Consider the following 56,999-nt stretch of genomic DNA (forward strand, 5'->3'; position numbering starts at 1 on the left):
CCCAAGAACCTGAAGAAGCTGAAGAGGTCGTACGACCTGTGCGGTGATGCGCTGGTGGACTACTGGCCGAAGCTGGAGCGGGCGCAGGCGTTGGCCGACAAGGCGTTGGCCAAGGGGCGGGAGGCGCAGGCGGATCTGTCCTCCGCCAAGTCGCGTCTGTCGTCGGCCGATTCGTGGGTGACCCGTGCCGGCAAGGAGTCCGACAAGTACAAGGACGACCCGACCGGCAGCAAGGCGACGGAGCCGCCGGACGAGGCGAAGGTACGGGCCGCCACCCGGGACGCCCAGCACGCCAAGTCGGCCCAGAGCACGGCTCAGTCGGACGTCACCGGTGCGCAGTCCGCTCTGGACGCGGCGAAGAAGATGGCCGAGGACGCGCGGAAGATGCGTGAGGACGCGGCCGGTGAGGCGAAGCGGAGGATCGACGAGGCCTCCGATGCCGGTATCCAGAACCGGAGTTGGTGGGAGGAGGTCGGTGACTGGTTCACCGACAACTGGGACAGCATCGTCGCGGTGTGCAAGATCGTTGTCGCGGTTGTGGGTGTCGTGGCGATGATTATCGGGGGGCCGATTCTCGGGGCGATCGTGCTGATCGCGGCGCTGGTGGTGCTCGCGGACACGCTCTACAAGTATTCCAAGGGACAGGCGTCTCTGTGGGATGTCGGATTTGCCGCGCTGGACTGCATACCGGGGATGAAGGGGCTGACCACCCTCGGCGGGCTCGCCAAGGGCCTCAAAGGCCTGAAGGCGTTCGGCAAGACCGGTCTCAAGGGCATGGCCCTCGGGGTGAAGGGCATGGGCAAAGGCACTCGTGCCCTCGGGCGGCCGATGAAGAAGCTCTTTACCTGCGGTGACCCGGTCGACATGGCCACCGGTCAGATGGTGATGTCCGAAACGGATCTGACCCTGGACGGTGTCCTCCTTCTTGAGTTTGAGCGCCATCACCGCACGGGTCTCAGGTCCGGCCGCTGGTTCGGGCCCAGTTGGGCATCCACCCTGGACCAGCGGCTGGTCCTCGATGCGGGCGGTGTTCGGTTCACCACGGCTGACGGCATGATCCTCACCTATCCGGTTCCTGAGCGCGACGTGCCCGTGCAACCGGTGGAGGGTCCGCGCTGGCCACTGGAGTGGGAGGGCTCGGCGACCGGCACCATGACCGTGCGTCAACCCGAGTCCGGACTCGTGCTTCACTTTCGGCCGCTGTCCGGCCGCTCCGGCGCCGAGCTTCCGCTCGCCGCGATAACAGATCGCAACGGCAACACGATCCAGGTGGCGTACACCTCTGATGGGGCCCCGCAGGAGCTTGTGCACACCGGCGGATACCGCGTCGGGGTGACCACGGAACAGAATCGGATCACGGCCCTCACCCTCCTCAGCGATCCCGAACAGCCGATCCTCTGTCGCTACGCCTACGACACCCGTGGCAACCTGACCGGGATCCACAACTCCTCCGGGCTGCCCCTGAGGTTCTCGTACGACGAGCAGCACCGGATCACGGGATGGGAGGACCGCACCGGAGTCTGGTACCGCTACGCGTACGATCCCGACGGCCGTTGTGTCCGTACCTCCGGGACCGACGGCATCCTGGACTACACCTACGTCTACGACGCTGAGAACCACACCTCTGCCGCCACCAACTCCCTCGGGTACAGGACCACATACCGTTTCAACGACGCGTACCAGCTCGTCGCCGAGAACGATCCTCTCGGGCACACCACGACCCGTACCTGGGACCGCTACGACAATCTCGTCTCCCTCACGGATCCCTTGGACCGGACCACCACCTACGCGTATGACGAGGCGGGCAATACGGTCCGTGTCGTACACCCCGACGGCAGCTTCGCCGGCCACACGTACGACGAGTACGGGGAACTGGCCTCGACCACCGAGCAGGACGGCGCGCAGTGGCGGTACGAACACGACGACCGCGGGAACCTCGTGGCGCTCACGGACCCGGCCGGTGCCGTCACCACCTACACCTATGACTTGCGAGGCGCCGTCGAGTCGGTGACCGACGCGCTTGGCAACGAGAGCCGGGTTCGGAGCAACAAGGCGGGTCTGGCGACCGCGGTGACCTCGCCGCTCGGCGCGACTACGCGTTTCGCGTACGACGCCTTCGGGCGAGTTCGCGAGGTCGGCGAACCGGACGGGGGAACAACCGGGATCAGCTGGACGACCGAAGGACTGCCGACCCGGCGGAAGTTCCCCGACGGGACGGTGGAGAGCTGGTCGTACGATTCCGAAGGCAACATCCTTGCCCACACCGACGTACGCGGTGGGGTGACCCGGTTCGAGACCGCCCCCTTCGACCGCACCGCTGCCCGGACCGTCCCGGACGGTACCCGGATCGAATTCACCTACGACACCGAACTGCGCCCGGTCCGTGTCAAGGACGCTCAAGGGAACACCTGGTCGTACGAGTACGACCCGATGGGCAATGTCGTCCGGGAGACCGACTTCAACGGCCGGACCGTCACCCATGTGTACGACGCCGCTGGCCGGATCGCCGAGCGGACCAACGGAGCCGGCCAGACCGTCTGTTACGGCCACGATCTCCTCGACCGGGTGATCGAGCAGCGAGCCCCGGACAGTCGCGTCACGCTGTTCGAGTACGACCGGTCCGGTGCCCTCCTCCGAGCGGTGAACCCCGACGCCGAACTCGCCTTCACCTATGACGCGCACGGCCGCGTACTGACGGAGACGTGCAACGGCCGGGTGTTGACCAACGCCTACGATGCCGTCGGACGCAGGGTGAGTCGGCGGACTCCTGCCGGCGTCCTGAGCGAATGGCGCTATGACGCGGCGCACCAGCCTGTCGAACTGCGTGGCTCCGGCCGGACAGTGCGCTTCGGGTACGACGCGGCGGGGCACGAGACCCTCCGGTCCCTTCCGTCGGGTACGTCTCTGGCCCAAGAGTGGAGCGCCACAGGCCACCGTCTGGTTTCCCAAGCCGTACGTGGGCCGGGCGCGGCCCCGGAAAGCATCGCCCGGCGCTATGCCTACCGCTCCGACGGCCTGCCCAGTGCCATCACCGACGCGGTCACGGGAACCTCGGTGTACGAACTCGACGCGACGGGGCGTGTCACCGCTGTCAGCACCGGGGATCGCCAGGAGAAGTACGCCTACGACACCCTGGGAAACCTGGTCCGGTCGCAGTTGCCTGCCACTGCCGGGAGCCATGACGGCGACGTCCAGGGGCGGATGGCCTACCAGGGCACACTGGTTCAAACAGCAGGACGTTCCCGCTACGAGTACGACGGCCAAGGCCGCGTGGTGCGTCACACCCGCGCCCTCCTTTCCGGAGGATCACGTACCTGGCTCTTCACCTGGGACGCGGAGGACCGGTTGCGTGCCGTCACCACGCCGGACGGCCGCCGTTGGCGCTATCGGTACGATCCGCTGGGCAGGCGCGTCGCCAAGGAACTGCTTGTCTCGGACGGCGCAACGGCGGCCGACGAAACGGGAACCGGCGAACGTGTCGTCGAACGCACGGACTTCGTGTGGGACGGCACGCGGCTCGCCGAGGAGAACCGCTCGCGACCGGCTGAGGGAGACGGCGCCGGCATCACCACCTGGGACTGGGAGCCAGGCGGTGACCGCCCGCTCGTACAGCGCACTCGCGCTCAGGACGACTTCGATGAGCGGTTCTACTCCATCGTCACCGACCTCGTCGGTACGCCCACCGAACTGGTCGACGAGGAGGGACGGACGGCCTGGCGTCTCCGCTCCACTCTGTGGGGGCTGCCCCTGCCTGATCCGTCATCCGCTCCAACTGGCGGAGCGGACTGCCCGCTACGGTTCCCCGGCCAGTACTCCGACGCTGAGACAGGGCTCCATTACAACCATCACCGTTACTACGATCCCGGCACCGCGCGCTATCACAGTCCGGATCCGCTCGGCCTGGAGCCGGCTCCGCATCACCACAACTACGTCGTCAACCCGCTCGCCTGGATTGACCCGCTGGGTCTCGCGCCCTCGTGCAAGACCGTCGTACGGCATTACACGGACAAGAACGGCTACAACAAGATCATGGGAGGCGGTGGAAAGGACTCGATCACGCTGAAGGTGCCTCAGAACACCAAGAGCAAGAACACGGCAGCGGTGTACGCGACGCCGATGAGCCCCGCCGACGTCGCCAAGAAGCCCGGTGGGTTCAAGTCCTACCTCGGTCTTACCAAGGAAAAGAGCGAGTACATGATCGAGTTCGAAGCCGAGAAGAAGCTGTTCTCCGGCCGACTCAAGGGCGGCCGGGATCACATCTGGTTCTCCAAGAGCGACGTCACCATTCCCCGCGACTCGATCAAGTACCACGGTCCCACTTCAGGCTGGAAGCCCTGATCAGTACCCACGCCAGCGTGCACATATCGGCAAGGAATTTCGATGGATATCACTGGGCACTCGACCGACTTCGTCGTGGACTTGTCCTTCCCCGCGGCGATGCAGCGTTTCGTCCGGCGTCGCCACCAGCGAGTGCCGGGGCTGTTCTTGTACGGTGAACCGCTCACCGCAGACGCTCTGGCGAACTGGGGTCTCCCTGAAGCGGATGAGGAAGAGGACGACTACTCAGGCATCGTCACGTTCTCCGCGGGCCAGGAAATGGAGGACTTCTGGGAGGAGAACGGCTACGCGCTGGACGCCTCGGGCGAAGGGCCGTTCTCCGTGTTCTACCGGCTCCACGCGAAGGCGTTGCGGGCTCGGACCGTCGCCGGAGTGGAGTCCGAGTCGGCCGAGGGCGCGATGGCAGTGGAAGGGACGGGCCTTCTGTTGTCCGAGTACTTCGCCGTCAGCGTGCTCACGCCGGAGGACCCGGCGTCCGATCCGTTCTCGGCGGGCGTCCTGAGCGACTTCGTCGAGGCCTTCGGCCTTTCGGCGCGGTGAACTCCACGGGCATCCTCCGCCCTGAGTCGCGCACGGCTGCTCGGGCAGGCAGAGGGATATGCGGTCGATCAGGGAGGGTTCATGGGCATTCGCACCGTAGTGACGGGCTTCCGTGGCGCGGAGCCGCTTCCCGGTCTGCCCGATGCCTGGCACTGGTAGCCGGCGCCCGGCATCGACTTCGCGGGTGCGCTGTCCGCCGACGGGAAGCGGCTGCTCCAGCTGAGCGGCCGCAACTCCTACGACCAGGACCTGGCCGTCAGCACCCTTCGGTTCGCCCGTGAGCACGAGGGCGAGATCTTCGCCCGCAATTCCTTCCTGGGCGCGCTCGGCGGCTTCGAACCGCCCGCCGGACACCGCTTCGACGCGGTGGTGGGTATCGCGCCCGAGGTCCACCGCTTCTACTGCGTGGAGAATCCGGCCCTGACCCCGCACGTCCGGCTGACCTTTCCGGCGTACGTCTGCGCGTTCTCCGGTGACGAAACGCTCGACGAGGCCATCACCAGGTACCGCATGCTGCGCCTGAACCATCTCGGCCGCGACCCCCTCCCCTTCCTGAAGATGCGGTACGCCAACACGCGCACCCGGGGCAGGAGCACGAACCCCGGCCGCGGCTTCACCGAGCCGGCGCGGCTCGTGGAGGAGCTTCGGCTGATGGACGGCGGAACCGGGAGCTTCGTCGAGTTCGAGAACCGGCACGGTGATGTGTGGCGTGCCGAATGGCACGGCGCCTGGTTCGTCGCCGAGTGGAACACCCAGAACGGCACACCGCGGCAGACGGAACTGGACGAACTCGTCGAGTTCGCCACCGCGAGGCTGTACGACAGGTAAGGAGGAAAGCCGGGTATGGCGTTCGAGGTCAACTGGCAAAGCGGCGAAGGCCTGCTGGGGCTCGATGACCCCGCCGAGTGGGATGCCGCGTTCGAGCGAGGCGAGGATCGTCTTGGTACGGCGGTGATCGGGTTGGCGTTCCAGTGTTCGCTGGAGGAGGCGTCGCCCCGGATCGTCAGGGCGATGCAGTTGCCGGACCGCGGCCAGCAGGGTTTCGCGTTCACCGCAGCAGGTCACGCGGCTCGACTCAATGGGGAGTTGACCCCGGAGCTGTACGCGGCCCTGCGCGCCGAGGGGCCCGGCGGCATCGCCGAGCACCCCATCAGAGACACGCTGGGGTTCGTACCGTTTCGGAAGCTGCCCCCGTGGTTCAAGCGGCGGTGGGTGCTTGTGACTGTGCGCAACAAGCTGGAGAGCTGGTGGCTGTGGTCCGGGCAAACGGTTGAAGACATCTGGCGGCGGCTGCGCCGACGCAGCTGAGATCGAGAGAGGCGGACATGGTGTCCGGGTGGGACTGGGACGGCGACGAAAGCCTGCTGCCCTTCGACGACCCCGCCGAGTGGGACGTGGCGTACGAACGCGGCGAGGGCTCACTGGGCTCCGCCGCCATCGGGCTGGCCTTCAACTGCTCTCTGGCCGAGGCTTCGCCACGCATCATCAGGGCGATGCGGTTGCCGGACCGTGGCCAGCGGGGGTTCGCGTTCACCGCGGCGGGCGTCGCTGCCCGGCTCAACGGTGAGTTGACACCGGAGTTGCCCGCCGCGCTGCGGGCGGAAGGCCCCGGCCACAAGAGCATCGCCGAGAACGCCATCGACGACACCCTCGACTACGTACCGGTCCGGCAGTTGCCGCTGAGAAATGGGCATCGAGGGCGAACTCGGGTTCGACGAGGACGAGATGCCCGGCGGCAGTGGAGGGGAACATGAGCAGCACCTTCAAGTACCGTTTCCAGAGCCTCTCGGTGGTCTGGCCGCCGACCTGACAGCGGAGTACGCCCTTCCGGGTGCCGACGACGAATTCTTCCTGCGGGTCGACCGACACGTGAGTCTGTCGCTGCCCCAGGGTGTCAGTTGGAGGGAAGCGGCTTGGCTCTCCTTCGGTCTGGCGGCGCATGCACCCGATCTGGCCCTCCGGAACCGTCAAGGAATACGCGTCCGAGTCACTGCTCTTGAGTTCCCCCTCGCTCATTTCCGGTCGGAGGTCGCGGCATTGGCCATGGACGGGTGGGTCCGGCAGGAATTCTCCCTGCCCGATCACGGGTTACGAGCTGTCTTTGACGTCGAGAGGAGAAGCTACGGGTTCCATTGGGGAGAGCATGCCGAGCCGTTCTCGGACGATCTCCTGAAGTAGATTTCGAGAGGGCACTGCTGAACGGCATGGGCGAGCAGATCGACCCCGTTTCGGAAGCAAGGCTCGCGCGAACGGCGTTCGGGCCGCTCGGGGGCGTGGTGGAAGTCGGCGGCAGGGCTCCGTCGTTCGGTCCGGTCCGGTCCGAAGGGAGATTTTCGTGGACGTCACAGGACACTCGACCGACTTCGCTGCGGACTCGTCCGTCACTGAGGCTTCCCTCATGAGGACTGCGGAGTTCCTCATCGAACTTGACGGGGAGATGCTCGACTATTTCCGTGAGATCGCCGAGGAGATGGTCAGTCGGTTCGGGATCTCCCGCGCCGAAGCCGTGGCGAGGATCAACTCGACGTACGAGGATGTCCAGATCGAGCCGTACCCAGACCTCATGTGTCATGAAATGCCGGAGTACTGGGCCTACGGTCTCTACTTCGAGCCACGAGACGGGCAGTTGCCGTACGGTGCACCCGGCGAGGATCTCTCCGCATGGGAAGTGAGGCCGGCTCCTTCAGCGGACTCGCATGTTTGGACGCTCAAGGTGTGAGCCCGAGCAGTTGCCGCCGACGAGTCGAAGGAGATGCGGTGCAGGGATTGCTGGGATTGCTGGGCTTCTACGACGAACTCGACAACAGCCCCGGGCGGCCGAACGGATCCATCCACGATGCCGTCCGGCCCGTCGGGGAGCCGGACGAGGCGGACTTGGTGGCCTACCTGGATGCAGGCCACGTCCTCATCGACGTCATGGAAGCGGGCCACGACGTAGTCACCGGGAGTGCGCACCGCCACTCCTTGGGCTGCTCATCACTGGTCACCGACGGCACTTGGCTCTGGCGCCTGGACCTCCCGCACTATGTGGAGACGCACCACGTCCTGCTCCCCGAGGCGTTCATCGAGCACGTGCGAGGACTGAACCATCGGATGCCGGCCCTCATCGCCGCGCAGTTCGCCCCCGCTGCAACGAAACCCTGCCCTTGGTCGGGTGGGCTTCGGCTGGCCCATGGCGATCGACCGAGGCGGTGCTCGAACCCGAACCACGAGCAGTGACCGGCAGCGGCGCCCCTGAGCCGACGTGAGGTCAGACGGCCGTGTGTGCGGTGTCGGCCTTCAGCGTCTCGACGAACGCGGTGAAGGCTCGGGGCGGGAAGGAGAGGGTGCCGCGCGCCGGTTGCTTGGAGTCGCGTACGGCGACTCGGGCACGCAGGTCCGCTATCTCCACGCAGGCGTTGCCCTCCGCGCCGCCGGAGAAGGTGGACTTCTGCCAGTTCAGGGCCTGAGCCATCGGGTGAGCCTCACAGTTCCTTCGACAGGCGGTGGATGAAGTCCCGGGATGCTGTGGGGTCCAGCGTCGCCTCCTCCACCTTACGGAAGAGCGTTCGAAGCGTCTCCAGTTGGGGTTTCGCGTCGATGAACGCCGTGCCGGTGGCGGCTTCCCGGAGCCCGGTGTCGAGTTGGGGTGTGGGACCGCCCATGTACATCATCGAGGCACCCGCGCCGCCGAAGCCGTCCTGGTCGGTGGGGATGACTCGCACGGTCACATGCCCCTGCTCGATCTGGTCCAGGATCTGCCGGAGTTGGGCGCGGGAGACGCTGCGGTCGGCCACGCGAATGCGCAGGGCGAACTCGTGGACGATCGCGTCGTACGGGGTGGGGTTGTCGCCCTCGATGACGGCGCGCCGCCGCATGCGTAGCTCCACCCGGGGCGTCAACTCGCTCTCGGGCAGCTCCGGGCGCATGTACCCGAAGACCGCTCGGGCGTAGTCCGGGGTCTGGAGGAGTCCGGGTACGTAGGTGACGACGACCTCACGCAGGAACGTGGCATGGTGCTCCGTCTCGGCCAGGTCCAGGTTCACCGGGGGCAGGACTCCCCGGTACTCCTCCCACCAGCCGCGCGTGCGATCGGTCGCCATCGCCGCCAGCGCTTCGATCAACGACTCGTCCGTGCAGGCGTAGTGGGCCGCGAGGCGGCGTACCCGTTCAGCACTGACGCCGACGACTCCGGACTCGATCTGGCTCATCTGGACGGAGTCGGCTCCGAGTAGCGCTGCGGCCTCGCGGGCCTTCATGCCCGTCGCCTCGCGCAGCCTGCGCAGTTCGGTGCCCAGCCGTACTCGGCGGGCCGTGAGATGCCTCTTCGGCGGCACCGCTTCCTCCTCGTTCCAACTACCTCGCGGGCATGCCCCGTTCGGGGGCCAGAGTACGGCAATGGGTTGCACATTCCTAAAGTTAGGAAATACCGTCAGTGCTGCGACGCACACGCTGCGGAATCACCGGACCCCCGGAAGCGCATCGCCCCGTCCTGCCAACTCCCCTCCCCACCACCGGAGTCAACGCATGCCCGAAACCGAAGGAAACGCCCCCACCGCGAACGAACCCTGGGAGTACGTCCTCCACATCCCGCACGACCTTCGCGCGGTCACCGTCTGTCGCCGTACCGTCCGCCTCGTCCTCACGATGCACGGCCTGATCCGCCTCACCGACGTCGCCGAACTCCTCGCGACGGAGCTGGTCAGCAATGCCGTACGGCATACGAAAGGCCCCGTCGCCCTGCGCCTGCGTATGCGGGACGGCTTCCTGAGGGTCGGAGCATGGGACGCCGACCCTGAGCCGCCCAATCCGCCGCCTTCGGCAGGGGAATTGACGCAGCTCACGCACCTGGAGGAGGGGCGAGGTCTGGCTCTGGTCAGTTCCTGCGCCGACCTCTGGGGCTGGCAGCCGCTGAGCAGGAGCGGCATCAGGGGCAAGTACGTGTGGGGTGACCTCGATGCGGCGTGACGCGTTGATCACGTCGGACAGGAAGGAGAGCTGATGGTCGGCTCGTCGCATGAGGCGCTGCATCGGATCTTCCAAAAGGATCCGGCGTTGCTGACACGTGCCTTACAGAGCGTGCTGCATGTCCCGTTTCCGGAACCGCGCGACTTCGCGGTGCTGAACGCGGACCTGACGGAGATCGAGCCCGTCGAGCGACGCGTGGACACGCTGTTGCGGGTGGAGACGGACGACGGGGCCTATCTCCTGGTTGTGGAGTCGCAGGGGAAGAAGGACGAGGACAAGCGCGGCAGTTGGGCGTACTACCTCTCGTTCCTCTACGCGAAGTACCGCTGTGAGCCGGTACTGATCGTCATCACCCAGAGCGCGGCAACGGCTCGGTGGGCGGCGGAGCCCATCCGGCTCGGCCTGCCCGGCTGGCACTCGCTCACGGTACGGCCGCTCGTGCTGGGCCCGGAGAACGTGCCGGTCATCACGGACGGGTGGGAAGCCGAGCGGGACGTACCGCTCGCGGTGCTCTCGGCCATGACACATGGCAGGGGCCCGCAGTCCGCCGCCATACTGGAATCCCTGGCTGCCGCTCTGCGGACCATTGATTCCGACAGTGCGGCTGTTTTCGTGCAGTTCGTCGACTCGTGCCTGGCCGATCCCCGGGCGAAGCAGATCTGGAGGGACCTGATGACGGCGATCAACTACTTCTGGCGGCACCCGCTGGCGGAGCAGGTACGGGAAGAGGGACGGGTCGAGGATTGTGCCGAGATGACTCTCAGTATTCTGCAGTGGCGCGGTATCCCGGTGCCCGACGCTGTCCGGGAGCGAGTGCAGGCCTGCACGGACCTGGAGCAGCTCAGAGACTGGGCTCAGCGGGCGGTCCATGCGACCGCCGCGGAGGACTTGTTCGTCGGCGATGACGATCGAACCTGACGAGGCTGCCGGGAGCATCGCGGACGACCGGACCCTGTGGAAGCTTCCTCCGCACATCTGGCACGAGTCGGCGCGCCGCGTGTGGCTGGAGGCTGCGGAGCAGGCATTCACTGAGGGCTTCGAGGAGGGTTTCCGGGCGAGCCTCATGCAGGGAGTGATCCTGCGTCTCTTCTTCTGGCGCGGGATCGAGGTACCGGAGCCCGTCCGTCAGAAGGTGCGCGCCAGCACCGATCTGGGTCACCTCCGAGTCTGGCGTGACCGCGCCTATGAAGTGGACGACCCGGATGACCTGTTCGCCGGCGGCGCGGGCTGATCTGCCCAGGCCGCCGGGGCCGCCCAGACTCGGCCCGCGTCACCGGTTGACCGACTGGATCTCCTGGACGTTGATGCCCTGCGTCGTCTCGAACGTCCCGTTCGGGAGATTGCCGCCGGTGCCGTCGCTGCCCTGCCAGGTGATCTCCCAGGTGACAGAGGCCCGGAGCTGGTAGGGGGTGCCCTCGGTGGCGCGGAGGTACGTGATCCCGCACGGCGGGGTTTCGGATGCCTTGCGAGCCTCGTACGGCGTACCGATCGAGCCGTCCTCGTTGATCGTGCAGTCGCCCGAGGCCGGGTAAGTGGTGGCGTCGGTCGTACCCGGGTCCAGGTGCAGGGCGACCGGCTTCGCCGTCGTCTCCGCCCACAGACCCGTGTTGGGCAGTTCGGCCCGGACCCTGACCTCCTGGAAGGTGCCCTTGTCCAGCCAGACCCAGGTAGGCAGGTTCACCGTGGACCTGGCTTCCGGCTTCAACTGCACCTCGGTCTCGGGGACCTCGATCTTGTTGTAGGCGTAGTCGGCCAGCGTCTTGGGCGTGGGGGCGTGGGCGATCTTGGGGATCACCCCGGCCGGCTCCCAGAACATGATGCGGTTGCAGTCCCAGGAGAAAGGGTCGGTGGTGTCCGCTGCGACACCGCGCCAGAAGTAGCCCTTCTCGCCCAGGTTGTAGTCGTCGAAGCCCTTGAGGGTTCCCGCGGTTCCATCGGTGGTGTCGTAGTAGTTGAACGTGGACTTGCCGTCCCGGAAGAAGTCCGTCCACAGCTTCGACCCGTACCACCCGATGCGGGTGCTGACGTCGCCCGAACCCACCGTTTCCGAGAAGGTCTTGAGCTGCTCAGGCGTGAAGCCCGGTTCGTACCAGCACGGTGGTGGTGTCCACGTGGTGTCCACCGACGAGAGGGCACCGCGCTTGCCGCCGGTCGGGCCGCTGACCTGGGTGACCTTGATGTTGGAGTAACTGGCGGAGGCGTACAGCTCCTTGCCGTTGGCGCCGCCGGTGGCGGGAGGAGTGGGAGGCGGGGGTGTTGTGCTGCCCGGAGTACCGTCGGCCTGTGCTGCTCCGCCGCTCCACAGGAGGAGGGCGGTGGCCAGGGCCGATGCCAGGTGCCGGGACCGGGTGGACGGCATCATGCCCCGCACTCCTCGACCTCACCCTTGACCTCGATGGCCATGGCTTTCCAGGCCTGGGAAGACCCGGACGGCGGGTTCATGAGCAGGGTGAACTTCTGGTAGCTGCTCGGGCTCTCCTCCGTGTAGAGGATTTTCCCGGTCTTGATCTCCTTGCTGTAGAACTTCGCCTGGTTTCTGCAGAAGGTGACGACGACGTTCTTGTTGCTCAACGTGGTGGCCTCCGCGTTGGAGTACTGATCGGTGCCGGTGACGGTCCAACTGCCCTTCACCCACGCCTTGATCTGAGACTTGGCGTACTCCGCGGCGGGTCCGTCCGAGTAGTACTTGTACGCCTGGTCCTCGGGGTCTTGCGCAGCGATGCCGTGGTCCAGCGCGCGGATGTAGTTCTCCGCGTCGGCCAGTGCCGCCGCGGACCGTGCGTCGGACGGCTTGGCGAAGTCGAATACGAGATCCAGGTCGTCCGGCACACTCACATCCGGCGCCCCCGCAGACACCGACGCCGAAGCAGAAGCAGCAGCCGACGCCGAAGCACTCCCCGCCCCCGATCCCGCCCCCTTGATGCCGCCCGGCGACGAATCCCCGTCACCCCCGCCGCATCCGCTGAGCAGAAGGGCCGCCGTCGCGGTGAGCGTGGTGATGGTGACGGTGACGGACAGGGTGTGGCGGGCCACAGCTGATCTCCCCCGAGGTTGGCTTGTGTGCGGCAGAGAACGAAGCTATCAGGGGTGCGTAGAGGGCATTTGTGTGCCGCCAGGGGATTGTGTGGGGACCGTGAGGAGTGTGTCGTGGCGGTTGCGAACGGTACGTGTGCCAGGCGCCGTCGGCACCCGGCGGCCACCCTCGACCCGGACTTCGCCCCACCGACCCTCACGTCCGAAATAAGATCCCGATAGGCTCAGCACACCCCCACGCCTCTCTCCGTACCCCACTCCACACTCCACACTCCACACGAACCCAGGACACCCGCCATGCCGCGACGCAGCACTTCAAGCCGGACGGGCAACCCGTCGGGAGGCCCGTCGGGCAGCCGGACGGGCGGTTCGCCCGAGCCGAGGAACCGGACGCCGCAGCCCCTGCCGAGGCGGCGGCGCAGTTTCGGTGACTTCGTCAAGGCGCTTCTCGCATTCGTCGCCCTCGCCGTCCTGCTCGTCGGGGTGCCCTACGCGCTCGCCCTGACCATCGGCTGGCCCTTCCCGGACGGGACCCCCTCCCTGGACTGGCTCCAGGAAGAGATCACGGTCAACACCTTCCTCGGTGTGCTCGGCGTCATCGTGTGGATCGCCTGGGCGCAGTTCACCGCGTGTGTGCTGGTCGAGATCAAGGCCGCGCTGTCCGGCGTCGGGATGCCGGGCCGGGTGCCCGGGGCCGGGCCCAGTCAGCTGCTCGCGCGGCAGCTCGTCGCCGCCCTGCTGCTGGTCGGAGCCACGGCCGCGTCCCTCACCCCCGGACTCTCGCAGCTCGGGCACAGCTACGACGACAACCAGCGGGGCACCGTTGCCTCCGCCCAGGCCACACCAGGCGGTTCACTGAGCGGGATCTTCGCGCAGCAGCAGGAGCAGGCGGCCACCACCGCCGCCGCCCTCGGTCAGCAGGCCGCTGACGCCGCCAGTCACGCGGAGGTCGGGGGACCCTCGGTCAAGGCCGGGGACACGAAGTACTACCGGATCCAGCCCCCCGAGGGCCGGCACCACGACTCCCTCTGGGAGATAGCCGAACGGCACCTCGGCGACGGACGCCGGTACGGCGAGATCTACCAGCTCAACAAGGACCGTGTGCAGCCCGACGGTTCACGGCTCTCCGAGGCCAGCCTCATCCGGCCCGGCTGGATCATGCAGATGCCCGGCGACGCCCGCGGCGGCGACCTCGTGGACATGTCCAGCACCGCTACTCCTGACGCCGGTTCCACCGTCTCCCCGCAGGTCGCGCAGCAGATCAACACCTACGCCCAGACCGGCGACCACGCCCAGGGCACCGGCGGCGGACAGCAGGGCGGCACCGCCTCCCTCGACACCAACACCACCCGCATCAGCATCCCCAAGCAGCAGAGCCCCACCGCGACCCCTGCCGTACATCACGAGCAGCCCGGGCAGCACGCAGCCGCGGAAACCGTCACCTCGGCCGAATCGTCCGACGCCGGTTTCTCCTTCGGCCTCCCCGAAGCCCTCGTCGGCGCCCCCCTCCTCGCCGCCGGTCTCCTCGGCGCCCTCGGCCGCCGGCGCCGCCAGGCCCTGTGGCAGTCGGCGCTCGGTGCGGTCGGCGGGCGGCGCGGTATGGAGCCGCCCACACCGACCGGCGCCGCCGCCGACGCCCAGGACGCCCTCCTCATCGGCGCCGACCCCGAAGGCGTACGCCTGCTCGACCGCTCCCTCCGTGGCCTCGCGGCCTCCCTCGCCGGTGAGTCCCGCCCCCTGCCCACCGTCTACGCCGCCTGGCTCAGCAACGGTGACCTGCACCTCCAGCTCGCCCAGCCCGCCGGAAAGCCCCCGGCCCCCTGGCAGCTCGGCCAGGACCAGACCTTCTGGCTGCTCTCCCGGACCGACGCCGAGCGGTACGAGGACGTCGACACCGCCGCTCCCTACCCGGGGCTCGTCAGCCTCGGCACGATGGACGACTCACGTCTGCTCCTCAATCTGGAGTCGGTCCCCGGCATCGTCTCGCTCAGCGGCAGCGAGTCCGACCGGGCCGCCGTATTCGCCTCCGTCGCCGCCGAGTTGGCCACCAACGGCTGGTCGGACCGCATGACCATCACCCTCGTCGGATTCGGCCAGGACCTCACCCCTCTCGCCCCCAACCGGCTGCGCCACCTCGACGACATCGAGGCCCTGGTGGAGACCATGGAGGCCGAGACCCGGCAGCGGCGCGGTGCCTTGGGCGCCGCCGGTCACGACTCGGTCCTCACCGGTCGTACGGGGCCTGCCCAGCACACCCGTTGGGCCCCGCACCTCGTCCTCCTCGCCGCCGAACCCTCCGCCGACGACGCCGTCAAGCTCGCCGAACTCGCCGCCGACGCAAGCCGGTTGGGCATCGGATACCTCGTCGGCACCGACAGCGGTGATCTGCCCGGCGCCGCCTGGGAGATGGAGATCACCAGCGAGGGCAAGCTCCTCGCGCCCCTCCTGGGCCTCGAACTCGACGCCCAGACCCTCCCCGTCGCCCAACAGCGCGCGATCGTCGAGCTGTTCGTCGACGCCGACCCCGAACACGCCCCGGACGGACCGGCGCCGACACCCCCCTTCCTCGTCGACATCAGCGAGCAGGGACGGCCCGCGGTGTACGCCCGGCTCGTGGGCCCGTACGAGATCATCGGCCTCGACACTCCCGACGGGGAGCGCAGCCCGCTCCAACACGAGGCGCTCGCCCTGCTGTTGCTGCACCGCGAGGGCGTGCACCCGCGCGTGCTCGCCTCCGCGCTCTGGCCGCGCGGCGTCACCGACGACGTACGCGAGGCCCTCCTCGACCGGCTGCGCGTCTGGCTCGGCACCGACCCCGACGGCACCCCTCGTCTCGCCACCGACGCCAACGGGCGGCTCACGCTCGCCAAGTCGGTCGTGTCCGACCTCGACGTGCTGCGCTCGCTCTACCACGAGGGCACGCAGGGCAGGGGCGCCGACAGCCGGGTCGTACGCGGGCGGCTGCTCACCGACGCGCTCGCGCTCGTACGCGGGCCGCTGCTCGCCGACCGTCCCGAGGGCCGCTACGGCTGGCTCTCGCACGAGATCATCGACGCCCAACTCCCGCTCCTTGTCGCGGACATCGGGCTCGCGCTCTCCGAGTTCCACCTGGTCAAGAACCGCGCCGAGCGGGCCATCGAGGCGCTCGACGCCGCGCTCAACTCCGCCCCCGGCGACGAGCGGCTGTGGCACGAACTCCTGCGCGCCACCCACACCACCGGCGACACGGACAAGCTCCAGCAGGTCGCCGCCGACCTGATCCGCCGCAGCGGCGCCCGCGGCCTGCCGCCGCGCACCGAGGCACTCCTCGACGAACTGCTGCCGACGTGGCGCGACGGCACAGCGGCAGTGGGATGAGCGTCGACCAACTGCTCGTTGCGGTCGCCGCGTTGTGGGGCGCGGCGGCCGGGACCCTCGTGCCCCGCGCCGCCTACCGGTTCTCGGTCCCGCCCGAGGAGCCCTGGCGGGACAGCTGTCCGCAAGGGCACCCCCTGGGCGGCTGGCTGGGCCTGTCCCGGTGCACGGCCTGCGCCGGTGGTACGGCGGAGAGGCCGGCCGGGGACGCGGGGCACCTCGCACCCGGCGCGGCAGGCCCCTCGTACGACCGAAGTCAGTCGTCCTACGGCCCCAGCACCCCCCTCCTCGCCCTCGCCACCGCACTCGTCTGTGCCGCGCTCGCCGTCGCGACCGGCACCCGGCCCGAGCTGGGGGCCTGGCTGCTGCTCGCGCCCGTCGGGGTGCTGCTCGCGGTCGTGGACTTCCGGGTGCAGCGGCTGCCCGATCTGCTGACCCTTCCGCTGGCCGCCGCCGCCCTCGTCCTGCTGGGCGTGGCCGCGCTGCTGCCCGAACACGCGGGCGACTGGCTCACCGCGCTCCTCGGGGCGCTGGTGCTGGGGGGCGCCTACTTCGTGCTCTTCCTCATCAGCCCCAACGGCATGGGCTTCGGCGATGTGAAGCTCGCCCTGGGGCTGGGGGCCGTCCTTGGCTGGTACGGCTGGGGGAGTGTCGTGCTCGGCACCTTCGCCGGGTTCTTGTTCGGAGGCCTGTACGGGCTCGCCCTGGTCGTCGCCCGGCGGGCGGGCCGCCGTACGTCGATCCCCTTCGGCCCGTTCCTGATCGCGGGCGCCTTCGTCGGGCTGCTGATCGGCGCGTACGCGGCCTGACGTGAGGCCCGGCAGGGCGCTGACGTAGGCTGGAGCGGTCCGCCCCACCCCTGCCGAAGGGACGCCCGGTGACCGAGAACGCCGACCTTGTGCCGTTTGATGTCACAGCCGTCCTCGACCGTGCCGCCGCGGGCGGGCGGATCACCCCCGAAGAGGCGCTCCACCTCTACCGCGACGCCCCGCTGCACGCGCTCGGCTCGGCCGCCGACGCCGTACGCCGCCGCAGGTACGCGGGTACGGAGCACATCGCGACGTACATCATCGAGCGCAACATCAACTACACGAACGTCTGCGTGACGGCGTGCAAGTTCTGCGCCTTCTACGCCGCCCCCAAGGACAAGGCCAAGGGCTGGACCCGCGACCTCGACGACATCCTGCGCCGCTGCGCGGAGACCGTCGAACTCGGCGGTACGCAGATCATGTTCCAGGGCGGTCACCACCCGGACTACGGCGTCGAGTACTACGAGAAGCACTTCGCCGCGATCAAGGCCGAGTACCCGCAGCTCGTCATCCACAGCCTGGGGGCGAGCGAGGTCGAGCACATGGCTCGGATCTCGAAGGTGTCGGTCGAGGAGGCGATCACCCGTATCCACGCGGCCGGTCTCGACTCCTTCGCGGGCGCCGGCGCGGAACTCCTCCCCGCGCGCCCCCGCAAGGCCATCGCGCCCCTCAAGGAGTCCGGCGAGCGCTGGCTGGAGATCATGGAGACCGCGCACGGGCTGGGCGTCGAGTCGACGTCAACCATGCTCATGGGCACCGGCGAGACCAACGCCGAGCGCATCGAGCACCTGCGCATGATTCGTGACGTACAGGACCGGACGGGCGGCTTCCGCGCCTTCATCCCGTACACCTACCAGCCCGAGAACAACCACCTCAAGGGCCGTACGCAGGCCACGATCTTCGAGTACCTGCGCATGATCGCCATCGCCCGGCTCTTCATGGACAACATCGCCCACATCCAGGGCTCGTGGCTCACCACGGGCAAGGAGGCCGGGCAACTGTCCCTGCACTACGGCGCGGACGACCTCGGCTCGATCATGCTGGAGGAGAACGTCGTCTCCAGCGCCGGCGCCAAGCACCGCTCCAACCGTATGGAGATCATCGACCTGATCCGCAAGGCGGGCCGCGTCCCCGCCCAGCGGACCACGACGTACGAGCACATCGTCGTCCACGACGACCCGGCGAACGACCCGGTCGACGAGCGCGTCATGTCCCACATCTCGTCCACCGCGATCGAGGGCGGCACGGCCCACCCCGAACTGAAGCTCCTCACCAGCAACTGACTTCCCTGTGCTGACGATTCACGCCGCCGACGAGGTACGTACGTCCTGGGACGCGGAGCCGCTGAAGGACGCCGCCGTCGTGGTCGACGGCACGAGGATCGCCGCCGTGGGCCCGCTCGTGGAGCTGGCGGAGCGGTTCCCGGGGGCGAGAGTCCGGCAATGGCCCGGCACTCTGGGCCCCGGCCTGGTCCACGAGGGGCCGTTGCCGGATGCCCCGACCCCGCGAGAGCGCGTGCACGCGCTGCTCAAGGGAGGCGCGGTGGCGGTCATAGAGGCATACGCCACCTCATCTGACCTCCGGTCAGCGGCTGCCCGCAACGAGGTCCTCGTACTCCGGCAAACGCGAACTCCGGCAATCGCAGAGGGCGAGCGAGCGGACCTGGCGGTGTTCGACGAGGCTGGGCAGTGCATGGCAACGGTATGCGCAGGCCGCCTGATCCACAGACGCCGGTGAGCTGTCGCTTTTAGGGGCGCGGGGAACTGCGCGACAAGCCCCCACACACCCGCACGCGACAAACCACCGAAAGCCCCTCACCTCACCTCACCCCGAAAACGCCACCCCAAAAGCCCCCGCATCCTGAGAAACCCCACTGCAATTCGTCGCGGCATCATCGGACGCCGAAACCCCGTCCTCACACTCCTGATCCCGAAACGTCGACCACATAGACACCCACGCAACCCCCTTCCCCTCCGCGAACGCCCGCACCTCCGCCGCATCCGCCAACGAAAACGTCTCATTGTCGACGTCGTTCACCCCGATCATCGACGTCAACGCCATCCCCTTCCACGCCCCCTCGTCCGACAACCCGAAGATGTCGGCGAGCTGATCATGCGTGGCCGTCGCGGACGTGATCGCGTACTGCCCCATGTCGTCGGTGTACTCACTCCCGTAGTTCATCGTCATGATGTTGACGGTGGACACCTGCACGGAGTTGTTGTTGGCCGAGTCGAGCAGGGACACGCTGTCGTCGTCGAGGCCGCTCGGCATGACGGGCAGCGTGAAGGAGACGCTGACGTCGCTCCGCTCCTTCTGCAGCAGAGCGATCGCCTTCGACCGCAGCTCGACCGAGTCGGAGTCGGTGAGCGCGTCCCCCTCGACGTCGAAGTCGGCCTGGGTCGAACCGGCCGCGTCCAGGGCCGCCCCATAGGCCTCCGCCAGCGCGGACGCACTGTCACACACCTCCGCCAGCTCCTTGCCGGAGGCGCCGCCGAAGGAGACGCGGACCGAGCCGCCGCTCGCCGTGAGCTTCGCTATGCGGGACTTGACGGCCGAGTCGCCGATGGCCGTCGTACCGTTCCACTTCGGCGTACAGGTCGTACCGTCCGAGATCACGAACGCGAGGTTGTACGTCGACGGCGAGCCCGCGCTGTCGTTGTCGTTCGCCTCGGTGGCACTGACGTACGGGGCGAACGCGGTCGCCGAGGCCGCGCTCTCGGAGGCCGAGGCGCTCGGCGAGGCCTGTTTGGAAGCGGTCTCGGAGGGGGCCTCGGACGCGGTGTCGGAGCCGCTGTCCGCGTCGCCGTCCGAGCCCGATGAGCACCCGGCGCAGGTCAGTGCCACCAGACATGTGAATCCGGCGGCCGGCCTCAGAAAACGCCTCATCGCGTATGCACCCGCTTTCGTGATTTCCGTCTCAGGAAGGAATCGTCTCAGGATGGAAACAAAGTGTGTTTCCGAAGTGGACCCGGAGTGGAAAGGTCTCACACGAGGCTGTCCTTCATGAGGGCCATGAACGCACAGCGGGCTCATGGACAGTGCACCGTGAAGGGCGCGAATGGGGCAAGTAAGCAGGACAATCGGCCCCTTTCCATCGGGGGCGGGTTGCGCAGGCTTCCGGGGAATCTCTCAGAGGATGCACAGGTTAAGGAGTTTCTCATGGGCGTCTCACATGAGAACCAGAGTTTCAGTCACATAAACGCCTCCTAATGTCCGGGGAATGCATTCCGAGCCTGCCATCGAAAACCGTGCCGCCGGCCGCGGCCGTCGCCGTAAGAGCGGCAACGGATCCGACGGGTCCAACGGATCCAACGGGTCCGCGGAAGGTCCCGTGTTCGTTGACAACTCCGGCCGCCGGGCGAAGCTGCTCCGCCGGTTCGGCACGTTCGTCGGTGTCGTCTGCCTTGGGTATGCCGTCGTGCTCGGCATGGCCTTCATGGGCTGGGGCACGTCGCTCACCCCGTCCTCGCTGCTGCCCTTCGGGGGCGGCGGCCCCGGCGGCAGCCAGGGACCGGGCGGCAACCAGCAGCCGCAGGGCGGCATCGGAGCGGCCCCGACGGGCGCTCCCACCGGAGCCGCCACCCCGCCCGCCAGGCCCTCCGGCACCCCGCCGGCGGGCGTTGCCACGGGCGAGCCGCCCGCTACGGCACCGACCGCGACCGCCACCGCGTCCGCCTCCGCGGCCGCCAACTGACCGGAACGCAGCCACCACATGACTACGACGACCACCTCGCGCGGCCGTAGGCGCGCCCCCTCGAAGGTGCAGCGGGCCGCAGGCAAGGCCGCGGCGCTGCAGAAACCGCGAGTCATCCTCGCCATGCTGCTCCTGCTCGCGCTGACCAGCGTGATGCTGCTCGACGGCTATCTGCGCGCGGAGGTCGGCGGCGACCAGCGCGTACGCAGCGGGGCCAGTTCGAGCGACGTCCCCGACAAGGTCATCGACGGCGGGCCGATCCTCAGCTTCCGCAACGGACAGGCCGTGAGCCAGTCCGTGCCGGACAAGACCATCGCGCTCACCTTCGACGACGGCCCGAACCCGACCTGGACGCCCCAGATCCTGGAGATCCTGGAGGAGTACGACATCCCCGCCACGTTCTTCGTGGTCGGCTCGATGGTGTCGCGCTACCCGAGCATCGTGAAGACGATGGTCGAGGACGGCAACGAGATCGGCATCCACACCTTCACGCACGTCGACCTCTCCTACCAGAGCGACGCCCGCGTCAACCGCGAGATGCAGCAGACGCAGCTCGCCCTGGCGGGCGCGGCCGGCATCACGACGACGCTGTTCCGGGCGCCGTACTCGTCGGAGGCGGACGCCATCGACAACTACAGCTGGCCCGTCTACAAGAAGCTCGGCGAGGAGGGCTACACCAGCGTCTTCGTCGACACCGACAGCGACGACTGGAAGCGCCCCGGCGTCTCGAAGATCATCAAGTGGGCCACGCCGGAGGACGGCGCGGGCGCCTCGGTGCTCTTCCACGACGCCGGCGGTGAGCGCTCGCAGACGATCAAGGCGCTGCCGACGTACATCAAGAAGATGAAGGCGGCGGGCTACACCTTCACCACCATCAGCGGCGCGATCCAGCAGGAGCAGTCGAGCGCGCAGCAGGCGGCCACCGGTACGGGCACGGGCACCGGCTCGGAGGCCAGCGCGAGCCCCAGCGCCAGTGCCACCGCGGGCACGGACACCGCCACGACCGCTCCGGGCACCGCCGAGGGCCAGCAGCCCGGCGGGGCGCCGGCCGGCCAGCAGGGCAACGGGCAGCAGCAGGGCAACGGGCAGCCCGGCACGGGGCAGCAGGGCAACGGGCAGCAGGGCAGCGGCCCGGGAGGCGAGGGGACGACGAACCTCCTCCAGGCCGCCCACCGCACCGCCACCGGCGCGACCCTCTACGAGGGCAAGGCCCTCATCGCGGCCGTCGCCGTCGCCGAATGGGCCGTACCGGGCCTCGCGACCGGCCTCGCCGTCGTCGGCTTCGCCGTGATGGGCCGGTTCGGGATGATGCTGATCCTCGCCCGCCGCCACTACCGCCAACGCAACCGGAAACGCGGCAAGGGCGGGAAGTTCAGCTGGGGACCGACGGTCACCAGGCCGGTGACCGTGATCGTGCCCGCGTACAACGAGAAGGAGTGCATCGCCAACACCCTTGAGTCGTTGGCGAAGAGCACCCACCCGATCGAGATCATCGTCGTCGACGACGGCTCGGACGACAACACGTCCCAGATCGCGCGCGACGCGGCCCTCTCCTTCGGCATGACGAACGTCCGGGTCATCCGCCAGGAGAACGCGGGCAAGCCGGCCGCCCTCAACAACGGTGTCCGCAGCGCCAGTTACGACATCGTCGTGATGATGGACGGCGACACCGTCTTCGAACCGGACGCCGTGCACCAGCTCGTCCAGCCCTTCGCCGACCCCGAGGTCGGGGCGGTCGCGGGCAACGCCAAGGTCGGCAACCGCAACACGATCATCGGCGCCTGGCAGCACATCGAGTACGTGATGGGCTTCAACCTCGACCGCCGTATGTACGACCTGCTGCGCTGCATGCCCACCATCCCCGGCGCGATCGGCGCGTTCCGCCGCGACGCGGTCCTGGAGGTCGGCGGCATGAGCGAGGACACGCTCGCCGAGGACACCGACATCACCATCGCGATGCACCGCGCGGGCTGGCGGGTCGTCTACCAGGAGCACGCCCGGGCCTGGACGGAGGCGCCCGCCTCGCTCAAGCAGCTGTGGAGCCAGCGCTACCGCTGGTCGTACGGCACCATGCAGGCCCTCTGGAAGCACCGCAAGTCCCTTACGGACAAGGGTCCTTCGGGCCGCTTCGGCCGCGTGGGCATGCCCCTGGTGGTCATCTTCCAGATCATCACGCCGATCTTCGCCCCGCTGATCGACGTCTTCACCGCCTACTCGATGATCTTCATCGACTTCCAGGCGGCCCTGTTGGCCTGGCTGGCGGTGCTCGGCATCCAACTCGTGTGCGCGGCCTACGCGTTCCACCTGGACCGGGAGAAGTACCGGTACCTCCTCATGATGCCGCTGCAGCAACTGGCGTACCGCCAGATGATGTACCTCGTCCTGATCCACTCCTCCATCACCGCCCTCACCGGCGGCCGACTGCGCTGGCAGAAACTGAAGCGCACCGGCGAGGTAGGCACCCCGGCGGGGGCGAGCTGATGAGCTGGGGGACGGATCAGCAGGGCTACGGCAACAACAACTATGGCTACGAGTACGGGCAACAGCCGTACCCGCAGGAACCGTACCCCCAGCAGTACGTCGATTATGGCCAGGTCGACTACGACCAAGTCGGCTATGGGCAGCAGGAGTACGTGACGCCCGACGCCAACGACACCAAGGAGACGGAACTTCCGGAGACGGCTCTTCCCGAGTCCGAGCCCGAACTCCCCCCGAAGGCGAGGAAACCGGCGGGCCGCGACCGCTACTTCGACACCCTGCGCGCCGTAGCCCTCGTCCGCGTCGTCACGTACCACACCTTCGGGTGGGCCTGGGCAGGCATGGTGTTCCCGTCCATGGGGATCATGTTCGCCCTGGCCGGCACGCTGATGGCGAAGTCCCTGGAACGCCCGGCCCTCAAGGTGATCAGGAGCCGGGTCCGCCGGCTCCTGCCCCCCTTCTGGTTCTGGGGCTTCTTCGTGATCGTCGCGATGATGGTCCACGGCTGGATGCCGGGCTGGCAGATCGTCTTCTGGGTCGTGCCGCTCGGCGACCCGCCCGGCAACGCCTGGGGCCAGCAGGCCTGGGAGATTCTCTGGTACCTGCGCACGTACCTCTGGTTCGTCCTGCTGTCTCCGGTGCTGCTGAGGGCGTTCCGGCTGGCCCCGGTGGCCGTACTGCTCCTCTCCCTGGCCCCGATCGTGGTGTTCCACAACTTCTGGGAGCCCCCGGACAACCGCTTCGGCAGCGCCCTCACCGACCTGGCCACCTTCCTCTTCTGCTGGATGCTCGGCTTCGCGCACCGCGAGGGCGTCCTGCAACGGCTCAAGCCGGCGCTGGTGGTCCTCCTCTCGCTCGCCGCCATAGGCTTCGGCGGCTGGTACGCCTTCACCCACCAGGCCGAGACGGGTTCCTACGACCTCGACGACATCCCGCTCGCGCAGGCGTTCTGGTCGGCGGGCTTCGTGACGCTGCTGATGTACGCGAAGGCCCACTTCGAGATCGACTTCGCCGGGCTCACCCGCTTCAAGCGGCTCGACCGGATCGTGACGATCTTCAACGCGCGCGCCGTCACCCTCTACCTCTGGCACGAGATCGCGCTGATCCTGGCCGTCCCGCTGATCGACCAGTTCTGGAACATCCCGGCCTTCGAGACGTACCTGCCGCTGGACAGCCAGTGGTTCATGTTCGGCGTCGGCTGGATCCTGATCGCCGTGTTCATCCTGCTCTGCGGCTGGGTGGAGGACGTGGCGGGCAAGAAGAAACCGAGACTGCTGCCGTAGGCGTCCGGGTGGTGCGGCGATGCGGCGGTACGAGGGTCACGGGCCGGGCGGCTTCAGGCACGCCCGGCCCGCGCCTGTACGCCTGCCTGTGGCCGTGCCCACGCCCGTGCCGCCGGGAGGCCGTGAGGTACGTACTGCCACAATGGGCACGTGACCCGCGCATCCCTGAACAAGCAGCCGCACGAAGTCGCCTCGATGTTCGACGACGTGGCGGAACGGTACGACCTCACGAACGACGTGCTGTCGCTCGGCCAGGACCGCGTGTGGCGCAAGGAGGTCGCGAAGGCGGTCGACGCCCGCCCGGCGCAGAAGATCCTCGACCTGGCCGCCGGTACGGCCACCTCCTCCCTCCCCTTCGCCCGCACGGGCGCGTACGTCGTCCCCTGCGACTTCTCCCTGGGGATGCTCAGGGTCGGCAAGCGCAACCACCCCTGGCTGCCCTTCACGGCGGGCGACGCCACGAAGCTGCCCTTCAAGGACGACACCTTCGACGCGGTGACGATCTCCTTCGGGCTGCGCAACGTCCAGGACACCGACGCGGCGCTGCGCGAGCTGTACCGGGTCACGCGCCCCGGCGGACGGGTCGTGATCTGCGAGTTCTCCCACCCGACCTGGACGCCCTTCCGCACGGTGTACACGGAGTACCTGATGCGCGCCCTGCCCCCGGTCGCCCGCGCGGTCTCCTCGAACCCCGACGCGTACGTCTACCTCGCCGAGTCCATCCGCGCCTGGCCCGACCAGCCGGCCCTGGCCGAACTGCTGCGCGGCGCGGGCTGGTCGAAGGTGGCCTGGCGCAATCTGACGGGCGGCGTCGTGGCCCTGCACCGAGGCTTCAAGCAGCCGTAGCCGAGCTGTAGCCGCCGTCGAGCCGTAGCCGTCGCTGCCGCACAGGTGCCGGCCGGTCACCTGATCTCTTGATCACCTGATCACCTCGAACGGGTCCCTGGGCCGGGAGTGTTCGAGTTCCAGCCCACCTCTGGGTGGCTTCGGCACGCGCGGCTCACGCACCCCCGCGCCCCCGCCGCCCTCTCCCTCCCCGAAGTCGAACCACACGGTGACGACGGCACCGCGCGGTATCTCGACCCCGGGCAGCGGGTACTGCCGTACGACGTAGTCGACGACGGTGACATGGAACTCGGGCCGGTCGGGCGCGGCAAGCAGCACCCCGTGTGCCCTGGCCCTCTCACGCGCGTCCATGGCCATCAGGCCGATGAGCCTCGGTACGCGCGCCTCGGGCGTGTTGGGTGTTGTGCGCACAGACGTCACCCCCAGCGGTACCGGCAGAGTAACCCCGGCCGAGTACCGCCCGGAAGCGCTAAGTATTTTTCTGCGCCAAATAACTACCGTGCGTCACGAATTGGGATCTCCATCGGGAACAAAACGGCTGAAGTCGGTCAGAGGTCGAGTCGATAGCAGTGCCCCTGCTTCTCCGACGCCGGCGTCGTGAAGACCTCTTCGAGCCGCATGCCCAGCCGCCGGGTGACCGCGATGGACCGCTCGTTCTGGGCGAGGACCATCGCGACCACGCTGGGCACGCCTGCCGCACGCACCCGGTCCAGCGTCAGTTCGGCCGCCGCGGTGGCGTACCCCTTGCCCCAGTGGGCCCGTCCGAGCCGCCAGCCGATCTCGATCTCGCCCTTGGGACCCCAGTCCTGCGGCCACGGCTGGGCGCCCGTGAAGCCGATGACCTGGTCCGACTCGTCGAGCATGGTCCAGAAGCAGAACCCGTACTCGGCGTCGTGCCGGCGCTGGCGCGCGGTGAGTTCCTCGTAGACGGACAGCTCCGCCGATCTGCCCCCGTGGAACTCCATGACATCGGGGTCGTCGAAGACGCGGTGCCAGGCGAAGGCGTCCTCGTCGGTGGGAACACGCAGGCGTACTACGGGGAGCGCTCGGTTCACGGGGCAGCCCTTCAGCCGGGTGATCAGTACTGCTGAATAGACTGCCCATGTCCAGTGCCGGTCGGCACACAGATTTGAGAGTCTTGGGGAGAACCCGCCGTGACCGAGCCCCTCTCCGAAAACACCGCCGATGTCATCGTGGTCGGGGCCGGGCCAGCCGGTTCCACCACCGCCTACTACCTGGCGAAGGCCGGACTCGACGTGCTGCTGCTGGAGAAGACCAGCTTCCCGCGCGAAAAGGTGTGCGGCGACGGCCTGACGCCCCGGGCGACCAAGCAGCTCGTCGCGATGGGCATCGACATCTCCGAAGAAGCCGGCTGGCTGCGGAACAAGGGCCTCCGCATCATCGGCGGCGGCGTCCGCCTCCAGCTCGACTGGCCGGAACTCGCCTCCTTCCCCGACTACGGCCTCGTCCGCAAGCGCGACGACTTCGACGAGCAACTCGCCCGCCAGGCCCAGAAAGCGGGCGCGCGCCTGTACGAGCGCTGCAACGTCGGCGCCCCGATCACCGACGACCGCACCGGCCGTATCACCGGCGTGCACGCGAAACTCGGCGAGGACAAACGCGAGGTCACCTTCCACGCCCCGCTGGTGGTCGCCGCCGACGGCAACTCCACCCGCCTCTCCCTGGCGATGGGCCTGCACCGCCGCGAGGACCGCCCGATGGGCGTCGCGGTCCGTACGTACTTCACCTCCCCGCGCCACGAGGACGACTACCTGGAGTCCTGGCTGGAACTCTGGGACCGGCGAGGCGCCGAGGACCGCCTGCTCCCCGGCTACGGCTGGATCTTCGGCATGGGCGACGGCACGTCCAACGTCGGCCTCGGGGTGCTCAACACCTCGGACTCCTTCAAGGAACTCGACTGGCGCGAGGTCCTGAAGGCCTGGTGCGCGTCAATGCCGGAGGACTGGGGCTACACCCCCGACAACATGACCGGCCCGATCCGTGGCGCCGCCCTCCCCATGGCCTTCAACCGGCAGCCCCACTACACGAAGGGCCTGCTGCTCGTCGGCGACGCCGGCGGCCTGGTGAACCCCTTCAACGGCGAGGGCATCGCCTACGCCATGGAGTCCGGCCAGATCGCCGCCGACGTCATCGTCCAGGCCCACGCGCGGGCCACCCCGGCCCAGCGGGAGATCGCCCTCCAGCGCTACCCGCGCGTGCTCAAGGACACCTACGGCGGCTACTACACGCTGGGCCGCGCCTTCGTGAAGCTCATCGGCAACCCGAAGGTCATGAAGATCGCGGCCGAACGCGGCCTGACCCACCCCCTGTTGATGAAGTTCACCCTGAAGATGCTGGCCAACCTCACCGACCCGACGGGCGGCGACGCGATGGACCGCATCATCAACGGCCTGAGCAAGGTGGCCCCGAAGGCATGACCGGCAGAGGTTCCTTCAGCAGGCGAGGCCCTCTCGGAAGGCGAGGCCCGCTCAGGAGCTGAGGGCCTCCTGCTTGGCGGACCGTCGCGCGAACACCGCCTCGCGACGGTCCGCCACCTGCCGCAGCGCGTCCTTCCGCTCCCGCTTGGAGAGCCGGTCCAGATACACGTGCCCGTTCACATGGTCCGTCTCGTGCTCCAGACACCGGGCGAAGTACCCCGTCCCCTCGACGACCAGCGGGTTCCCGTCCTGATCGAGGCCGCGCACCACGGCACGGTCCGGACGGGGTACGTCCATCACGGCCCCCGGCACGGACAGGCACCCCTCGCCCTCGTCGAGGAGGCGCCGGTCGCCGGCGTCCAGCGGCTCCAGCACCGGGTTGACGATGTGCCCGACATGGCGGACACCGTCGTCGTCCAGGCAGTCGTACACGAACAGCCGCAGCCCGACGCCGACCTGGTTGGCCGCGAGTCCGGCCCCGTCGGCCAGGTGCATCGTCAGGAACATGTCGTCGATGAGCGCCGCGAGTTCGGGCCCGAACTCGGTCACGTCCCGGCACGGCTTGTGCAGCACCTCTTCGCCCACTTCGGTGATCCGCCGCACGGCACCGCGCCGTGCCTCGGGCGTGAGCCGCGGATACGAGTCGACGGGCCTGCCCTGTACGAAGACACGAGGCATCGCTGTCTCTCCTTCTGCTGTGTGGAGTACTGAGGAAGTACTTGGGCATCAGCCTCACACAGGCATCCCCCGCAGGGGACGGAGAAGGGCCGCTGCCGACCGGCGGCAGCGACCCTCACCCGTGAAATCCGTGAATCACACGTCAGTCCTCGACGGTCCGCTCAGAGAACGCGCACCGCACCCGTCGCCGGATACCCGGAAAGGTCCTGAATGACCACGCCCTTGGACGGGTTCGCCGCGTCCAGGTACTGACCGTTACCGACGTACACCCCGACGTGGTACGCCGAACCCTTCGCACCCCAGTACAGGATGTCGCCGACCTGGATGTTCGACAGGGAGACCTCGGTGCCCTGCATCGACTGGTCCTGCGAGACCCGGGGGAGATCCACGCCGACCTGCTTGAACGCGGCCTGGACCAGGGAGGAGCAGTCCCACGCGTTGGGGCCCGTGGCGCCCATGACGTAGGCGTCGCCCAGCTGCGCCTTGAGGAAGTCGATGACGGTCGCGACGCTGCCGCTCGCGGGGGCGGTCACCTGCGACGAGTCCGAGCTGGAGGCGGACTCCGAGGAGGAGTCGGATGCCGCCAGCGTGGCGCGCTCGGCGGAGCGGGACACAGCGGCCTCTGCAGCCGCCTTGCGGGCGGCCTCGGCCTTCTTCTTGGCCTCCGCCTTCTGCTTCGCCTCCGCGAGGTCCTTCCTGGCCTCCTGGGCCGCCTTGGCGGCTGCGGCGTCACGCTCGGCCTGGAGCTCGTAGTTCGCGGCGGCCTGCTGCGTGGCGTCCGCGGACTCGGCGATCTGAGCGGCCAGGTCGGCCGTGAGGGTGGGCAGTTCGAGTGTCTGCGTCACAGGCTGCTCGGCGGCGCTCGCCGCACTGGACGCACCAGCCACTGCCAGGGTGCTGAGAACGCCACCGGCGACTCCGGCGCGCATGGCCAACGACGAGTTGCCGGCACGCCGGGGCTTCCGGTGGCTTCGTATGTGAGCGGTAGCGGTGTGGGACATGGGTACTAGCGGTACCAGCGACTCCTCCATACCTTCAAGAAACGTGTGGTGCGCCACAGTTGTTCAACGGAGGACCCAAATTCCCGGAGCGTCACTCTTTATTGACGCCGTAACGGGCATTGCGGACACAGGCGATCATGCCTGTGATCATGCACTTTCATCGGTACGCCCGAATTGCCCGCTGCTTACCATCGGTTGCGGTCCGTGGCCAACCCCCGATCTTCACAGGCCTTCACAGGTGTGGCGCAGGTCACGGAACGGTCACCGGTCGGGGCGTGTCACGCGCGTAGATCGTCGACTGACTGCCGCTCGTGAACGCGTGCACGCGCGAGCGGGCATCCACATTCGCCACTCGCCCCCTCCGGTGTGTGAACGCGTTCCACTATCAAGCCGCCCTGTCCATCTCCAATTTGCATGCAGGGGAACTCTCTTGATATTGAGACGCCACTCGTGACCAGCGGTAACCGGGAGAAATGTCACCTCTGGTGATCGCGCGGACGCTTCGCGTGTGAAGATCACCGCTCATCCGACTTCATGATCCTTCGTCGGGTGGTGGAGATCACAAAGGTTCGGCAATACCCCGTGTCGCAGATCACAGACCGGCGGGCATAGGATGCGGGGCAGTTGGGCTTGTGACCTGCTTCACATGTTCTCGATCTTCGCCGGGACGGGCGAGGTTCGCGGGGCGGACGGGGCGGGGGCGCCGGCCCGATGCAATCGCCAGCAGTCAGTGCCGACTGAGAGGAGCGAGGAGCGGTGAACGCGTATGCGCCCATCCTCGTACTGGGAGCCCTCGGGGCAGGCTTTGCGATCTTCTCCGTGATCATGGCTTCGCTCATCGGCCCGAAGCGTTACAACCGGGCCAAACTCGAAGCCTATGAATGCGGGATCGAGCCGACACCCACGCCGGCCGGCGGTGGGCGATTCCCCATCAAGTACTACCTGACGGCGATGCTCTTCATCGTCTTCGACATCGAGATCGTCTTCCTCTACCCCTGGGCCGTCACCTTCGACGCCCTGGGTGTTTTCGGGCTCGTGGAGATGCTGCTCTTCGTGCTCACCGTCTTCGTGGCGTACGCGTACGTATGGCGGCGCGGCGGCCTGGAATGGGACTGAGGGGCCTCTAAGACATGGGACTCGAAGAAAAACTGCCGAGCGGATTCCTGCTGACCACCGTCGAGCAGGCCGCGGGCTGGGTGCGCAAGGCGTCCGTCTTCCCCGCCACGTTCGGACTCGCCTGCTGCGCCATCGAGATGATGACGACCGGCGCCGGCCGCTACGACCTCGCGCGCTTCGGCATGGAGGTCTTCCGCGGCTCACCCCGCCAGGCGGACCTGATGATCGTGGCCGGCCGGGTCAGCCAGAAGATGGCGCCGGTGCTGCGGCAGGTCTACGACCAGATGCCCAACCCAAAGTGGGTGATCTCCATGGGGGTCTGCGCCTCCTCGGGCGGGATGTTCAACAACTACGCGATCGTGCAGGGCGTCGACCACATCGTTCCGGTCGACATCTATCTGCCCGGCTGCCCGCCACGGCCCGAGATGCTGATCGACGCGATCCTCAAGCTCCACCAGAAGATCCAGACCTCCAAGCTCGGTGTGAACGCCGAGGAAGCCGCCCGCGAGGCGGAGGAGGCCGCGCTCAAGGCACTCCCCACGATCGAGATGAAGGGGCTGCTGCGATGAGCGACGCGAACGGCACCGGAGCAGGCGGGGCGTCGAACGGGGTCAACCCCGAGAAGGACCTCGCCGCCTCCAACCTCCCCGGCCAGCGCGGCGACGGCGGCGAGGAGATCCGCGTCCAGCGCGGCATGTTCGGCGCCGACAACGGCGGCGACACCTCCGGCTACGGCGGCCTGGTCCGCTCCATCCGGCTCCCGGGAGCCTCGGCGAGGCCCTACGGGGGGTGGTTCGACGAGGTCGCCGACGAACTCGAGGGCGCCCTGGAGGAACAGGGGCTGGTCCCCGAGAACGTGATCGAGAAGACGGTCGTCGACCGCGGCGAGCTGACGTTCCACGTCGAACGCGCGTACCTGCTCCGCGTCGCCCAGACCCTGCGCGACGACCCGGCCCTGCGCTTCGAACTCTGCACGGGCGTGAGCGGAGTCCACTACCTGCACGACAAGGGCCGCGAGCTGCACGCCGTCTACCACCTGCGCTCGATCACCCACAACCGGCTGATCCGCCTCGAAGTCAGCGCCCCCGACAGCGACCCGCACGTCCCGTCCCTGGTCTCCGTCTATCCGACGAACGACTGGCACGAGCGCGAGACGTACGACTTCTTCGGGATCGTCTTCGACGGTCACCCGGCCCTGACGCGGATCATGATGCCGGACGACTGGCAGGGCCATCCGCAGCGCAAGGACTACCCCCTCGGCGGCATCCCCGTCGAGTACAAGGGCGCCCAGATCCCGGCTCCGGACCAGCGGAGGTCGTACTCATGAGCACGCAGCACGCAACTCCGCGCGAGACCACCGAGGGCACCGTATATACGGTCACCGGTGGCGACTGGGACGAGGTCGTCCAGTCCGCGGCCCGTGCCGACGACGAGCGCATCGTCGTCAACATGGGCCCGCAGCACCCCTCCACCCACGGTGTGCTCCGGCTGATCCTGGAGATCGACGGCGAGACGGTCACCGAGGCCCGCTGCGGCATCGGCTATCTGCACACGGGCATCGAGAAGAACCTGGAATTCCGCACGTGGACGCAGGGCACCACCTTCGTCACGCGCATGGACTACCTGACGTCCTTCTTCAACGAGACCGCCTACTGTCTCGCCGTCGAGAAGCTCCTCGGCATCGAGGACCAGATCCCCGACCGGGCCACCCTCATCCGTGTGCTCCTCATGGAGCTGAACCGGCTGTCCTCGCACCTGGTGTGCATCGCCACCGGCGGTATGGAACTCGGCGCCACCACGATCATGATCTACGGATTCCGTGATCGTGAAATGATTCTCGACATCTACGAGCTCATCACGGGCCTGCGGATGAACCACGCGTACATCCGCCCCGGCGGACTCGCCCAGGACCTGCCGCCCGGCGCGGTGGACCACATCCGCGAGTTCCTGAAGAAGATGAGGAAGAACCTTCCCGAGTACGACAAGCTCGCCACCGGGAACCCCATCTTCAAGGCCCGTATGCAGGACGTCGGTTACCTCGACCTGTCCGGCTGTATGGCCCTCGGCGCCACCGGCCCGATCCTGCGCTCCACCGGCCTCCCGCACGACCTGCGCAAGAGCCAGCCGTACTGCGGCTACGAGACGTTCGACTTCGACGTCCCCACCGCCGACTCCTGCGACTCCTACGGCCGCTTCCTGATCCGGCTGGAGGAGATGCGGCAGTCGCTCAGAATCGTTGAGCAGTGCCTGGACCGGCTGCAGCCCGGCCCGGTCATGGTCACCGACAAGAAGATCGCCTGGCCCGCCCAGCTCGCCCTGGGACCGGACGGTCTGGGCAACTCCCTGGACCACATCAAGAAGATCATGGGCACCTCCATGGAGGCCCTGATCCACCACTTCAAGCTGGTGACCGAGGGTTTCCGCGTCCCGCCGGGACAGGCCTACGCGGCAGTCGAGTCACCCAAGGGCGAACTCGGGGTGCACGCCGTCTCCGACGGAGGCACCCGCCCCTTCCGGGTCCACTTCCGGGACCCGTCCTTCACCAATCTGCAGGCCATGGCGGCGATGTGCGAGGGCGGCCAGGTCGCCGACGTCATCGTCGCCGTCGCGTCCATCGACCCCGTGATGGGAGGCGTCGACCGGTGACCACCACCCCCGAGGGCGTCAGCCTGGGCATGCCCCAACTGCCCGCGCCCGCTTACCCGGACGACGTTCGAGCCCGGCTCGAAGCGGACTCCCGCGAGGTCATCGCCCGCTACCCGGACTCCAGGTCCGCCCTCCTGCCGTTGCTGCATCTCGTGCAGTCGGAGGAGGGCCATGTCACGCGCACCGGGATGAAGTTCTGCGCGGACGTGCTGGGCCTGACCACGGCCGAGGTCACCGCGGTCGCCACCTTCTACTCCATGTACCGCCGGGGCCCCTCCGGCGACTACCAGGTGGGCGTCTGCACCAACACCCTCTGCGCGGTGCTGGGCGGCGACGCCATCTTCGAGACCCTCCAGGAGCACCTCGGCGTCGCCAACGGCGGGACGACCGAGGACGGCAAGGTCACCCTGGAGCACATCGAGTGCAACGCGGCCTGCGACTTCGCACCCGTCGTGATGGTCAACTGGGAGTTCTTCGACAACCAGACCCCGGACAGCGCCAAGCGCCTCGTCGACGACCTGCGCGCGGACGTGCCGGTCGAGCCCACGCGCGGTGCCCCCCTGTGCACGTTCAAGGACACCGCCCGCATCCTGGCGGGCTTCCCCGACGCCCGGGACGGGGCCGTCGAGGCGAGCGGCAGCGCCGGCCCCGCCTCGCTGACCGGGCTCCGGCTGGCCAAGGGCGAGAGCCCCGCGCGCGTGGTCCACCCCAGGGGCGGCGCACCCAAGAGCACACGGCCGCACGACCCGTCGCCCGCCGAGCACCTCAGCTCGCACGACGCGCCTCAGGACACGGCGGCTTCCGACCCCTCCCACCCGGCGGGGCCCGTCACCGAGGAGGGGGAGTGATGACATTGGCACCCGAGATCAACGAGACCAGCCCCGAGAAGCTGCTCGCACCCGTGCTGTCGGCCTTCTGGGACGAGGACAGGTCCTGGACGCTGGACGTCTACCGGAGGCACGAAGGGTACGAGGGACTCCGCAAGGCCCTCGCGATGACACCGGACGACCTCATCGCGTACGTCAAGGAGTCCGGTCTGCGTGGCCGCGGCGGTGCGGGATTCCCTACGGGAATGAAATGGCAGTTCATTCCTCAGGGTGATGGAAAACCACACTATCTAGTTGTCAACGCCGACGAATCGGAGCCGGGAACCTGTAAGGACATCCCGCTCCTCTTCGCGAACCCGCACAGCCTCATCGAGGGCATTGTGATCGCGTGTTATGCCATCAGGTCTTCGCATGCCTTCATCTATCTGCGCGGTGAAGTCGTGCCAGTGCTGCGGCGGTTGCACGAGGCCGTGCGTGAGGCCTACGCGGCGGGCTACCTCGGCAAGAACGTACTGGGCAGCGGACTCGACCTCGAACTCACCGTGCACGCGGGCGCGGGCGCGTACATCTGTGGTGAAGAGACCGCACTGCTCGATTCGCTCGAAGGCCGCCGGGGTCAACCGCGGCTCCGTCCCCCCTTTCCTGCCGTCGCAGGGCTCTATGCGTGCCCAACTGTTGTAAATAACGTCGAGTCGATCGCCTCAGTTCCCGCGATTCTGCAAAAGGGCAAAGAATGGTTCCGGTCGATGGGCAGCGAGAAGTCCCCGGGCTTCACGCTCTACTCGCTCAGCGGCCATGTCACCAACCCGGGCCAGTACGAGGCCCCGCTCGGCATCACGCTCCGCCAACTCCTCGACATGAGCGGCGGGATGCGCGCCGGCCACCGGCTGAAGTTCTGGACACCGGGCGGCTCCTCGACACCGATGTTCACCGAGGAGCACCTCGACGTCCCTCTTGACTACGAAGGAGTGGGCGCCGCGGGTTCCATGCTCGGCACAAAAGCACTCCAGTGCTTCGACGAGACCACCTGCGTCGTCCGGGCCGTCACCCGCTGGACCGAGTTCTACGCCCACGAGTCCTGCGGCAAGTGCACGCCCTGCCGCGAAGGGACGTACTGGCTCGTGCAGTTGCTGCGCGACATCGAGGCCGGCAAGGGCGCCATGTCCGACCTCGACAAGCTGAACGACATCGCCGACAACATCAACGGCAAGTCCTTCTGCGCCCTCGGCGACGGCGCCGCCTCGCCGATCTTCTCCTCCCTCAAGTACTTCCGCGAGGAGTACGAGGACCACATCACGGGCCGGGGCTGCCCCTTCGACCCGGCCAAGTCGACGGCCTGGGCCGACCGCACGGAGGTGAACGCATGACGGTGACCACGAGCGCTCCCTCCGGAGGGGGCGACGCGGCGGTCCCGCCGGAAGATCTCGTCTCGCTGAAGATCGACGGCATCGACATCAGCGTGCCCAAGGGCACCCTGGTGATCCGCGCCGCCGAACAGCTCGGCATCGAGATCCCGCGCTTCTGCGACCATCCCCTCCTCGACCCGGTCGGCGCCTGCCGCCAGTGCATCGTCGAGGTCGAGGGCCAGCGCAAGCCCATGGCGTCCTGCACGATCACCTGTACGGACGGGATGGTGGTGAAGACCCACCTCACCTCGCCCGTGGCCGAGAAGGCCCAGCACGGTGTGATGGAGCTGCTGCTCATCAACCACCCGCTCGACTGCCCGGTCTGCGACAAGGGCGGCGAGTGCCCCCTGCAGAACCAGGCCATGTCGCACGGCCAGTCCGAGTCCCGCTTCGAGGGCAAGAAGCGGACCTACGAGAAGCCGGTCCCGATCTCCACGCAGGTCCTGCTCGACCGCGAGCGCTGCGTGCTGTGCGCCCGCTGCACCCGCTTCTCCAACCAGGTCGCGGGCGACCCGATGATCGAGCTGATCGAGCGCGGCGCGCTCCAGCAGGTCGGCACCGGCGAGGGCGACCCCTTCGAGTCGTACTTCTCCGGGAACACGATCCAGATCTGCCCGGTCGGCGCGCTGACCTCGGCGGCGTATCGCTTCCGCTCCCGCCCCTTCGACCTCGTCTCCTCACCCTCGGTGTGCGAGCACTGCTCCGGCGGCTGCGCCACCCGCACCGACCACCGGCGCGGCAAGGTCATGCGGCGCCTCGCGGCCAACGAGCCCGAGGTCAACGAGGAGTGGATCTGCGACAAGGGACGCTTCGGCTTCCGGTACGCGCAGAAGCCGGACCGGCTCCAGACCCCCCTCGTCCGCAACGCCGACGGTGTCCTGGAGCCCGCCTCCTGGCCCGAGGCACTGGAGGCGGCGGCCCAGGGACTCCTCGCGGCCCGTGGCCGTGCGGGCGTTCTCACCGGCGGCCGGCTCACCGTCGAGGACGCCTACGCGTACAGCAAGTTCGCGCGCGTGGCCCTCGACACCAACGACATCGACTTCCGCGCGCGCGTGCACAGCGCCGAGGAGGCCGACTTCCTCGCCGCCCGGGTCGCCGGACGAGGACGCGACCTCGACGGTACGGGTGTCACGTACACCTCCCTGGAGAAGGCGCCCGCGGTCCTGCTGGTCGGGTTCGAGTCCGAGGAGGAGGCGCCCGGCGTCTTCCTGCGGCTGCGCAAGGCCTGGCGGGGACACGGGCAGAAGGTCTACTCGCTCGCCACGCACTCGACCCGCGGCCTGGAGAAGGCCGGCGGCACGCTGCTGCCCGCCGCCCCCGGCACCGAGACCGAGTGGCTGGACGCGCTCGGGAGCGGGTTCGGGCTGGAGGAGAGCGGGGCGAAGGCCGCCGAGGCACTGCGCACCGAGGGTGCGGTGATCGTCGTCGGAGAGCGGCTGGCCGCCGTGGCGGGTGGGCTCACCGCCGCCGTACGGGCCGCTTCCACGACCGGCGCCCAGCTGGTGTGGATCCCGCGCCGGGCCGGGGAGCGAGGCGCCGTCGAGGTGGGCGCGCTGCCCTCGCTGCTGCCGGGCGGACGTCCGGCGACCGACCCGCGCGCGCGGGACGAGGTCGCCGTCGCCTGGGGCGTGGCCGAACTGCCGCACCGCTTCGGCCGCGACACCGGCCAGATCGTCGAGGCCGCCGCCGCGGGCGAGTTGCGGGCCCTGGTGGTCGCCGGCGTCGAGGTCGCCGACCTGCCCGATCCGGCACGCGCGCGGGACGCCCTGCACGAAGTGGGCTTCCTGGTGTCGCTGGAACTGCGGCCCAGCGAGGTCACCGAGCACGCCGATGTCGTCCTCCCGGTCGCCGCGGTCGCCGAGAAGGCGGGCACCTTCCTCAACTGGGAGGGCCGGGCCCGCCTCTTCGAGGCCGCGCTCAAGCCCGACCAGATGACCCGCCGCCTCGCACCGGCCGACGCGCGCGTGCTCCAGATGCTGGCCGACGCCATGGACGTACACCTGGGGCTGCCGGATCTGCGGACCGCGCGGCAGGAACTGGACCGGCTCGGGGCCTGGGACGGAGCGCGGGCCACCAACCCCTTGGAGATCGGCGCCCAGTTGCCGCGTCCGGCCGCCGGGGAAGCGGTGCTCGCCGGGCACCGGCTGCTGCTCGACCAGGGGCGTCTCCAGGAGGGCGACGACGCGCTCGCCGGGACACGGCACGCCGCACACGCGCGCGTGTCGGCCCCCACGGCCGCCGAAGCCGGTGTCAAGGACGGTGACCTGCTCGCCGTGACGGGCGCCACCGGGACGGTCGAACTGCCCCTCAGGGTCACCGAGATGCCCGACCGCGTGGTCTGGCTGCCGCTGAACTCCACCGGAGGCGGCGTCGCCTCCGACACCGGGGCGCTGCCCGGCGCACTCGTCCGCATCGGCCCGGCGACGCTCGCCTCCGAGGCCCCCAAGGAGGTGGAGGCATGAGCCCGTACCTCGCCGCTGAAGACCTCTCCATGTTCGGCACCGACCCCTGGTGGCTGGTCGTCGTCAAGGCGGTCTTCTGCTTCGCCTTCCTGATGATCACCGTGCTGTTCTCCATCGTGTGGGAACGCAAGGTCGTCGCCTGGATGCAGCTGCGCGTCGGTCCCAACCGGCACGGCCCCTGGGGCATGCTCCAGTCGCTCGCCGACGGCGTGAAACTGATGCTCAAGGAAGACCTGATCGTCAAGCGCGCGGACAAGGTGATCTACATCCTCGCGCCGGTCATCGCGGCCATCCCGGCCTTCATGGCGATCGCGGTGATCCCCTTCGGGCCGGCCGGCAACGAGGTCTCGATCTTCGGCCACCGTACGACGATGCAGCTCACGGACCTGCCGATCGCGATGCTCTACATCCTCGCGGTCGCCTCGGTCGGCATCTACGGGATCGTCCTCGCGGGCTGGAGTTCCGGATCCACCTACCCCCTGCTGGGCGGTCTGCGGGCCTGCGCGCAGATGATCTCCTACGAGATCGCCATGGGCGCCGCCTTCGCCTCGGTGTTCCTCTACTCCGGGTCTATGTCGACCTCGACCATCGTCGAACAGCAGCACGACCGCTGGTACATCGTGCTGCTGCCGGTCTCCTTCGTCATCTACATCATCACGATGGTCGGCGAGACCAACCGCGCCCCCTTCGACATGCCGGAGTCCGAGGGCGACCTGGTCGGCGGCTTCAACACCGAGTACTCGTCCATCAAGTTCGCGCTGTTCATGCTTGCCGAGTACGTCAACATGGTGACCGTCTCGGCCGTGTCGGTGACGCTCTTCCTGGGCGGCTGGCGGGCCCCCTGGCCCATCAGCACCTTCTGGGAGGGCGCCAACCACGGCTGGTGGCCGATGGCCTGGTTCGTCCTCAAGGTGCAGCTGCTGCTGTTCTTCTTCATCTGGCTGCGCGGCACCCTCCCGCGCGTGCGCTACGACCAGCTGATGAAGCTCGGCTGGAAGGTCCTCATCCCGGTCTCGCTGGTCTGGCTGATGCTCGTCGCGACCGTACGGACCCTGCGCAACGAGAACTACGACTTCGCCGACATCGCCCTCTACGTCGGCGGCGGTGTCCTCGTCCTGCTTCTGCTGTCCTTCGTGGCCGACATGTTCCGCGACCGGGGCAAGCCACCGCTGACGGCCGACGACGAGCCCGTCGCCTTCGACCCGATGGCGGGCGGATTCCCCGTACCGCCACTGCCGGGACAGGAGGCGCAGACGGTGCCGCGCAGGCGCCCGCGCCGCGAGCGCGAGTTGATTGTCAGTGGTGGACCGGATACTGGCAGTGACGGATCTCTGGATGGAAAGGAGGCGTCCGATGGCTGAGGAACCCAAGGAGACCAAGCCCGGTTTTCAGAACCCCGTGGCCGGCTTCGGCGTGACCTTCAAGGCCATGTTCAAGAAGCGGCTGACCGAGCAGTACCCCGAGCAGCAGAAGACCACCGCCCCACGGTTCCACGGACGGCACCAGCTCAACCGCCATCCGGACGGCCTGGAGAAGTGCATCGGCTGCGAACTGTGCGCCTGGGCCTGCCCCGCGGACGCCATCTATGTGGAGGGCGCCGACAACACCGACGAGGAGCGCTACTCCCCGGGTGAGCGGTACGGCGCCGTCTACCAGATCAACTACGCCCGCTGCATCCTGTGCGGCCTGTGCATCGAGGCGTGCCCCACGCGCGCGTTGACGATGACGAACGAGTTCGAGCTGGCCGACAGCAGCCGCGCCAACCTCATCTACACCAAGGAACAGCTGCTCGCCGGACTCGACGAGGGCATGGTCGACTCGCCCCACTCGATCTTCCCGGGCACCGACGAACAGGACTACTACCAGGGGCTGGTCACCGAGGCCGCGCCCGGCACGGTGCGTCAGGTCGCCGTCTCCAGGGGCGAGAAGCCCGAGGACGGGGAGGTGGGGGCATGAGCGCGCAGCTCGCCGCTTACTCCACCTCCACTGGTGAGGCCTTTCAGTTCTGGGTGCTCGGTACCGTCGCCGTGGCCGGGGCCCTGTGCACCGTCTTCATGAGGCGAGCCGTGCACAGCGCGCTCTGTCTCGCCGGAACCATGATCATCCTGGCGGTGTTCTACCTGGCCAACGGCGCCTATTTCCTGGGCGTCGTCCAGATCGTCGTCTACACCGGCGCGATCATGATGCTGTTCCTCTTCGTGGTCATGCTCGTCGGTGTCACCGCGGCGGACTCCCTGAAGGAGACCATCAAGGGCCAGCGCTGGCTGGCCCTGGTCTGCGGGCTCGGCTTCGGCATCCTCCTGACGGCGGGCGTCGGGAACGCCTCTCTGACGGAGTTCGCCGGCCTCGGCCAGGCCAATGCGAACGGCAACGTGGAGGGCCTCGCCGCCCTCATCTTCACGAAGTACGTGTTCGCCTTCGAGATCACCGGCGCCCTGCTGATCACGGCCGCCGTCGGCGCCATGGTGCTCACGCACCGCGAGCGCACCGAGCGTGCCAAGACCCAGCGCGAGCTGGCCGAAGAGCGCGTACGGGACGGCAAGCACCTGCCGCCGCTGCCCGCCCCGGGTGTGTACGCCCGGCACAACGCGGTGGACATCGCGGGGCTGCTGCCCGACGGCACCCCGGCCGAGCTGTCGGTCATGCAGACGCTGCGCCAGCGCGGCCAGATCCGTGATGTGTCCGCCGAGGCCATCAGCGACCTCAAGGCCCTGGAGCAGCGCTCCGAGGACCGCCTGGAGCGCACCAACAGCGGCCCGGCCAGTGGTTCAGCCGGTGGCTCGAACAGTGGGGAGGCGTCGAAGTGAACCCGGTCAACTACCTCTATCTCGCCGCCCTGCTGTTCACGATCGGCGCCACCGGCGTCCTGATCAGGCGCAACGCGATCGTCGTCTTCATGTGCGTCGAGCTGATGCTCAACGCCTGCAACCTCGCGTTCGTCGCCTTCTCCCGGATGCACGGCAATCTCGACGGGCAGGTCATCGCCTTCTTCACGATGGTCGTCGCCGCCGCGGAGGTCGTCGTCGGGCTCGCGATCATCGTGTCCCTGTTCCGTTCCCGCCACTCGGCCTCGGTCGACGACGCCAGCCTGATGAAGCTGTAAGGGGTCGCTGAATCGTGGAGAACCTGATTGCGCTGCTGGTGGCGGCGCCTCTGCTCGGAGCGGTCGTACTGCTGTGCGGCGGCCGGCGGCTCGACGCCGTCGGCCACTGGATCGGCACGGCTCTCGCCGCCTCCTCCTTCGTGATCGGCGTGGTCCTCTTCGCCGACATGCTGGGCAAGGACGCCGAGCACCGCGCCCTGATGCAGCACCTGTTCAGCTGGATCCCCGTCGAGGGCTTCCAGGCCGACGTCGCCTTCCAGCTCGACCAGCTGTCGATGACGTTCGTCCTGCTGATCTCCGGAGTCGGCTCGCTGATCCACGTGTACTCGATCGGGTACATGGAGCACGACGAGCGGCGCCGCCGCTTCTTCGGCTATCTCAACCTGTTCCTCGCGGCGATGCTGCTGCTCGTCCTCGCCGACAACTACCTCCTGCTGTACGTCGGCTGGGAGGGCGTCGGCCTTGCCTCGTACCTCCTGATCGGCTTCTGGCAGCACAAGCCCAGCGCCGCGACCGCCGCGAAGAAGGCCTTCCTGGTCAACCGCGTCGGCGACATGGGCCTCTCGATCGCCATCATGCTGATGTTCACCACCTTCGGGACCTTCGCCTTCGGGCCGGTCCTCGAAGCCACCGGTGAGACGAGCGAGGGCAAGCTCACCGCCATCGCCCTGATGCTGCTGCTCGCGGCCTGCGGCAAGTCCGCCCAGGTGCCGCTGCAGTCCTGGCTCGGGGACGCGATGGAGGGCCCGACCCCGGTCTCGGCCCTCATCCACGCGGCGACGATGGTGACCGCGGGCGTGTATCTGATCGTCCGCTCCGGGGAGATCTTCAACGCGGCGCCCGACGCCCAGTTGGTGGTCACCGTGGTCGGCGCGGTCACGCTCCTCTTCGGTGCGATCGTCGGTTGCGCGAAGGACGACATCAAGAAGGCGCTGGCCGGCTCGACCATGTCGCAGATCGGGTACATGATCCTCGCGGCCGGACTCGGTCCCATCGGCTACGTCTTCGCGATCATGCACCTGGTGACCCACGGATTCTTCAAGGCCGGGCTCTTCCTCGGCGCCGGCTCGGTCATGCACGGCATGAACGACGAGGTCGACATGCGCAAGTACGGCGGCCTCCGCAAGTACATGCCGGTCACCTTCGTGACCTTCGGTCTCGGGTACCTCGCCATCATCGGCTTCCCGGGTCTGTCCGGCTTCTTCTCCAAGGACAAGATCATCGAGGCGGCGTTCGCCAAGGGCGGCACCGAGGGCTGGATCCTCGGCAGCGTGGCCCTGCTCGGCGCGGCCATCACCGCGTACTACATGACGCGCGTGATGCTGATGACGTTCTTCGGCGAGAAGCGCTGGCAGCCCGACGAGAACGGCAACGAACCGCACCCGCACGAGTCCCCGAAGTCCATGACGATCCCCATGATCGTGCTCGCCTTCGGCTCGGTCTTCGCGGGCGGGATCTTCGGTATCGGCGACCGCTTCCTGCACTGGCTGGAGCCCGTCACCGAACACGCGCACGGACACCCGCCGATCAGCGCCCTCACGGTCACGCTGTCCACGATGGTCGTGCTCGTCATCGGCGTCGGCCTCGCGTACGTCCAGTACGGGCGCCGTCCGGTCCCGGTGCTCGCCCCGCGCGGGTCGCTGCTCACCCGGGCCGCCCGGCGCGACCTCCTCCAGGACGACTTCAACCACGTCGTCCTCGTACGAGGCGGAGAGCACCTCACCCGCTCCCTGGTGTACGTCGACCACACCCTGGTCGACGGGGTCGTCAACGGTACGGCGGCCTCCATGGGCGGCCTGTCCGGACGGCTCCGCAAGCTGCAGAACGGCTACGCGCGGTCGTACGCGGTCTCGATGTTCGGCGGTGCGGCGATCCTCATCGCCGCGACCCTGCTGATGAGGGCGGTCTGATACCGATGTCCTTTCCCCTCCTGACAGCGACGGCGGCGCTCCCGGCCCTCGGGGCGATCGCCACGGCGGCCGTACCGGCCGCGCGGCGCACCGCCGCCAAGTGGCTGGCGCTGATCGTCTCGCTCGCCACGCTGGTGCTCGCCGCGATCGTCCTGGTGCGCTTCGACCCGGACGGCGACCGCTACCAGCTCACCGAATCCCGCGCCTGGATCAAGGACTTCGGGGTGCGGTACGAGCTGGGCGTGGACGGCATCGCCGTGGCGCTCATCGCGCTGACCGCGCTGCTGATCCCGTTCGTGATCCTGGCCGGCTGGCACGACGCCGACCCCCTGGAGACCGGGAACACGCGCTGGCGGCCCACCCAGGGCTTCTTCGCGCTCATCCTGGCCGTCGAGGCGATGGTGATCATCTCCTTCGAGGCCACCGACGTCTTCCTCTTCTACATCTTCTTCGAAGCCATGCTCATCCCGATGTACTTCCTCATCGGCGGCTTCGGCGACCGCGCCCACGAGCACGGCGAGGAAACGGCGTCCACCCAACGCTCGTACGCGGCCGTGAAGTTCCTCCTCTACAACCTCGTCGGCGGACTGATCATGCTGGCGGCCGTGATCGGCCTCTATGTGGTCGCCGGGAACTTCTCGCTCACGGAGATCGCCGCCGCGCGGGCCAACGGTTCGCTGGACATGGCGACGAACACCGAACGCTGGCTGTTCCTCGGGTTCTTCTTCGCCTTCGCGGTGAAAGCTCCCCTGTGGCCGCTGCACACCTGGCTGCCCAACGCCATGGGCGAGGCCACCGCGCCGGTCGCCGTGCTGATCACGGCGGTCGTCGACAAAGTCGGCACCTTCGCGATGCTCCGCTTCTGCCTCCAGCTGTTCCCGGAGGCGTCGAAGTGGGCGACGCCCGTCATCCTCGTACTGGCGCTGATCAGCATCATCTACGGGGCGCTGCTCGCGGTCGGGCAGCGGGACATCAAGCGGCTGGTCGCGTACGCGTCGATCTCGCACTTCGGGTTCATCGTGCTGGGCATCTTCGCGATGACCAGCCAGGGCCAGTCGGGCGCGACGCTGTACATGGTCAACCACGGGATCTCGACGGCCGCGCTGATGCTGGTGGCCGGCTTCCTGATCTCGCGGCGCGGCTCGCGGCTCATCGCCGACTACGGAGGCGTCCAGAAGGTCGCTCCGGTGCTCGCCGGCACGTTCCTGATCGGCGGGCTCGCGACCCTGTCGCTGCCGGGCCTCGCGCCCTTCGTGAGCGAGTTCCTGGTCCTGGTGGGCACCTACGCGCGCTATCCGGTGGTCGGCATCATCGCCACCTTCGGCATCGTCCTCGCCGCGCTCTACACCCTCGTCCTCTACCAGAGGACGATGACGGGCCCGGTGAAGGCCGAGGTCGCCAAGATGCCGGACCTCAGGGTGCGTGAACTCGTGGTCGTGACGCCGCTGATCGTGCTGCTGATCTTCCTGGGCGTCTATCCGAAGCCCCTGACGGACATCGTCAACCCGGCGGTCAAGCAGACCATGTCCGACGTCCAGAAGAAGGACCCCCAGCCCGAGGTGGAGGCGGCCAAGTGAGCGCATCAGCCGTCCACAGCCTGTGGACAACGGCGGCCGATCCGATCTCCAAGATCGACGCGCCGAAGATCGAATACGGGCAATTGTCGCCCACCCTGATCGTCATCGGCGCGGCGATCGTCGGGATCCTGGTCGAGGCGTTCGTGCCCCGCAAGTCCCGCTACTACGTGCAGTTGTTCGTGTCCGTCGTCGCTCTCACCGCGGCCTTCGCCGCGGTCGTGGGGCTCGCGGCGAGCGGGTACGGCACCACCAAGGCCGGCATCGCGGCGATGGGCGCCATCGCCGTCGACGGGCCCGCACTGTTCCTCCAGGGCACGATCCTGCTCGCGGGGCTGGTCGGACTCTTCACCTTCGCCGAACGGCGGCTCGACCCGGAGGCCCACGGCAACCGCGTCGACTCGTTCGTGGCGCAGGCCGCGTCCGTACCGGGCAGCGACAGCGAAAAAGCCGCGGTGAAGGCCGGGTTCACCACCACCGAGGTGTTCCCACTGCTGCTGTTCGCGGTCGGCGGCATGCTGATCTTCCCGTCGGCCAACGACCTGCTGACCCTGTTCGTGGCCCTGGAAGTCTTCTCGCTGCCGCTCTACCTCCTGTGCGCTCTGGCCCGCCGCAAGCGGCTCATGTCGCAGGAGGCCGCGGTCAAGTACTTCCTGCTCGGCGCCTTCGCCTCCGCGTTCACCCTCTTCGGCATCGCACTGCTGTACGGCTACGCGGGCTCGGTGTCGTACGGGACGATCGCCCAGGTCGTCGACGGCACCATCCAGAACGTCGATCCGGCCCTCGCCGACACCATGGGCAACGACGCGCTGCTGCTCATCGGCGCCGCGATGATCGTCATGGGCCTGCTCTTCAAGGTGGGCGCCGTCCCGTTCCACATGTGGACGCCGGACGTGTACCAGGGCGCGCCCACGCCGGTGACGGGCTTCATGGCGGCGGCGACGAAGGTGGCGGCGTTCGGCGCGCTGCTGCGGCTGCTGTACGTCGTGCTGCCGGGCCTGCGCTGGGACTGGCGGCCGGTCATGATGGGCGTCGCGGTCGTCACCATGGTGGGCGGCGCGATCGTCGCGATCACGCAGACCGACATCAAGCGGCTGCTGGCGTACTCGTCCATCGCGCACGCCGGGTTCATCCTCGCGGGTGTCATCGCGATGACACCGGACGGGATCTCGTCCGTCCTCTTCTATCTGGCCGCGTACTCGTTCGTGACGATCGGGGCGTTCGCCGTGGTCACGCTGGTGCGGGACGCCGGGGGAGAGGCGACCCATCTGTCCAAGTGGGCGGGGCTGGGCCGCCGGTCGCCGCTGGTGGCCGCCGTGTTCGCGGTGTTCCTGCTGGCCTTCGCGGGCATTCCGCTGACCTCCGGGTTCGCCGGGAAGTTCGCCGTGTTCAAGGCGGCGGCGGAGGGCGGCGCGGGCGCGCTGGTCGTGGTCGGTGTGATCTCGTCGGCGATCGCCGCGTTCTTCTACATCCGGGTGATCGTGCTGATGTTCTTCAGCGAGCCCCGGCCCGAAGGACCCACCGTCGCCGTGCCGTCGCCGTTGACCATGACGGCGATCGGGGTGGGGGTGGCGGTCACCGTGGTGCTGGGTGTGGCGCCGCAGTACTTCCTCGACCTGGCCAACCAGGCGGGCGTCTTCGTGCGCTGAGCAGCGCGTTTCAGCAGGTTTCGTGGATTGCGCAGGGCCCCGGTCTCCTCTTGGGACCGGGGCCCTGCGCGTGTTCGAGCGGTCCGGAACGTCAGGCGGCCGGGCAGGTCACCGTGGGGTTCCAGCGGGCGAACATGCCATTGGGGTTCTTCTTCCAGACCCAGGCGTGCAGGTCGTAGTGGATCGGCATACCGGGCTCATGGCCGAGCATCGGGCCGTTGAAGGGGACACCGAACAGGCTGGGGCGGTCGTCGTCGGTCGTCAGATCCTGGTCCTTGTCCACCACGATCCACTCCACGGCGACCAGCCTGCGCGACTCGGGGGCGGCGGCGTCGACCGTGGGCGCTTCCCCGTCGAGCGCGTCCATGTCGTCGAGCCAGCTCGTGTCGGACGCCTCGTCCATCCAGTCCTCGTTGGCCCGGTCCTCGTACAGCAGAGCGGCCGGTTTCGCCGGATCGAGTGAACCGTAGAGCTTCTCGTTGATGTAGTGGTGCCCCATCCCGCCGAGCGTCGGGCTGGCCGAGCAGAAGGCGGGCTTGTAGCCGTCCGTGACGGCGAACGGGGCGTACTGGTACTTCGCCGTGCTTTCGAGCGTCTTGGCCAGCTCGGTCCAGACCGCGGGGTCGACGGGATCGCTCGGCGCGGAGTGCGCGGGGGCGACGGCCAGGGAGAGGGACGCGGCGGCGGCCGTGGCGAGGGCGACGGTGACCTTGAACCGGCTGCGGGGCATGTGGGGACTCCTTGAGCGGGAGAGGCGCTCGGGAGGGCGCCGGTCCGAGAGGCGCGCGCGGGGCGCCGGTCCGTTGTACGGGCCTCCCCTCGTCCCGCCCGAGCAGCATGTCCCGGGGTGTTCGGGGGCGCCACGTGAAGCGGCCATTGGGCTGAACACCCGGATCCGGCGGAGGGCGCCGGTGACACGGGGCGCGGGTGTGGCGGGGCAGCCTGTGGATAACTCCGGGGCTGTCGGTGCGGGCCCCTATGGTGGACGCAGTGGTCGAGGCGCGACGTACGGGGGACACGACGATGAGCGCGATGAGCGTGATGGGCGGGTCGGGTGTGATGACGGAAGCGGGCGAGGGTCCGGGCACGGTCGTCGGATCGGCGGCCGGGGCGGCGGACAGCGAGGCGCTGGCCACGCTGCACCGGGTCTTCGGGTACGACTCCTTCCGCGGCGAGCAGGCGGCGGTCATCGAGCATGTGGTGGCAGGCGGGGACGCCGTCGTCCTCATGCCGACCGGCGGTGGCAAGTCGCTCTGCTACCAGATTCCGTCCCTGGTCAGACCGGGTACGGGGATCGTCGTCTCGCCCCTCATCGCGCTGATGCAGGACCAGGTGGACGCGCTGCGGGCACTCGGTGTGCGGGCCGGGTTCATGAACTCCACGCAGGACTTCGGCGAGCGGCGGGCGGTGGAGGCCGAGTTCCTGGCCGGTGAGCTGGACCTCCTGTACCTGGCGCCGGAGCGGCTGCGGCTGGAGTCGACCCTGGATCTGCTCTCCCGGGGGAAGATCGCTGTCTTCGCCATCGACGAGGCGCACTGCGTCTCGCAGTGGGGACATGACTTCCGGCCCGACTACCTGGCGCTGTCGCTGCTGGGCGAGCGCTGGCCGGACGTCCCGCGGATCGCGCTCACGGCGACGGCCACGCATGCGACGCACCAGGAGATCACCCAGCGCCTGGGCATGCCGGACGCCCGTCACTTCGTGGCGAGCTTCGACCGGCCCAACATCCAGTACCGCATCGTGCCCAAGGCCGACCCCAAGAAGCAGCTGCTGACCTTCCTGAAGGAGGAGCACGACGGCGACGCGGGCATCGTCTACTGCCTCTCGCGCAACTCCGTGGAGCGCACGGCGGAGTTCCTCGCCGCGCACGGCGTCCGGGCGGTGCCGTACCACGCGGGCCTGGACTCGGGCACCCGCGCGGCGAACCAGTCGCGCTTCCTGCGCGAGGACGGCCTCGTCGTGGTGGCGACCATCGCCTTCGGGATGGGCATCGACAAGCCGGACGTCCGGTTCGTGGCCCACCTCGACCTGCCCAAGTCGGTCGAGGGCTACTACCAGGAGACGGGCCGCGCCGGCCGTGACGGACTGCCGTCCACGGCCTGGATGGCCTACGGACTGAACGACGTCATACAACAGCGCAAGATGATCCAGGGCAGCGAGGGCGACGAGGCTTTCCGGCGCCGCGCGCAGGCGCACCTGGACGCGATGCTGGCGCTGTGCGAGACGGTGGAGTGCCGGCGCGGGCAGCTGCTCGTCTACTTCGGCCAGGACCCGGTGCCGGGCGGCTGCGGCAACTGCGACACCTGCCTGACCCCGCCGGAGACCTGGGACGGCACGGTCGCCGCGCAGAAGGTGCTGTCCACGGTCTGGCGGCTGGAGCGTGAGCGGCGGCAGAAGTTCGGCGCGATGCAGATCGTCGACATCCTGCTGGGGCGGCGCACGGCGAAGGTGATCCAGTTCGACCACGACCAGCTCTCCGTGTTCGGCATCGGAGAGGAACTGGCCGAGGGCGAATGGCGCGGTGTCGTACGGCAGTTGCTGGCCCAGGGGCTGCTCGCGGTCGAGGGCGAGTACGGCACGCTGGTGCTGACCGAGACGAGTGGTGCCGTGCTGGGGCGCGAGCGGGAGGTGCCGCTGCGCAAGGAGCCGAAGAAGGCGGCGACCGCACGGTCGGCGGCCGGTGGCGGCCGGAGTGAGAAGAAGGCGAAGGCGGCGGCTGTCGCGTTGCCCGAGGAACTGCAGCCGGCGTTCGAGGCCCTGCGTGCCTGGCGCGCCGAACAGGCTCGCGAGCAGGGCGTTCCGGCGTACGTCATCTTCCACGACGCCACGCTCCGGGAGATCGTCAGCGTCTGGCCAGGGTCGGTGGCGGAGCTGGGCGGAATCAGCGGGGTGGGCGAGAAGAAGCTCGCCACGTACGGGGAGGGCGTGTTGGGGGCGCTTTCGGCGCTGGGCGGGGCGCCGCCGGTGTCCGGGGCGGCGGCGCAGGTCTCGGAGGCGGTTACTGAGCCTGGCTCCAAGTCCGCCTCCGGCTCCATGGGCAGTGACAGCGGCAGGGGTACGGGATCCGGGGCGCGGGCCGAGCAGTTGGGGCCGGACGACTGGCCCGAGATGGAGATGGAACCCGAGCCGGAGGACTGGATGTAGGGGCTGGACAGAGGGGGAGGGACCGGGGCGGCGGGGCGGGGCCGGGGCGCGTCGGTGTCCTCCCGGTCGGCGCCGGACCGGACCGACGACCTGGCCCGTTGCCTGCTTGTCCGTTGCCCCGCCCGCTGCTCCGGACCTGCTGCTCCGGGCGCCTCGCTCAGCTCGCCGACGTGATCCTGCCCGTCACCTCGCCGAGGCCTACGCGGGTGCCACCCGGACCCGGGGCCCAGGCGGTGAGGGTGACCTCGTCGCCGTCCTCCAGGAAGGTGCGCTTGCCGGTGGGGAGTTCGAGGGGGTCGGTGCCGTTCCAGGTGAGTTCGAGGAGGGAGCCGCGTTCGCGTTCGGTGGGGCCGCTGACTGTGCCCGAGCCGTAGAGGTCGCCGGTGCGGAGGGAGGCACCGTTGACGGTCATGTGGGCGAGTTGCTGGGCGGCCGTCCAGTACATCGTGGAGAAGGGGGGCTCGGAGATGGTGTGGCCGTTCACGGCGACGGAGATACGCAGGTCGTAGCCGCCGGGCTCGTCCTCGGCGTCGTCGAGGTAGGGGAGCAGGGGGTGCGTGCGGGCGGGCGGGGCGACCCGGGCGTCCTCCAAGGCGTCCAGCGGGGTGATCCACGCCGAGACGGACGTGGCGAAGGACTTGCCCAGGAACGGGCCCAGCGGGACGTACTCCCAGGCCTGGAGGTCGCGGGCGGACCAGTCGTTCAGCAGGCAGAGGCCGAAGACGTGGTCCCGGAAGGCCGACAGGGGCACGGCGCTGCCCATGGGCGACGGTGTGCCCACCACGAAGCCCACCTCCGCCTCGATGTCCAGGCGTACCGACGGGCCGAAGAGCGGGGCCGGGTCGGTGGGGGCCTTGCGCTGGCCCGACGGACGTACGACCTCCGTGCCGGAGACGACGACCGTGCCCGAGCGGCCGTGGTAACCGATCGGCAGGTGCTTCCAGTTGGGGGTCAGGGAGTCCGCGGCGTCGGGGCGGAAGATCTGGCCGACGTTCCGGGCGTGGTTCTCGGAGGCGTAGAAGTCGACGTAGTCCGCGACCTCGAAGGGGAGGTGCAGGCTCACCGAGGAGAGGGGGTGGAGGAGCGGGGCGATGGTGTCCTGGTGGGACGGGACGGTGACCCAGGCGGTGAGGGCGCGTCGGATGTCGGACCAGGTCGTGGGACCCGCGGCGAGAAGGGGGTTGAGGGTCGGGCGGGCCAGTACGGAGACATAGGGGGAGCCGAGCGCGGCGGCTGCGGCGCCCGCGTCCAGGACGTGGTCGCCGAGCCGGACGCCGACCCGGCGGTCCGTGGAGCCCGCCGGGGAGAACACGCCGTAGGGGAGGTTGTGCGGGCCGAAGGGGTCGCCCTCGGGGACATCGAAGGGGGGCATGGGTGCTGCCTCGCTCTCGTGTGTCGTGCCGTGTGGCCATGTGGTCGCGCCACAGGTTACGGGTGAGTTGCGGGCTCGGGGCAGTGTCCCCAGTGTCTAAAGAGTTCGTAATGTCCGGATAGGCCTTGTCCGGAGCGGGTGATTCCGGCTTAGCGTCCTTTGGGGGGACACGGACGGGGTGGGTCCGGTCCGTAAGGGGGACACGTGGGGGGACCCGTGGCCAGGAGCAGCACTGTGCCGTTTTCGGCTGACCATGCCGTGCCGGCGCTGATCGTGAAGTTCGGTGACTATCCGCTGCACCACGGAGGCGTCGGGGCCATCCGCAGTCTGGGACGGCTGGGCGTTCCGATGTATGCGATCACCGAGGACCGTTACACGCCCGCGGCCTCCTCGCGTTATCTGCGGCGCGCGTTCGTCTGGCCGACCACCGGGACCGAGGAACCCGACCGGCTCGTCGAGGGGTTGCTGCGGATCGGGCGGCGGATCGGGCGTCCCGCTGTCCTCGTTCCCACGGACGAGGAGGCGGCCGTACTGATCGCCGAGCGGCAGGAGGAACTCGGGGGCGCGTTTCTCTTTCCGCGCGTGGAGGCGGGGCTGCCGCGTCGGCTGGCCAGCAAGCAGGGGCTGCACGAGTTGTGCGTGGAGCACGGCATACCGACCCCGGCCGCCGCCTTTCCGCAGTCGTACGACGAGATCGAGCGGTTCGCGCGGACGGCCCGGTTCCCGTTGGTGGCCAAGAACCGGGAGGCGTTCGTGCGGCGCGCCCGGCCCGCCGTCAACGGCACTACGCGCATCGCGAGTCGGGAGGCGCTGCTGTCCCTGGCCCGTGACTGGGGTGAGCGTCCCGGCGTGATCCTTCAGGAGTATCTGCCCCGGGAGGAGGCCGAGGACTGGATCGTGCACGCCTACTTCGACGCGGACTCGAACCCGCGCGCGTTGTTCACGGGCGTGAAGGTCCGTTCCTGGCCGCCGCACGCGGGAATGACGGCAAATGCGTACGTCGTCGACAATCCGGAACTCGCGGACCTTGCCGCACGTTTCATCAAACAGATCGGCTTCACCGGAATCATCGACCTCGACCTGCGCTTCGACCGGCGCGACGGACAGTACAAGCTCCTCGACTTCAACCCGCGGATGGGCGCCCAGTTCCGGCTCTTCGAGAGCGAGCCGGGGGTGGACGTCGTCCGGGCCATGCATCTCGATCTGACCGGGCGCACCGTTCCGGAGGGGGAACAGCGCGCCGGGCACCGGTACATCGTGGAGAACATCGACCTGCCCGCCCTCCTCGCCTACCGGCGCAGCGGCTACACGACGCCGCACGCACCGACCCGGGCGAGCGGGACGGAACTGGCCTGGCTCGCGGGTGACGACCCGCTGCCGTTCCTCACGATGCTCGCCCGCTTCGTACGGCCGGGCGCGAAGCATCTGTATCAGCTGTGGCGGGCCGGCCGTCGCGGCGGCAAGGCGTAGTGACGACAACCTGCCGACCGGTCGGACGGTGGCAGCAGAGCAACGCGAAGTGGCGAAGCAGCGTCCTGGGGAGGGGACTTCGTGAATCATCCGGTAGCGGTAATCGGTGCGGGACCGTTCGGTCTGTCGACCGCCGCGCATCTGCGGGCGCGTGGCATTCCGGTGAGAGTGTTCGGCGAGCCCATGGTGAGCTGGCGGGACCACATGCCCGCCGGGATGCTCCTGAAGTCGACGCCGGCGGCCTCCAGCATCGACGCCCCGCAGCGGGGCCACACGCTGGTCGACTACTGCGACGCGGCGGGGATACGCCGGTTGGTCACGGACGAGGACATCGTCCCGGTGGAGACCTTCGTCGCGTACGGCGAGTGGTTCCAGCAGCGGCTCGTGCCCGAGTTGGAGCGGGTGCGGGTGGTGTCCGTGGACCGGCGGCAGCACAAGGGCGCGGGCGACGGCGGTGGCGGTGGCGGCGGTGGCTTCGAACTCAAGCTGGATTCGGGCGAGTTGTTCACCGCGCGGGCGGTCGTGGTGGCGACGGGCCTGTCGGGGCTCGCGCATCTGCCCCCGGAGCTGGCCGGCGCCGCGCCGGACGGGCCCTCGCCCACGGGTCCGGTGTCCCACAGTTCGCAGCACCATGACCTGGGCCGGTTCGCGGGCCGGGAGCTGATCGTCGTCGGTGCGGGCCAGTCCGCGCTGGAGACGGCGGCGCTGGCGGCGGAGGCGGGGGCGCGGGTACGGGTGGTGTCGCGGGGGCGGAGTCGTGTCGCCTTCGGTGCGCCCCCTTGGCGGCAGCCCAGGCTGCGGCCCGAGTCGCCGTTCGGCAACGCGTGGTCGCTCTGGGCCCTCACCTACTACCCGCACCCCTACCGCCACCTCCCGGCCCAGGCCCGCCACTATCTGGTCCGCCGGGTCCTCGGACCCCTCGGGGCGTGGTGGCTGCGCGACCGGTTCGAGGGGAAGGTGCAGGTGAGCGAGGTCGCGCGGATCGTCGGGGCCACGGGGGCCACGGGGGCGACGGAGGGCACGGGGGCGACGGAGGGCACGGGGAACATGGGGATCACCGGGGCTGCGGGGGGCTCCGCCGGTCGGCGGCCGGTGCTGACCGTGGAGGATCTGGGCGGCCGTACACGAGAGTTGTCGGCCGACCACGTCATAGCCGCGACCGGCTACCGCGTCGACATCGCCGCGATGGACTTCCTCGGGCACGAGCTGCGTACGGAGCTGGCGGTGAGCCGGGGGACGCCGAGGCTCGGTGCCGGGTACGTGTCCTCCGTACCCGGGCTGTACTTCACGGGGTTGCCGGCGGCTGCCTCGTACGGGCCGGTGATGCGGTTCGTGTGCGGTACGGAGTTCGCGTCACCGCGGCTGGTGGGTCATCTGGCGGCTGCGCACGGGTAGGGCGTGGACGGGGCAGGCGACAACGGGTTGGGACCGCGTTTTCGAGCTGTTCGTGCCTTCCCGGGGCGGGAGTTGGGGCTCGCGACAGGGCTGTTGCCGCCGGGATGCCGAACGTCGTCCGGTTCGGGCGGAGACCGATGTGCCGAACGATCCGTATTCTCTGGATCATGGCCGCTCCCACCTCATACGCACTTATCGCCACGGACCTGGACGGAACGCTCCTGCGTGCCGACGACACGCTCTCCGACCGGTCGCGGACCGCGCTGGCGCGCGCCATGGCCGCCGGCGCCCAGCACCTGGTGGTGACGGGACGGCCGGCGCCGAGAGTCCGGCCGCTGCTCGACGACCTCGGGGCCGGGGGGCTCGCGGTGTGCGGACAGGGCGCGCAGGTGTACGACGCCGGCGCGGACCGTCTGCTGTGGTCGGTGACCCTGGACCAGGAGCTGGCCGAGACCGCGCTCGGCAAGATCGAGGCCGAGGTCGGGCAGGTGTACGCCGCCGTGGATCAGGACGGTGTCGACGGGCTGACGCTCATCGAACCCGGGTACCTGATGCCGCACCCGACGCTGCCCGCCGTACGGGTGCCGCACCGGGACGACCTGTGGGCCGCGCCCATCAGCAAGGTGTTGCTGCGTCACCCGTCCCTGTCCGACGACGAGTTGGCGTCGGCGGCGCGTGGAGCGGTCGGTTCGCTCGCGACCGTCACCATGTCGGGGCCGGGCACCGTCGAACTCCAGCCATGCGGCATCACCAAGGCGATGGGGCTCGCGCTGGCCGCCGAGTATCTAGGACTGGCCGCGTCCGCCACCATCGCCTTCGGCGACATGCCCAACGACATCCCGATGTTCGACTGGGCGGCCCACGGAGTGGCCATGGCCAACGCCCATCCCGAACTCAAGGCCGTGGCGGACGAGGTCACCCTCTCGAACGAGGACGACGGGATCGCGGCCGTGCTGGAGCGGTTGTTCGGAGGCGGGGACGGGAACGGGAATGCGGACCGGGCGTGGCGGTGAGGGCGGGCCGGCCTAGTAGGCGCCGTACACGTTGTCTATCGAGCCGTATCGCGCCGCCGCGTAGTTGCAGGCCGCGGTGATGTTCGCGATCGGGTCGTAGGGGTCGTACGAGGTGCCGGGGACGTGGTAGGCGGCGAAGGTCGGGTCGATGACCTGGAGGAGGCCCTTTGAGGGGGTGCCGGCTGCCGCGTTCGAGTCCCAGTTGTTGATGGCGTACGGGTTGCCCGACGACTCGCGGATGATGTTGCGGTAGATGCCGTCGTACGTTCCCGGGATTCCGTTCTGCGCCATGACGTCGAGCGATTCGCGGATCCAGCCGTCCAGGTTGTTCGCGTAGTTCGTCACCGAGGAGACGGACGAGACGGACGAGACGGACGACGGTGCGGCTGATGCCGTTGTCGCGGTCAGGAAGGGGAAGGCCAGGGCTGCGGCGGCCGTTCCTGTGATGGCGAGTGTGCGCGGGAGCGTGAGCGGGCGGCGGGTGGTTCTCGCGCGGTTGTGCTGACCTCGTGCGGGCATGGTGAGTCCTCTCCGACGCCTGCGAGGTGAGCTGTCGGGTTCGGGCGGGAGATGCCCGGCCGGGCGCGTTGTCCGCGCGCGGCTTCACCCCTAGCCGCTCCGGCGTCGTGCCCGGACCGGCGGCTTACCTGGGTCCCCCGCTCCTGCCTGCGTGAGTCACATGTGGGTGGGTGGGGATGGTGCTCTGCGGGCGGTGGCAGGATTCGGCGATCCGCCCGGCGTGGCGAGAACGTATGCGAGAGCACACGGGTGGAACAAGGGGCGGAAGCAGAGGACTTGGTCATTTGGGGCGCACGTTGGGGACAAAACGGGCGGTGGTGCGGAGTGGGTGGGAAGCAACTTGCCTTTTGCGAATGGGGAGTTTGTGGGGAGGGGGTGGTGGGGGCCGGGTTTTGGAGTGACTCGAATCACGGGGTGGGGGTAGTCGTGATGTGGGCAGGATGGGTGGCGTTAATGGGGGGTTTTAGGGTTTTTATGCTTCTTGCGGGTGTGTCCGTCGGGAGGGCGGAACCTCTCGTGCGATGCGCGTCGTTGTCGTAGCGACGGGTACGACGGGTGCCGTCAGGGAGGTGGTGGCGTATGCGCGCGTGCGGTCGCGGGTGTCACTGGTGGGGCGCGGGATGTTTATGAATGTCCATACTTATGGGCTGATCAAAAACATTCCGGTCGTGATCCGATACCGCCTGGCCTGGACGGGCGGGCGCTCGTGGTGATCGAAACGTGACCGGATACGCTGACTTGAGTGATGGCAGCGACCTATCGACACACCGTGTGACCGCCAGTAGACACCAGCAGACAGGAGATCCCTCGTGACCGTCGTCGGGCCGTTCGGGCTGAGCGTGCGGGACCAGGCTCTCGAAGCCGATGTCCAGGCCGGATTGGCGGCTGTCGAGGAAGGGTTGCTCGAAGCCACCAAGAGCGAGGTGCCCTTCATCACGGAGGCCGCGCAGCACCTCGTACGGGCCGGCGGGAAGCGGTTCCGGCCGTTGCTCGTGATGCTCGCCTCGCAGTTCGGGGACCGGCACGCGCCGGGGATCGTCCCGTCGGCGGTGGTAGTGGAGCTGACCCACCTCGCGACGCTGTACCACGACGACGTCATGGACGAGGCCGAGGTGCGGCGCGGGGTGCCCAGCGCCAACACGCGCTGGGGGAACTCCGTCGCGGTCCTGACCGGCGACTTTCTCTTCGCGCGCGCCTCGCACATCCTCGCCGACCTCGGGCCCGAGGCGGTGCGGGTGCAGGCGGAGGCGTTCGAGCGGCTGGTGACCGGGCAGATCCTGGAGACGGCGGGGCCGTCCGACGGGCGGGACCCTGTCGAGCACTATCTGGATGTGCTGGGCGGGAAGACCGGGTCGCTGGTGGCCGTGGCCTGCCGGTTCGGGGCGATGATGTCCGGCGCCGACGACAGTGTCGTGGATGTGCTCACCCAGTACGGGGAGCGGCTCGGGGTCGCCTTCCAGCTCGCGGACGACGTGCTGGACATCGCGTCCGACTCCCACGAGTCGGGGAAGACGCCGGGAACGGATCTGCGGGAGGGCATTCCCACGATGCCCGTGCTGCGGTTGCGGGAGCGGGTGGCCCGGATGGGGCTGGCCGAGGATGTCGCGCTGTGCGAGTTGCTGGACTCCGATCTGAGTGACGACGCGCGGCACGCGGAGGCGTTGGCCCGGCTGCGGGTGCATCCGGCGTTGGAGCAGGCCCGGCGGGACACGGTGCGGTACGCGCAGGAGGCGCGGGCTGCGTTGGTGCCGTTGGTGGAGTGCGATGCGAAGGTGGCGTTGGGGGAGATGTGCGACGCGGTGGTGCATCGGGCTGGGTAGTTTTTTCGCCCCCGCCGCCTTTACCCGTCCCATCCCGTTCCTGGGGGCTGCCGCCCCCAGACCCCCGCTGTCGGCCTGAACGGCCTCGTCCTACGGCCTCGTCCTACGGCCTCGTCCTACGGCCTCGTCCTACG

Annotated in this window: 51 protein-coding genes and 1 riboswitch; of the genes, 39 read left to right on the top strand and 12 right to left on the bottom strand. The window is 68.7% G+C overall.

The window, feature by feature from the left end:
• The 8 genes from ACWDR4_RS40070 to ACWDR4_RS40105 all read left to right on the top strand — a co-directional run.
• Positions 1–4,338 (top strand): DUF6531 domain-containing protein (locus tag ACWDR4_RS40070; protein ID WP_450415872.1); only part of this gene is annotated, 4,338 nt, incomplete at its 5' end.
• 42 nt (positions 4,339–4,380) lie between these two features.
• Complete coding sequence (locus tag ACWDR4_RS40075) at positions 4,381–4,878, top strand: hypothetical protein (RefSeq protein ID WP_450415874.1); 498 nt, start codon at positions 4,381–4,383, stop codon at positions 4,876–4,878.
• Positions 4,879–5,247: 369 nt separating this feature from the next.
• Positions 5,248–5,706, top strand: a complete 459-nt coding sequence (locus ACWDR4_RS40080) for a hypothetical protein (RefSeq protein WP_450415876.1) — start codon at positions 5,248–5,250, stop codon at positions 5,704–5,706.
• A gap of 15 nt (positions 5,707–5,721) precedes the next feature.
• The gene (locus tag ACWDR4_RS40085; protein ID WP_450415877.1) at positions 5,722–6,186 is read left to right on the top strand and encodes a hypothetical protein; all 465 of its coding nucleotides are present in this window, start codon (positions 5,722–5,724) and stop codon (positions 6,184–6,186) included.
• 17 nt (positions 6,187–6,203) lie between these two features.
• Complete coding sequence (locus ACWDR4_RS40090; RefSeq protein WP_450415878.1) at positions 6,204–6,632, top strand: hypothetical protein; 429 nt, start codon at positions 6,204–6,206, stop codon at positions 6,630–6,632.
• Entirely contained in the window at positions 6,565–7,056 is a 492-nt protein-coding gene (locus ACWDR4_RS40095; RefSeq protein WP_450415880.1) for a hypothetical protein, read from the top strand. The genes ACWDR4_RS40090 and ACWDR4_RS40095 overlap by 68 nt, the downstream gene beginning before the upstream one ends.
• Before the next feature lie 157 nt (positions 7,057–7,213).
• Entirely contained in the window at positions 7,214–7,597 is a 384-nt protein-coding gene (locus ACWDR4_RS40100; RefSeq protein ID WP_450415881.1) for a hypothetical protein, read from the top strand.
• A 38-nt stretch (positions 7,598–7,635) separates the two neighbouring features.
• Positions 7,636–8,097: a hypothetical protein gene (locus ACWDR4_RS40105; RefSeq protein WP_450415882.1), complete on the top strand. Its 462-nt coding sequence runs from the start codon at positions 7,636–7,638 to the stop codon at positions 8,095–8,097.
• Between the two features lie 31 nt (positions 8,098–8,128).
• Here the strand turns inward: ACWDR4_RS40105 and ACWDR4_RS40110 are convergent, their stop codons facing one another.
• The gene (locus tag ACWDR4_RS40110) at positions 8,129–8,332 is read right to left on the bottom strand and encodes a DUF397 domain-containing protein (RefSeq protein ID WP_450415884.1); all 204 of its coding nucleotides are present in this window, start codon (positions 8,330–8,332) and stop codon (positions 8,129–8,131) included.
• Positions 8,333–8,342: 10 nt separating this feature from the next.
• Positions 8,343–9,194, bottom strand: a complete 852-nt coding sequence (locus tag ACWDR4_RS40115; protein WP_450415885.1) for a helix-turn-helix domain-containing protein — start codon at positions 9,192–9,194, stop codon at positions 8,343–8,345.
• 190 nt (positions 9,195–9,384) lie between these two features.
• On the opposite strand from ACWDR4_RS40115, the gene ACWDR4_RS40120 reads away from it, so the two are divergent.
• From ACWDR4_RS40120 to ACWDR4_RS40130, 3 genes are read left to right on the top strand one after another with little or no spacing between them, the layout of a single operon-like run.
• Positions 9,385–9,825 carry an ATP-binding protein gene (locus ACWDR4_RS40120; protein WP_450415887.1) on the top strand — a complete coding sequence of 147 codons (441 nt, stop codon included), beginning with the start codon at positions 9,385–9,387 and terminating at the stop codon, positions 9,823–9,825.
• A gap of 33 nt (positions 9,826–9,858) precedes the next feature.
• On the top strand, positions 9,859–10,743 hold the full coding sequence (locus ACWDR4_RS40125) for a hypothetical protein (RefSeq protein ID WP_450415889.1): 885 nt from the start codon (positions 9,859–9,861) through the stop codon (positions 10,741–10,743).
• Positions 10,727–11,056 (top strand): hypothetical protein, encoded by a 330-nt coding sequence (locus ACWDR4_RS40130; protein ID WP_450415890.1) that lies wholly within the window; start codon positions 10,727–10,729, stop codon positions 11,054–11,056. The genes ACWDR4_RS40125 and ACWDR4_RS40130 overlap by 17 nt, the downstream gene beginning before the upstream one ends.
• A 39-nt stretch (positions 11,057–11,095) precedes the next feature.
• On the opposite strand, the gene ACWDR4_RS40135 is transcribed toward ACWDR4_RS40130, so the two are convergent.
• Together ACWDR4_RS40135 and ACWDR4_RS40140 are read right to left on the bottom strand one after the other, a co-directional pair.
• Positions 11,096–12,187 carry a hypothetical protein gene (locus ACWDR4_RS40135; RefSeq protein ID WP_450415892.1) on the bottom strand — a complete coding sequence of 364 codons (1,092 nt, stop codon included), beginning with the start codon at positions 12,185–12,187 and terminating at the stop codon, positions 11,096–11,098.
• Positions 12,184–12,858: a hypothetical protein gene (locus ACWDR4_RS40140; RefSeq protein WP_450415894.1), complete on the bottom strand. Its 675-nt coding sequence runs from the start codon at positions 12,856–12,858 to the stop codon at positions 12,184–12,186. The genes ACWDR4_RS40135 and ACWDR4_RS40140 overlap by 4 nt, the downstream gene beginning before the upstream one ends.
• Positions 12,859–13,155: 297 nt before the next feature.
• On the opposite strand from ACWDR4_RS40140, the gene ACWDR4_RS40145 reads away from it, so the two are divergent.
• The 4 genes from ACWDR4_RS40145 to ACWDR4_RS40160 all read left to right on the top strand — a co-directional run bounded on the left by ACWDR4_RS40145 (position 13,156) and on the right by ACWDR4_RS40160 (position 18,758).
• A complete protein-coding gene (locus ACWDR4_RS40145; RefSeq protein ID WP_450415895.1) occupies positions 13,156–16,215 on the top strand; it encodes a BTAD domain-containing putative transcriptional regulator in 3,060 nt (1,019 codons plus the stop codon).
• Complete coding sequence (locus ACWDR4_RS40150; RefSeq protein WP_450415897.1) at positions 16,212–17,021, top strand: prepilin peptidase; 810 nt, start codon at positions 16,212–16,214, stop codon at positions 17,019–17,021. The genes ACWDR4_RS40145 and ACWDR4_RS40150 overlap by 4 nt, the downstream gene beginning before the upstream one ends.
• Before the next feature lie 68 nt (positions 17,022–17,089).
• Positions 17,090–18,304 carry a cyclic dehypoxanthinyl futalosine synthase gene (gene mqnC, locus ACWDR4_RS40155; RefSeq protein ID WP_450415899.1) on the top strand — a complete coding sequence of 405 codons (1,215 nt, stop codon included), beginning with the start codon at positions 17,090–17,092 and terminating at the stop codon, positions 18,302–18,304.
• 7 nt (positions 18,305–18,311) lie between these two features.
• On the top strand, positions 18,312–18,758 hold the full coding sequence (locus ACWDR4_RS40160) for an imidazolonepropionase-like domain-containing protein (RefSeq protein WP_450415900.1): 447 nt from the start codon (positions 18,312–18,314) through the stop codon (positions 18,756–18,758).
• 87 nt (positions 18,759–18,845) lie between these two features.
• Here the strand turns inward: ACWDR4_RS40160 and ACWDR4_RS40165 are convergent, their stop codons facing one another.
• Positions 18,846–19,907, bottom strand: coding sequence for a chitinase (locus ACWDR4_RS40165; protein WP_450415902.1), 1,062 nt, complete (start codon positions 19,905–19,907; stop codon positions 18,846–18,848).
• A 445-nt stretch (positions 19,908–20,352) separates the two neighbouring features.
• Here ACWDR4_RS40165 and ACWDR4_RS40170 point away from each other — a divergent pair, with 445 nt between their 5' ends.
• From ACWDR4_RS40170 to ACWDR4_RS40185, 4 genes are all read left to right on the top strand, one after another.
• Positions 20,353–20,715 (top strand): hypothetical protein, encoded by a 363-nt coding sequence (locus ACWDR4_RS40170; RefSeq protein ID WP_450415904.1) that lies wholly within the window; start codon positions 20,353–20,355, stop codon positions 20,713–20,715.
• A gap of 18 nt (positions 20,716–20,733) precedes the next feature.
• Positions 20,734–23,196 carry a bifunctional polysaccharide deacetylase/glycosyltransferase family 2 protein gene (locus ACWDR4_RS40175; RefSeq protein ID WP_450415905.1) on the top strand — a complete coding sequence of 821 codons (2,463 nt, stop codon included), beginning with the start codon at positions 20,734–20,736 and terminating at the stop codon, positions 23,194–23,196.
• Positions 23,196–24,476 carry an acyltransferase family protein gene (locus ACWDR4_RS40180; protein WP_450415907.1) on the top strand — a complete coding sequence of 427 codons (1,281 nt, stop codon included), beginning with the start codon at positions 23,196–23,198 and terminating at the stop codon, positions 24,474–24,476. Before ACWDR4_RS40175 ends, ACWDR4_RS40180 begins: the two co-directional genes overlap by 1 nt.
• A gap of 150 nt (positions 24,477–24,626) precedes the next feature.
• Positions 24,627–25,322: a demethylmenaquinone methyltransferase gene (locus ACWDR4_RS40185; RefSeq protein WP_450415908.1), complete on the top strand. Its 696-nt coding sequence runs from the start codon at positions 24,627–24,629 to the stop codon at positions 25,320–25,322.
• A gap of 72 nt (positions 25,323–25,394) precedes the next feature.
• On the opposite strand, the gene ACWDR4_RS40190 is transcribed toward ACWDR4_RS40185, so the two are convergent.
• Together ACWDR4_RS40190 and ACWDR4_RS40195 are read right to left on the bottom strand one after the other, a co-directional pair.
• Positions 25,395–25,733, bottom strand: coding sequence for a PASTA domain-containing protein (locus tag ACWDR4_RS40190; RefSeq protein WP_450415909.1), 339 nt, complete (start codon positions 25,731–25,733; stop codon positions 25,395–25,397).
• A gap of 137 nt (positions 25,734–25,870) precedes the next feature.
• Complete coding sequence (locus ACWDR4_RS40195) at positions 25,871–26,377, bottom strand: GNAT family N-acetyltransferase (RefSeq protein ID WP_450415911.1); 507 nt, start codon at positions 26,375–26,377, stop codon at positions 25,871–25,873.
• Positions 26,378–26,476: 99 nt separating this feature from the next.
• Between ACWDR4_RS40195 and ACWDR4_RS40200 the strand changes: the two genes are divergently transcribed.
• Complete coding sequence (locus ACWDR4_RS40200; protein WP_189151773.1) at positions 26,477–27,760, top strand: geranylgeranyl reductase family protein; 1,284 nt, start codon at positions 26,477–26,479, stop codon at positions 27,758–27,760.
• Between the two features lie 51 nt (positions 27,761–27,811).
• Here ACWDR4_RS40200 and def read toward each other — a convergent pair whose 3' ends face one another.
• Together def and ACWDR4_RS40210 are read right to left on the bottom strand one after the other, a co-directional pair.
• Complete coding sequence (gene def / locus ACWDR4_RS40205; RefSeq protein WP_450415912.1) at positions 27,812–28,438, bottom strand: peptide deformylase; 627 nt, start codon at positions 28,436–28,438, stop codon at positions 27,812–27,814.
• A 161-nt stretch (positions 28,439–28,599) separates the two neighbouring features.
• Entirely contained in the window at positions 28,600–29,469 is an 870-nt protein-coding gene (locus tag ACWDR4_RS40210; RefSeq protein ID WP_450415913.1) for a C40 family peptidase, read from the bottom strand.
• 726 nt (positions 29,470–30,195) lie between these two features.
• On the opposite strand from ACWDR4_RS40210, the gene ACWDR4_RS40215 reads away from it, so the two are divergent.
• The 14 genes from ACWDR4_RS40215 to nuoN are packed head-to-tail and all read left to right on the top strand — an operon-like array spanning position 30,196 to position 46,132.
• Positions 30,196–30,555 (top strand): NADH-quinone oxidoreductase subunit A, encoded by a 360-nt coding sequence (locus ACWDR4_RS40215; RefSeq protein WP_005476348.1) that lies wholly within the window; start codon positions 30,196–30,198, stop codon positions 30,553–30,555.
• 14 nt (positions 30,556–30,569) lie between these two features.
• Positions 30,570–31,124, top strand: a complete 555-nt coding sequence (locus tag ACWDR4_RS40220) for a NuoB/complex I 20 kDa subunit family protein (protein WP_053743379.1) — start codon at positions 30,570–30,572, stop codon at positions 31,122–31,124.
• Positions 31,121–31,882 carry an NADH-quinone oxidoreductase subunit C gene (locus ACWDR4_RS40225; protein ID WP_450415915.1) on the top strand — a complete coding sequence of 254 codons (762 nt, stop codon included), beginning with the start codon at positions 31,121–31,123 and terminating at the stop codon, positions 31,880–31,882. Before ACWDR4_RS40220 ends, ACWDR4_RS40225 begins: the two co-directional genes overlap by 4 nt.
• A complete protein-coding gene (locus ACWDR4_RS40230) occupies positions 31,879–33,201 on the top strand; it encodes an NADH-quinone oxidoreductase subunit D (protein ID WP_450415916.1) in 1,323 nt (440 codons plus the stop codon). Before ACWDR4_RS40225 ends, ACWDR4_RS40230 begins: the two co-directional genes overlap by 4 nt.
• Before the next feature lie 29 nt (positions 33,202–33,230).
• Positions 33,231–34,049 (top strand): NADH-quinone oxidoreductase subunit NuoE, encoded by an 819-nt coding sequence (gene nuoE / locus ACWDR4_RS40235; RefSeq protein ID WP_450415942.1) that lies wholly within the window; start codon positions 33,231–33,233, stop codon positions 34,047–34,049.
• A complete protein-coding gene (nuoF, locus tag ACWDR4_RS40240; RefSeq protein ID WP_450415918.1) occupies positions 34,046–35,395 on the top strand; it encodes an NADH-quinone oxidoreductase subunit NuoF in 1,350 nt (449 codons plus the stop codon). The genes nuoE and nuoF overlap by 4 nt, the downstream gene beginning before the upstream one ends.
• Complete coding sequence (locus ACWDR4_RS40245) at positions 35,392–37,896, top strand: NADH-quinone oxidoreductase subunit G (RefSeq protein WP_450415919.1); 2,505 nt, start codon at positions 35,392–35,394, stop codon at positions 37,894–37,896. Before nuoF ends, ACWDR4_RS40245 begins: the two co-directional genes overlap by 4 nt.
• A complete protein-coding gene (gene nuoH / locus ACWDR4_RS40250; RefSeq protein ID WP_450415920.1) occupies positions 37,893–39,257 on the top strand; it encodes an NADH-quinone oxidoreductase subunit NuoH in 1,365 nt (454 codons plus the stop codon). Before ACWDR4_RS40245 ends, nuoH begins: the two co-directional genes overlap by 4 nt.
• Positions 39,250–39,852: an NADH-quinone oxidoreductase subunit NuoI gene (gene nuoI, locus ACWDR4_RS40255; RefSeq protein ID WP_450415922.1), complete on the top strand. Its 603-nt coding sequence runs from the start codon at positions 39,250–39,252 to the stop codon at positions 39,850–39,852. The genes nuoH and nuoI overlap by 8 nt, the downstream gene beginning before the upstream one ends.
• The gene (locus tag ACWDR4_RS40260; protein WP_450415923.1) at positions 39,849–40,703 is read left to right on the top strand and encodes an NADH-quinone oxidoreductase subunit J; all 855 of its coding nucleotides are present in this window, start codon (positions 39,849–39,851) and stop codon (positions 40,701–40,703) included. The genes nuoI and ACWDR4_RS40260 overlap by 4 nt, the downstream gene beginning before the upstream one ends.
• Entirely contained in the window at positions 40,700–40,999 is a 300-nt protein-coding gene (gene nuoK, locus ACWDR4_RS40265; protein WP_037929353.1) for an NADH-quinone oxidoreductase subunit NuoK, read from the top strand. The genes ACWDR4_RS40260 and nuoK overlap by 4 nt, the downstream gene beginning before the upstream one ends.
• A gap of 14 nt (positions 41,000–41,013) precedes the next feature.
• Positions 41,014–42,909 (top strand): NADH-quinone oxidoreductase subunit L, encoded by a 1,896-nt coding sequence (gene nuoL, locus ACWDR4_RS40270; RefSeq protein ID WP_450415924.1) that lies wholly within the window; start codon positions 41,014–41,016, stop codon positions 42,907–42,909.
• A gap of 5 nt (positions 42,910–42,914) precedes the next feature.
• Positions 42,915–44,486 carry an NADH-quinone oxidoreductase subunit M gene (locus ACWDR4_RS40275; RefSeq protein ID WP_450415926.1) on the top strand — a complete coding sequence of 524 codons (1,572 nt, stop codon included), beginning with the start codon at positions 42,915–42,917 and terminating at the stop codon, positions 44,484–44,486.
• Positions 44,483–46,132, top strand: coding sequence for an NADH-quinone oxidoreductase subunit NuoN (gene nuoN, locus ACWDR4_RS40280; RefSeq protein WP_450415928.1), 1,650 nt, complete (start codon positions 44,483–44,485; stop codon positions 46,130–46,132). Before ACWDR4_RS40275 ends, nuoN begins: the two co-directional genes overlap by 4 nt.
• A 91-nt stretch (positions 46,133–46,223) precedes the next feature.
• On the opposite strand, the gene ACWDR4_RS40285 is transcribed toward nuoN, so the two are convergent.
• Positions 46,224–46,862, bottom strand: a complete 639-nt coding sequence (locus ACWDR4_RS40285; protein WP_450415930.1) for a hypothetical protein — start codon at positions 46,860–46,862, stop codon at positions 46,224–46,226.
• Between the two features lie 311 nt (positions 46,863–47,173).
• Between ACWDR4_RS40285 and recQ the strand changes: the two genes are divergently transcribed.
• Complete coding sequence (recQ, locus tag ACWDR4_RS40290; RefSeq protein WP_450415944.1) at positions 47,174–49,276, top strand: DNA helicase RecQ; 2,103 nt, start codon at positions 47,174–47,176, stop codon at positions 49,274–49,276.
• A gap of 157 nt (positions 49,277–49,433) precedes the next feature.
• Here the strand turns inward: recQ and fahA are convergent, their stop codons facing one another.
• On the bottom strand, positions 49,434–50,648 hold the full coding sequence (gene fahA, locus ACWDR4_RS40295) for a fumarylacetoacetase (RefSeq protein WP_450415932.1): 1,215 nt from the start codon (positions 50,646–50,648) through the stop codon (positions 49,434–49,436).
• A gap of 234 nt (positions 50,649–50,882) precedes the next feature.
• Between fahA and ACWDR4_RS40300 the strand changes: the two genes are divergently transcribed.
• The 3 genes from ACWDR4_RS40300 to ACWDR4_RS40310 all read left to right on the top strand — a co-directional run bounded on the left by ACWDR4_RS40300 (position 50,883) and on the right by ACWDR4_RS40310 (position 54,526).
• Positions 50,883–52,118, top strand: coding sequence for a carboxylate--amine ligase (locus ACWDR4_RS40300; protein ID WP_450415933.1), 1,236 nt, complete (start codon positions 50,883–50,885; stop codon positions 52,116–52,118).
• An 81-nt stretch (positions 52,119–52,199) separates the two neighbouring features.
• Positions 52,200–53,513, top strand: coding sequence for an FAD-dependent oxidoreductase (locus ACWDR4_RS40305; protein ID WP_450415935.1), 1,314 nt, complete (start codon positions 52,200–52,202; stop codon positions 53,511–53,513).
• A gap of 167 nt (positions 53,514–53,680) precedes the next feature.
• The gene (locus ACWDR4_RS40310) at positions 53,681–54,526 is read left to right on the top strand and encodes an HAD family hydrolase (RefSeq protein WP_450415937.1); all 846 of its coding nucleotides are present in this window, start codon (positions 53,681–53,683) and stop codon (positions 54,524–54,526) included.
• A 12-nt stretch (positions 54,527–54,538) separates the two neighbouring features.
• Here the strand turns inward: ACWDR4_RS40310 and ACWDR4_RS40315 are convergent, their stop codons facing one another.
• Positions 54,539–55,045 carry a transglycosylase SLT domain-containing protein gene (locus ACWDR4_RS40315; protein ID WP_450415939.1) on the bottom strand — a complete coding sequence of 169 codons (507 nt, stop codon included), beginning with the start codon at positions 55,043–55,045 and terminating at the stop codon, positions 54,539–54,541.
• Between the two features lies 1 nt (position 55,046).
• A riboswitch (cyclic di-AMP (ydaO/yuaA leader) is annotated at positions 55,047–55,207 on the bottom strand.
• 647 nt (positions 55,208–55,854) lie between these two features.
• On the opposite strand from ACWDR4_RS40315, the gene ACWDR4_RS40320 reads away from it, so the two are divergent.
• Complete coding sequence (locus tag ACWDR4_RS40320; RefSeq protein ID WP_450415941.1) at positions 55,855–56,865, top strand: polyprenyl synthetase family protein; 1,011 nt, start codon at positions 55,855–55,857, stop codon at positions 56,863–56,865.
• The last annotated feature ends 134 nt before the right edge of the window (positions 56,866–56,999 follow it).

The sequence above is a fragment of the Streptomyces sp. NPDC000878 genome (genome assembly GCF_053599695.1).

What these genes read in the sequence shown, in the direction of transcription:
- ACWDR4_RS40075 (WP_450415874.1), top strand. Translation starts at nt 4,381, where the DNA reads ATGGATATCACTGGGCACTCGACCGACTTCGTCGTGGACTTGTCCTTC.
- ACWDR4_RS40085 (WP_450415877.1), top strand. Translation starts at nt 5,722, where the DNA reads ATGGCGTTCGAGGTCAACTGGCAAAGCGGCGAAGGCCTGCTGGGGCTC.
- ACWDR4_RS40090 (WP_450415878.1), top strand. Translation starts at nt 6,204, where the DNA reads ATGGTGTCCGGGTGGGACTGGGACGGCGACGAAAGCCTGCTGCCCTTC.
- ACWDR4_RS40095 (WP_450415880.1), top strand. Translation starts at nt 6,565, where the DNA reads ATGGGCATCGAGGGCGAACTCGGGTTCGACGAGGACGAGATGCCCGGC.
- ACWDR4_RS40110 (WP_450415884.1), bottom strand. Translation starts at nt 8,332, where the DNA reads ATGGCTCAGGCCCTGAACTGGCAGAAGTCCACCTTCTCCGGCGGCGCG.
- ACWDR4_RS40120 (WP_450415887.1), top strand. Translation starts at nt 9,385, where the DNA reads ATGCCCGAAACCGAAGGAAACGCCCCCACCGCGAACGAACCCTGGGAG.
- ACWDR4_RS40125 (WP_450415889.1), top strand. Translation starts at nt 9,859, where the DNA reads ATGGTCGGCTCGTCGCATGAGGCGCTGCATCGGATCTTCCAAAAGGAT.
- ACWDR4_RS40130 (WP_450415890.1), top strand. Translation starts at nt 10,727, where the DNA reads ATGACGATCGAACCTGACGAGGCTGCCGGGAGCATCGCGGACGACCGG.
- ACWDR4_RS40135 (WP_450415892.1), bottom strand. Translation starts at nt 12,187, where the DNA reads ATGATGCCGTCCACCCGGTCCCGGCACCTGGCATCGGCCCTGGCCACC.
- ACWDR4_RS40145 (WP_450415895.1), top strand. Translation starts at nt 13,156, where the DNA reads ATGCCGCGACGCAGCACTTCAAGCCGGACGGGCAACCCGTCGGGAGGC.
- ACWDR4_RS40150 (WP_450415897.1), top strand. Translation starts at nt 16,212, where the DNA reads ATGAGCGTCGACCAACTGCTCGTTGCGGTCGCCGCGTTGTGGGGCGCG.
- ACWDR4_RS40165 (WP_450415902.1), bottom strand. Translation starts at nt 19,907, where the DNA reads ATGAGGCGTTTTCTGAGGCCGGCCGCCGGATTCACATGTCTGGTGGCA.
- ACWDR4_RS40175 (WP_450415905.1), top strand. Translation starts at nt 20,734, where the DNA reads ATGACTACGACGACCACCTCGCGCGGCCGTAGGCGCGCCCCCTCGAAG.
- ACWDR4_RS40180 (WP_450415907.1), top strand. Translation starts at nt 23,196, where the DNA reads ATGAGCTGGGGGACGGATCAGCAGGGCTACGGCAACAACAACTATGGC.
- def (WP_450415912.1), bottom strand. Translation starts at nt 28,438, where the DNA reads ATGCCTCGTGTCTTCGTACAGGGCAGGCCCGTCGACTCGTATCCGCGG.
- ACWDR4_RS40210 (WP_450415913.1), bottom strand. Translation starts at nt 29,469, where the DNA reads ATGGAGGAGTCGCTGGTACCGCTAGTACCCATGTCCCACACCGCTACC.
- ACWDR4_RS40220 (WP_053743379.1), top strand. Translation starts at nt 30,570, where the DNA reads ATGGGACTCGAAGAAAAACTGCCGAGCGGATTCCTGCTGACCACCGTC.
- ACWDR4_RS40225 (WP_450415915.1), top strand. Translation starts at nt 31,121, where the DNA reads ATGAGCGACGCGAACGGCACCGGAGCAGGCGGGGCGTCGAACGGGGTC.
- ACWDR4_RS40230 (WP_450415916.1), top strand. Translation starts at nt 31,879, where the DNA reads ATGAGCACGCAGCACGCAACTCCGCGCGAGACCACCGAGGGCACCGTA.
- nuoE (WP_450415942.1), top strand. Translation starts at nt 33,231, where the DNA reads ATGCCCCAACTGCCCGCGCCCGCTTACCCGGACGACGTTCGAGCCCGG.
- ACWDR4_RS40245 (WP_450415919.1), top strand. Translation starts at nt 35,392, where the DNA reads ATGACGGTGACCACGAGCGCTCCCTCCGGAGGGGGCGACGCGGCGGTC.
- nuoH (WP_450415920.1), top strand. Translation starts at nt 37,893, where the DNA reads ATGAGCCCGTACCTCGCCGCTGAAGACCTCTCCATGTTCGGCACCGAC.
- nuoI (WP_450415922.1), top strand. Translation starts at nt 39,250, where the DNA reads ATGGCTGAGGAACCCAAGGAGACCAAGCCCGGTTTTCAGAACCCCGTG.
- ACWDR4_RS40260 (WP_450415923.1), top strand. Translation starts at nt 39,849, where the DNA reads ATGAGCGCGCAGCTCGCCGCTTACTCCACCTCCACTGGTGAGGCCTTT.
- ACWDR4_RS40275 (WP_450415926.1), top strand. Translation starts at nt 42,915, where the DNA reads ATGTCCTTTCCCCTCCTGACAGCGACGGCGGCGCTCCCGGCCCTCGGG.
- ACWDR4_RS40285 (WP_450415930.1), bottom strand. Translation starts at nt 46,862, where the DNA reads ATGCCCCGCAGCCGGTTCAAGGTCACCGTCGCCCTCGCCACGGCCGCC.
- recQ (WP_450415944.1), top strand. Translation starts at nt 47,174, where the DNA reads ATGGGCGGGTCGGGTGTGATGACGGAAGCGGGCGAGGGTCCGGGCACG.
- fahA (WP_450415932.1), bottom strand. Translation starts at nt 50,648, where the DNA reads ATGCCCCCCTTCGATGTCCCCGAGGGCGACCCCTTCGGCCCGCACAAC.
- ACWDR4_RS40310 (WP_450415937.1), top strand. Translation starts at nt 53,681, where the DNA reads ATGGCCGCTCCCACCTCATACGCACTTATCGCCACGGACCTGGACGGA.
- ACWDR4_RS40315 (WP_450415939.1), bottom strand. Translation starts at nt 55,045, where the DNA reads ATGCCCGCACGAGGTCAGCACAACCGCGCGAGAACCACCCGCCGCCCG.